Source organism: Klebsiella sp. RC2, from assembly GCF_014192815.1.
Lineage (GTDB): Bacteria > Pseudomonadota > Gammaproteobacteria > Enterobacterales > Enterobacteriaceae > Klebsiella > Klebsiella variicola.
Genome location: NZ_JACHYL010000007.1, coordinates 227,672 through 284,455, shown reverse-complemented (window position 1 = coordinate 284,455; position 56,784 = coordinate 227,672). Strand labels below are relative to the sequence as shown.

Here is a 56,784-nt window from a genome sequence, read left to right as displayed (position 1 = left end):
GCTGTCTTCCTCTATTGCGCAAGCCAGCGTGGTCGTGGGCGGCACGCGTCTGGTGTTTGATGGTGCGAAAAACAACGCCGTCATCACGGTTGAGAATAAAGATCAGAGCAGCAATATCGTCCAGTCCTGGCTCTCGGTGGTGGATGCCGCGTCGCCAGCCAAAGACGCGTTTATTATTACGCCGCCGCTGTTCCGTCTCAAAGCCGGAGAGAAAGGATTCGTGCGCGTTGTCCGCTCAGGAAAAAAATTACCCGACGATCGCGAGTCGATGTTTTGGCTCAATATCAAAGGGATCCCGGCAACGGAATATGTCCCGGATAAAAATGTGGTGCAGTTTGCCATCAACTCGAAAATAAAATTGATTTATCGACCTGCCGCGTTAAAAGGCAATACACCGGAATCGTATGCCGAAAAATTACAGTGGGGAAAAGCGGGGGACTCGGTGACGGTAAAAAATAACTCACCGCTGTATATGAATTTTTCCCAGGTTAGCCTTAACGGGAAAAATATTTCTGGCGCATGGTTTGCTGCCCCATTTTCTACTTTAAAAATACCCGTGCAGAGTACCTTGTCCGCGACAGGGAAAAAAGAGATCACATGGAGCGTGATTAATGATTATGGTATGTCAGGGAAGAAATATACCGCTATCATTCAGTAGCGTTGAGCTACTGTTTTCAACCAAAAGTATCTGCGTCGCTATTGTTTTGTGCCTGAGTACCTTGTCTTCTCGCGCTGAGGCCGGTGAATATTTCAACCCGAATTTACTCGAAGTCGCCGAGGATCCTGCGGCTTCGGTGGATCTGTCCTATTTTTCGCAAGATGGCGTACCGCCGGGCACCTATCATCTGGATGTTTACATCAATGATAAGTATGTCAGTTCAGAATCGCTGACCTTTCAGGAAATTGGCCATGACGCAGGCGCGACCGCTTCTCCCTGTCTTTCCGCGGAGTATCTGAATTCGTGGTTGATTAATACCACCGCCTATCCCCAGCTGTTCGCGGCAGGGGAAACCTGCGCCCGGCTGTCGGCGATCCCCGGGATGACATTTTCGGTGTCTCTTGCCCAACAGCGAATCGATTTTACCGTGCCGCAGGCCGCGATGCTGAATCGCCCAAGAGACTATATACCGGAGAGCCAGTGGCAGCAGGGGATCAACGCCGGTCTTCTCAACTATAGTGTCACCGGGCAGCGCAATGCGCCGCGGCATAATGGCGCGACCGTAGACAGCCAGTTTGTTAGCCTGCAGCCTGGGGTGAATCTGGGGCCATGGCGTCTGCGCAACTACAGCACCTATAGCCACAGCGACAACAGCAGCCGCTGGGAGTCGGTTTACTCGTACCTTGCCCGCGATATTCATACCCTGCGCAGTCAGCTGGTGGTCGGTAATACCTATACCTCTTCCGGCATCTTCGACAGTGTGAGCTTTACCGGCCTGCAGCTCAGTTCGGACAAAGAGATGCTGCCGGATAGCCTGCATGGCTTTGCGCCGACGATTCGAGGGATCGCGCGCACCACCGCGGAGGTCTCGGTTTATCAGAATGGTTACAGCATTTATAAAACCACCGTCGCTCCCGGCGCCTTTGAGATTAACGATCTGTATGCCACCGGCAGCGCCGGCGATCTGTACGTCACCGTTAAAGAGTCTGACGGCAGCGAGCAAAACTTTGTGGTGCCTTTTGCCTCGCTGGCGGTCCTGCAGCGCGAGGGCCAACTGGACTATGCGCTGAGCAGCGGCAGGACGCGCTCAGGCAGCTCCGACGATAAAGAATACAACTTTATTCAGTCTTCCCTGGCCTATGGCGCCACCAGTAACTTTACTCTCTATACCGGCTTTCAGCAGGCGGAAGATAAATACACCAACCTGCTGTTAGGCGCTGGCTTTAACCTTGGCACCATCGGCGCGCTGTCGTTTGACGGCTCTCAGTCGTGGGCCGACGTGAAAACCAGCGATACGGCCTCGTCAACCCGCAAAGAACAGGGGCAATCGTATCGCGTCCGCTTCAGCAAAAGCTTTCTGCAGACGGGCACCAGCTTTTCCGTGGCCGGCTATCGCTACTCCACCGCGGGATACTATTCGTTTCAGGATTTTGTCGATAACGCCTCCACGCAGCGCGACTGCTGTACGCAGAGCGGCAGAACGAAAGGCCGGTTTGACGCTTCGCTGTCGCAGACGCTGTTTGGCTATGGTTCGCTCTCGCTTTCGCTGGTCAATGAAACCTATTGGGACAGCTCGCGCATGGAGTCGGTAGGCGTGGGCTATAGCGGGTCGATTGGCAAGGCCTCCTACTTTATTAACTATTCCTATAACCGCAATGTGCAAAGTACCGATGACAGCGGCAATAACCGGCCGGCCAGCGATACCATCGTCTCCCTGACGCTAAGCATCCCGCTTGGCGAGACGCTCTCGGCGAATTACACCTTGAACCATGGTCGGCATAACGACACCACGCACAGCGTGGGGCTCAATGGCTCGGCGTTCGAGGATCGCTCTCTCAACTGGAGTCTCCAGGAGGGTTACAATACCCAGGATAAGAGCACCTCCGGCAACCTCAGCGTCAATTATCAGGGAGCAAAAGGCGATGTCGCCGGCGGCTATGGCTACGACCACTACAGCAATCACTACAATTATTCGCTGCGCGGCGGCATGGTTGCTCACGCGGGCGGGCTCACGCTGTCGCGCTTTCTGGGTGAGAGTGCTGCACTGATCGAAACGCCCGGCGTCAGCGATGTGCGGGTGCAGGGCCAGACCAACGTGACGACGGATGCCGCCGGGTATGCCGTCGTACCGTATGTTCGCCCTTACCATCGCAACAGCCTGGCGCTGGATGAACAGCAGATGGCTGGCGCCGAGGTGGATAACGTCGCCAGAACGGTGGTCCCAACGCGCAATGCAATCGTCAAAGTGCAGTATGACACCCGAATTGGCTATAAGGCGATGCTCACCCTGCGTACTCGCAACGGTGTGGTGCCTTTCGGCGCGCTGGTGACCCTTGATAATGATCGCGCCAGCGCGGCGCGCAGCAATATTGTCGGCGATGAGGGGCAGGTGTATCTCACGGGGCTGCAGAAAAAAGGCCAGCTGTTAGCGCGCTGGGGGGAGAAAAGCAGTGAGCAGTGCACCGTTCATTACGACTTCTCCAGCATGGCTCTTGGCGACGATATTCTGTTCTATCAGGCCGAATGCCGGTAATGGATGCAGGTTTTCAACATGGAAGAAGGGGCTGATATGAATATGCGAGACGGCAGCACAAGGGGCATCCTGGTGGCCAGCCTTTTGCTGCTCTCCCTTCCGGCGCTGGCTTATGAAGGCAGCAGCACGGTCAATTTTAACGTCACGGGCACCATCGAAGCGCCTTCCTGCGAGGTGGCAGTGGAACCGTCGAACAGTATCGATTTAGGCACCGTCTCCTCGCAGACGTTCTCCGGAAATGCCGGGTCGAGCGGCGCCAGCGTGCCGGTTAAGCTGGTCTTTTCCAGTTGTTCCGCCGATGCGTCGGCGGTAACCATCGCATTTAGCGGAGCAAAATTCGATAACACTTACACCTCGGTTTATAAAAACTTCCGCACAGGCAGCGACGGGGCCAGCGGCGTCGGTATGCAACTTCTCACTCTTGCCGATCAGCAGCCCCTCGGGCCTGGCGACCAGTATCTTTATACCTTTGGTGGCCGTGCCGACGTCCATATCTTCAATATGGTAGCACGCATGTTTTCGCCCTATGGCCAGGTAAGGCCGGGGATTGTCGGCTTTACCGCCACGTTCGATGTGGCTTACAAATAACGTTTCGACAGGGATGGGTATGAAAAAACTGATCTTCTTGTTCATGCTGGTACTGTGTCCCCTCTATAGCTGGGCGGCCTGCACGGGAACCAACTATGGCGATGTCTCGATGACTAACTTGCCGGAAAAGATTCTGGTCAACGCCGGGAGCTACACCGCGGGCACCGTGCTGTATGACTCGGGGAAAATTACCCGCGCGCAAACGGAGCTGATTAACTGCGAGGGAAGCACCTACGCGGTGTTTGCCTGGTCCTCGAACAATGCCGGGTCGCTGATAGGGGATAATATCTATGCCACCTCGGTGCAGGGGATCGGCCTCCGCGTCAAGGTGTGGCTCAATATCAGCGGTGAATATGACGGTGATACCGATGATTTCAGCCCCGACTCGCAGGTGCATTATATCGGCGATGTGAATTACTATCTCGGTAAGCCCACCGGCCTGTTTGATTATTATGCCTCGACCCATTACACCCCGGCATATCAGCTGCAGCTGGTGGCCACCGGCGGCGCTATCGCCAGCAACAGTCAATTATCGTTCAGCGATCCGGTGGCTACGGTTTCGGCGAAGGATAGTAAGGCGACGCTCTCCATTTCCCGGCTGCACATCAGCGGCACCACCAGCATCCAGATGATCCCGATGGGGTGTATTGTCGGTAGCAATAATCTCAGTTTTGCCATGGGCAGCATCAATGCCAGCGAGTTCAACACCGCGACGAAGGTGGGGAACGCGCGGCAGTCCCTGACCCTTGCCTGCGAGCCGGGAACCAACGTTTCGATGCGGGTGGCGGCGGCGCAAGCGAGTGGGGATAACCCTGGCAACACGGTGATAGCCTTAACGGCAGAGGAGAATGTTGCCACCGGGGTGGGGGTTCAGTTGAATATGGATGGCGAAGCGCTGCCGTTAAATACCGATATCAGCCTCTATACCTCGAGCCGCACGACGGTGACCAACAGCGGCGCGGATGCCAGCTATAGCTATTTCACCAACCCCGACAGCCCAGGCGGGGCCGCGGCCATGCAGACGCTTGCCTTATCCACTAACTATTACAAGACGGGGAGCGCGGTGACCGCGGGTTCGGCAAACGCCACCGGGGTGATCACCTTAACCTATAACTAAGAGGTCGGGGGGGAACCCCTTCTCCGGACGGCGCCGGGGAAGGGGAGAGAACGATTAATGCGCCTGGCCGCGTTCGATACCGATCCCGGTTTGTGAACGGATAAACTGGGCGCGGAACTGCTCGCGCTCGCGCATCCCTTCCGGTGAGTTATCGGTGGCGGAGAAGACCCAGATACCGATGAACGCGATGGCGATGGAGAACAGCGCCGGATATTCATACGGGAACAGCGCTTTCTCATGGCCGAGGATCTGCACCCAAATGGTCGGGCCGAGGATCATCAGAATGACCGCAGTCAGCAGGCCCAGCCAGCCGCCGACCATCGCGCCGCGGGTGGTCAGCTTCGACCAGTACATCGACAGCAGAATAATCGGGAAGTTACAGCTGGCGGCAATGGAGAAGGCCAGGCCGACCATGAAAGCGATGTTCTGATTTTCAAACAGAATACCCAGCAGAATGGCCACCACCCCGAGGATCAGCACGGTGATCTTGGAGACCTTCAGCTCCTGACGCTCGGTCGCGCCCTTGCGGAAGACGTTGGCGTACAGGTCGTGCGACACCGCTGAGGCGCCGGCGAGCGTCAGGCCAGCCACCACCGCCAGGATAGTGGCGAAAGCGACCGCGGAGATAAAGCCGAGGAACAGATTGCCCCCCACCGCATCCGCCAGATGCACCGCCGCCATGTTATTGCCGCCGATAAGCTGTCCGGCCGCGTCTTTAAACGCCGGGTTCGCGCCGACCAGCATGATGGCGCCGAAGCCGATAATAAAGGTCAGGATATAGAAATAGCCCATAAAACCGGTGGCGTAGAAGACGCTTTTACGCGCTTCTTTGGCATCGCTCACGGTAAAGAAGCGCATCAGAATATGCGGCAGGCCGGCGGTACCGAACATCAGACCCAGACCCAGAGAGAGCGCTGATATCGGATCTTTCACCAGTCCGCCGGGACTCATAATCGCCGCCCCTTTCGGATGGACGGCCATCGCCTCGGTAAACAGGTTATTGAAGCTGAAGCCGACGTGCTTCATGACCATAAAGGCCATAAAGCTGGCGCCGCACAGCAGCAGAACCGCTTTAATAATCTGCACCCAGGTGGTTGCCAGCATGCCGCCGAACAGGACATAGAGCACCATCAGTACGCCAACCAGCACCACGGCGACATGGTAATTGAGGCCGAACAGCAGCTGGATCAGCTTGCCGGCGCCCACCATCTGCGCGATCAGATACAGCGCCACCACCACCAGCGATCCGCAGGCGGAGAGGGTGCGGATCGGCCCCTGCTTCAGGCGGTATGAAGCGACGTCAGCAAAGGTATAGCGGCCAAGGTTGCGCAGTCGTTCGGCAATCAGAAACAGGATAATCGGCCAGCCGACGAGAAAGCCCAGCGAGTAGATCAGGCCGTCGTAGCCTGAGGTATACACCAGCGCGGAAATACCGAGGAACGACGCTGCCGACATAAAGTCGCCGGCAATCGCCAGCCCGTTCTGGAAGCCAGTAATATTGCCGCCGGCGGTATAATAATCGCTGCGCGAACGTACCCGTTTTGAGGCCCAGTAGGTGATGTAAAGCGTCAGGGCGACGAAAATCAGGAACATGACAATCGCCTGCCAGTTGGTCGGCTGGCGCTGTACCGCGCCGGTAATGGCGTCTGCCGCGTGAGCGCCGAGGGGTAGCAGCGTGGCGGCGAGCGCCGTCAGGACTCTCTTGATCATGCTTTTACCTCGTTGAGAACGCTCTTGGTCAAACGGTCGAATTCACCATTGGCCCGCCAGACATAAATACCGGTCAGGATAAACGAAATGACGATCACGCCAATGCCGAGCGGGATCCCGCGGGTGACGCTGGTACCGGCGTGCAGCGGAGTGCCGAGCCAGCCGGGCGCGAAGGCGATAAGCAAAATAAAGCCCACGTAGATCACTAACATAATCACTGACAGAATGGCGGCAAACCGTTGCCGTGATGCAACTAACTCCCTGAAATGCGCACTATTTTCTATCCGCTGACAAAGTTGTTCATTCATCTTAGCGTCTCCAGAGGTCTCCCTTTCGTCATCCACTCAGCGGACGCTGGCGACAGCAACCCCTCCGGCGATGGAGCCGGGATACGGTTTGCTGACGGCGTTCCTGCGAGTGGAATCCTGGGGGAGGGACTTATTTTTATCCTCTCCCCGGCGGGGGAGAGGGTGTAGGGAATCGGTCCTTGCTTACGATGGCATCGTTATGGCCTGCTTCTCTTCGAGCAGTTTTTCCACGACGCCAGGATCGGCGAGCGTCGAGGTATCGCCGAGGTTGCTGGTGTCGCCCGCGGCAATCTTACGCAGAATGCGACGCATGATTTTGCCCGAGCGGGTTTTCGGTAGCGAATCGGTCCAGTGCAGCACATCCGGCGTCGCCAGCGGGCCGATCTCTTTGCGCACCCAGTTACGCACTTCGGCATACAGCTCCGGCGTTGGTTCTTCGCCGTGATTGAGCGTCACGTAGGCGTAGATGGCCTGGCCTTTGATGTTGTGCGGGATCCCCACCACCGCCGCTTCAGCGATTTTCGGGTGCGACACCAGCGCGGATTCAATTTCCGCGGTACCCAGACGGTGGCCGGAGACGTTCAGCACGTCATCCACGCGGCCAGTGATCCAGTAGTAACCATCTTCATCGCGACGCGCGCCATCGCCGCTAAAGTACATATTTTTGAAGGTGGAGAAGTAGGTTTGCTCAAAGCGCTCATGGTCACCGAACAGGGTACGCGCCTGGCCGGGCCAGGAGTCGGCGATGGCAAGATTGCCCTCGGTGGCGCCATCCAGCGGCAGGCCTTCGTTATCCACCAGCACCGGCTGGACGCCGAAGAACGGACGCGTCGCGGAGCCGGCCTTCAGCTCGATTGCGCCCGGCAGCGGGGTGATCATAAAGCCGCCGGTTTCGGTCTGCCACCAGGTGTCCATCACCGGGCACTTCTCGTTACCGATCTTCTTCCAGTACCACTCCCAGGCTTCCGGGTTAATCGGTTCGCCGACCGAGCCGAGAATGCGCAGCGAGGAACGGTCTGTGCCTTCGATAGCTTTGTCGCCTTCCGCCATCAGGGCGCGGATAGCCGTCGGGGCGGTATAGAGAATGCTGACCTTATGCTTATCGACGACCTGGCACATACGCGCCGGGGTTGGCCAGTTCGGTACCCCTTCGAACATCAGGGTGGTGGCGCCGCAGGCCAGCGGACCATACAGCAGATAGCTGTGGCCGGTGACCCAGCCCACATCGGCGGTGCACCAGTAAATATCGCCCGGATGGTAGTCGAAAACGTATTTAAAGGTGGTGGCCGCGTAGACCAGATAGCCGCCGGTGGTGTGCAGCACCCCTTTCGGTTTGCCGGTGGAGCCGGAGGTATAGAGGATGAACAGCGGATCTTCGGCGTTCATCTCGACGGGCCGGTGCTCGGCGCTGGCATTGGCCATCAGGTCGCTCCACCACAGGTCGCGGCCTTCCTGCCAGTCGATTTTGCCGCCGGTACGTTTCAGGACCACGACATGCTCAATACTGTTGACGTTCGGGTTTTTCAGCGCGTCATCAACGTTTTTCTTCAGCGGGATGGCGCGACCAGCGCGCAGCCCTTCGTCAGCGGTGATCACCAGGCGCGAGCTGGAGTCGATAATGCGCCCGGCCACCGCCTCCGGCGAGAAGCCGCCGAAAATCACTGAGTGGATAGCGCCGATGCGGGCGCAGGCCAGCATCGCCACCGCGGCTTCCGGCACCATCGGCATATAAATGGCGACCACATCGCCTTTTTTAATCCCAAGGTCGAGCAGCACATTGGCGAAGCGGCACACGTCCGCATGCAGTTCACGGTAGGTGATGTGCTTGCTCTGGCTGGCGTCGTCGCCTTCCCAGATGATGGCGGTTTGATCGCCGCGCTCGGCGAGATGGCGGTCGAGGCAGTTGGCGGCGAGGTTCAGGGTGCCATCTTCATACCATTTGATGGAAATATTACCCGGCGCGAAAGAGGTGTTCTTCACGCGGGTATAGGGGCGTATCCAGTCAAGGATCTTGCCCTGCTCGCCCCAAAATGTATCAGGGTCGGTTATGGATTGTTGGTACTGCGCCTTGTACTGTTCCGGGTTAATCAGGCAACGTTCCGCGATATTAGCGGGAATAGGGTGTTTGTGTATTTGGCTCATGGCTTTTTTTCTCCTTTGAACTTGTTAAATATATGTCAAACAAACGTTAATAGTAGGGGTTTTGACAGCTTTGTTTGTTAATTGGGGGGCAGATCACGCAATGATTCAACTGAGTGAAATTTCATCAAATGAAACTTTGAAGTGAAATAATTACGTAAATGAATTTATAGAAACGGAAGGTGTGAAATATTTTTTATTACAAATACTTATGCATTGTAACTGGGGAAAATTCGTGACTTTATGCAGAAAACCAGAAGAAAGCCCTATTCTTAAAGGCTTGCGCAGCATGCCGTGCAAATGATACTGATATTGCGCGTTAAATAACCCCACAAAGCAACGCAACACAATTCATACCCCCTGCAGTGGGTACCATGACGAAAAGGAATGGTGCCTTTCATTGAGGAAGTCAGTAGTGAAGAAAACGAAAAAAGTCAGTCTGGCCTGGCAAATCTTGCTAGCCCTGGTGCTGGGTATCCTTCTGGGCAGTTATCTGCATTACCACGCCGAAAGTCGCGATTGGTTGATTAGCAATTTGCTGACGCCGGCGGGCGATATCTTTATCCATCTGATTAAAATGATCGTGGTCCCGATTGTCATTTCGACCCTGGTGGTCGGGATTGCCGGCGTGGGCGATGCCAAGCAGTTAGGCCGGATCGGCGCCAAAACCATTATCTATTTCGAAGTGATCACCACGGTGGCGATCGTGCTGGGTATCACCCTGGCCAACGTCTTTCAGCCGGGGACCGGCATTGATATGTCACAGCTGGCGGCGGTTGATATTTCGAAATATCAGAGCACGACTGCCGAGGTGCAAAGCCATGCGCATGGCCTGATGGGCACTATCCTGTCGCTGGTCCCGACCAACATCGTGGCGTCGATGGCGAAAGGCGATATGCTGCCGATTATCTTCTTCTCGGTGCTGTTTGGTTTGGGGCTCTCCTCGCTGCCGGCGACCCACCGTGAGCCGCTGGTGACGGTCTTCCGCTCCATCTCCGAAACCATGTTTAAAGTCACCCACATGGTGATGCGCTATGCGCCGATCGGGGTGTTCGCCCTGATTTCGGTGACCGTCGCCACCTTTGGTTTCGCCTCGCTGTGGCCGCTGGCCAAGCTGGTACTGCTGGTTTACTTCGCGATCCTGTTCTTCGCGCTGGTGGTGCTGGGGATTGTCGCGCGTCTGTGTGGCCTGAGCATCTGGATCCTGATCCGTATCCTGAAAGATGAGCTGATTCTGGCCTACTCCACCGCCAGCTCGGAGAGCGTGCTGCCGCGCATTATCGAGAAGATGGAAGCCTATGGCGCGCCGGCGTCGATCACCAGCTTTGTGGTGCCGACCGGTTATTCCTTTAACCTCGATGGTTCAACGCTGTATCAGAGCATCGCGGCGATCTTTATCGCCCAGCTGTACGGTATCGACCTCTCTATCTGGCAGGAGATCACCCTGGTGCTGACCTTAATGGTGACCTCGAAAGGGATCGCTGGCGTGCCGGGCGTCTCCTTCGTGGTGCTGCTGGCAACCCTGGGTAGCGTGGGGATCCCGCTGGAAGGCCTCGCCTTTATCGCCGGTGTCGACCGTATTCTCGACATGGCGCGTACCGCGCTGAACGTGGTGGGCAATGCGCTGGCGGTGCTGGTTATCGCCAAATGGGAGCATAAGTTCGACCGCAAAAAAGCGCTGGCGTATGAACGCGAAGTGCTGGGCAAGTTTGATAAAACCGCCCAATAAAACACAAAGCCCGGCGCGAACGCCGGGCTTTTTCTTATCCTTTACTGATCCGGTCAAACTCTTCGCAGCCGGTATCAAACCCCTCCAGGCAGCTGACGTTAAGCCAGTGCAGCGCCTTCTGCTTATTCGGTTCGATAAAGCCTTTCTCTCCCTGCTGGAACATCATCCCGGCCCAGTATTCGGCATAGCCGGTCCGTGAGAGCGCCGAGCTGCCTTTGAAGTATTCGCTCGCTTTCACATCATCTTCCGGGCCGTGCACGCCGCTGGCGTAGATCAGCCCCAGCAGCATCTGGGCGTCCACCGCTGCATCGCTTTCGCTATCCCGGGCGGCATCCTGCAGCAGCGTGATGGCGTGCGCCACATCGGTGGGGCCAGCCTGACGGTTCACCAGCACCCGCGCCAGAACGATCTCCCCGGATTTACTGCCGACCTTGACGGCTTTTTCCGCCAGCTGGCGGGCCTGCGGATAGTCCGCCTGCTGAGGGTTGCGAATTTTGAGCTGCGCCAGCAGCGCCAGTGCATCGCCATCGCCCTGGGCGGCGGCCTTCTGCGCCCAGTATTCGGCTTTCTGATAATCACCGGAGCTGACCCAGGTATCGGCAAGGTAATATTGCGCGCGTCGATCGCCGGCTTCCGCCTGCTGTTGATACTGGCTGCCCGGTTCGGTGGCGACCGCTGCGCCGCTGGTGAAAACCAGTAGAAATAAAAAGAGGTATTTCATTTGTATTTATTATCAGCAAGGAACATAGCGCGCAGTATAAAGGGAGGCGAAAAAGAAGAAAATGGCGGGAATTAGCGGGGTAAATACCCGGAGAAGGCGCAACGCGCCGCCTCCGGAGAAAATCCCCGGTATCGCTACCGCTTACCGGGGCTACAGCGTTGTGCGATTTGGTAGCCCGGAGAAGGCGCAATGCGCCGCCTCCGGAGAAAATCCCCGGTGGCGCTAACGCTTACCGGGGCTACAGCGTTGTGCGATTTGGTAGCCCGGAGAAGGCGCAATGCGCCGCCTCCGGGGAAAATCCCCGGTATCGCTACCGCTTACCGGAGCTACAGCGTTGTGCGATTTGGTAGCCCGGAGAAGGCGCAATGCGCCGCCTCCGGGGAAAATCCCCGGTATCGCTACCGCTTACCGGGGCTACAGCGTTGTGCGATTTGGTAGCCCGGAGAAGGCGCAATGCGCCGCCACCGGGGAAAATCCCCGGTGGCGCTAACGCTTACCGGGGCTACTCAATGGTACAAAGGTTCGAACCTTAACCCATCGCGCTTTCGCGCAGGCGGGCTTTCAGCTTGTTGTACTCATCAATCACGTACTGTTCCGCCGCGCGCTGATCGGCAATCCGCTCAACGTTGACCGCGCAGTACTTGTACTCCGGCGTTTTGGTTATCGGACTCAGGTTCTCTGAGACCAGCTCGTTACAGGCACCGATCCACCACTGGTAGGTCATATACACCGCGCCTTTGTTCGGCCGGTCGCTGACCTGCGCGCGGGTGATGATCCGACCCTTACGCGAATTCACCCACACCAGCGCTTCATCTTCGATGCCTAACCGTTCGGCGTCGGCGGTGTTGATTTGCGCATAGCCAGGTTCATCCGCCAGTGCCGCCAGCGCCGCGCAGTTACCGGTCATTGAACGACACGAGTAGTGGCCGACTTCGCGCACCGTCGACAGCACCATTGGGTACTCGTCGGTGAGCTTATCGATCGGCGCGACCCAGTCGCAGGTGAAGAACTGCGCCAGCCCGTTCGGGGTATCGAACTTCTCTTTAAACAGATACGACGTCCCCTGGTCGGCGTCGGACTCATCGCGGCATGGCCACATGACGTAGCCGAGTTCGCCCATTTTCTCATAGGTGGCGCCGTAGAAGTCCGGGCACAGATGCCGCAACTCATCCCAGATCTCCTGGGTATTGTTGTAGTGCATCGGATAGCCCATCCGGGTGGCGATTTCGCTGATGATCTGCCAGTCGGTTTTCAGGTCCCACTTCGGCTCCACGGCTTTAAAGAAGCGCTGGAAGCCGCGGTCCGCTGCGGTATACACGCCTTCGTGCTCGCCCCACGAGGTGGACGGCAGGATGACGTCGGCCGCGGAGGCGGTTTTGGTCATGAAAATGTCCTGGACGATAACCAGTTCCAGATCGTCGAACGCTTTGCGGACCGCCGAGAGTTCGGCATCGGTCTGCAGCGGATCCTCACCCATGATGTACGCTGCCCGCACTTCACCGTGCGCCGCGCGATGCGGCAGCTCGCTGATGCGATAGCCGGTATGTTCCGGCAGGCTGTCGACGCCCCAGGCTTTGGCGAACTTCTCGCGGTTCTCCGGGAATTTGACGTACTGGTAGCCCGGATAGGTATCCGGCAGCGCGCCCATGTCGCAGGCCCCCTGGACGTTGTTCTGGCCGCGTACCGGGTTGACGCCGACGCTCGGCTTGCCGAGGTTGCCGGTGAGGATCGCAAGGCTGGTCAGCGACCGGACCGTCTCCACGCCCTGATAGAACTGGGTGACACCCATGCCCCACAGGATGGCGGCGGATTTGGCGCTGGCGTACATCCGGGCGCAGGCGCGGATCTCCTGGGCGCTAACCCCGGTGATCTCTTCCACCGACTCCGGCGTATAGCCTTCAACGATTTTGCGATACTCCTCGAAGCCCTCGGAACGGCTGGCGACGAAGGATTTATCGTACAGATCCTCTTCAATAATCACATGGCCAATGGCGTTGAGCAGCGCGATATTCGAGCCGTTCTTCAGCGCAATGTGCATGTCGGCGATGCGCGCGGTTTCAATTTTGCGCGGGTCGCAGACGATGATTTTCGCCCCGTTGCGTTTGGCGTTAATGACGTGATTCGCCACGATAGGGTGGGAATCCGCCGGGTTGTAACCGAAGATAAACACCAGATCGGTGTTATCAATCTCCGTGATGGCATTACTCATGGCGCCGTTACCGACCGACTGGTGCAGACCTGCAACCGAAGGGCCGTGTCAGACGCGAGCGCAGCAGTCGACGTTATTGGTACCAATAACGGCGCGCGCGAATTTTTGCATCACATAGTTGGTTTCATTACCGGTGCCGCGGGAGGAGCCGGTGGTTTGGATCGCATCCGGGCCATATTTGGCTTTAATGGCGCTGAGGCGAGTGGCGACGTAATCCAGCGCCTCATCCCAGGAAACCGCTTCCAGCTTGCCGCCGCGTTCACGACGGATCATGGGGGTTTTCAGGCGCGGCGTCAGGATCTGGGTATCGTTAATAAAGTCCCAGCCATAATAGCCCTTCAGGCACAGGGTTCCCTGGTTGGTTTTCCCCTGCGCCGCTTCAGCCCGAACGATTTTGCCGTTATCGACCACCAGGTTGATTTTGCAACCTGATGCGCAATACGGGCAAACCGTGACGACTTTTTTCATCGGTCTTGCTCCAGTTATTCAATGGGCGCGTTTGCGCTATCGCGCCGTCACTATGCATCTTCTATGCCATATTTTCATTGTGGATATTCCTTGATGATACGCGGCTTTTTTGGGCGAAATGCTGACGAAAAACAGCCTGTCGACAGATTTGACGTGTCGATACGCCGGAGATGTGACGGCGCTTGAAAAAATGTCACCGGGAGAGGAATTTGTCGGCGCAGGCTTGCAGAATCGATCAGACTGACACTAATTCCCCGCGGGCAGAGGCAAAGATGAAACCAGTCATTTTGGTGGTGGATGACGACATAGCGATGGGCGAACTGCTCAGCGATGTGCTTGGCGCGCACGCGTTTGAAGTATTGGTCTGCCAGACCGGCGGCGACGCGCTGGCGAGGGTGGCGCAGCGGGCAGACATCGCGCTGGTTTTGCTGGATATGATCCTGCCGGATACCCATGGTCTGCAGGTGCTTCAGCAGCTGCAGCGCACGCGGCCTGAGCTGCCGGTGGTGATGCTGTCTGGTCTGGGCAGTGAGTCTGATGTAGTGGTGGGCCTGGAGATGGGCGCCGATGATTACATCGCCAAACCTTTCAGCTCGCGGGTGGTGGTCGCCCGGGTGAAAGCGGTACTGCGACGCAGCGGGGCGCTGGCCGGCGAGACGTCGGGCGTCGGCAGCGGCCTGACGTTTAACGGCTGGCGGCTGGATACCACGCGCTGCGAACTGTATAACCCGCAGCAGCAGGCGATCCCGCTGACCCAGGGAGAATATGGCCTGCTGCTGGCGCTGGCGCAGAACGCGCGCCGGGTATTGAATCGCGAACAGCTGCTGGCGCTGACTCATAATGAAAGCACTGAGGTGTTCGACCGGACTATCGACGTGCTGATCATGCGCCTGCGCCGCAAAATCGAGTTAAACCCGCATCAGCCGACGTTGATTAAAACCCTACGCGGTCTGGGCTATGTCTTTTCCGCCGATGTGACCCACAGCGATAAGGCGGCGTAGGGCGAGGTGCTGCCAACCTGCTCTTGACTTTATTTAGCGCGGCGAGTTTACTTTTTTTATTAAAGTGACACCTTGGGTTAATCTATGCCATCAAAATTAAACTGGCTGCTGCAAAACAGTGCTCCCGGAGATGTGATCCTTCAGTCCTGGTTAAGCCGGCATGCCATCTCTCCCTCTCTGGCCTTTAAATACACGCAAAGTGGCTGGTTAAAAAAACGAGGCAACGGCGTATACGCGCGTGCGGGACGTGAGCCGGAGTGGAACGATGCATTAGCATGTTTGCAAAATCAGCTAGCCGCTCCGGTGTATGTCGCGGGGCTCAGTAGCTTAGTCTGGCAGGGTCGTTCACACTATCTACAGCTCAAACAAAACCAGTGCTGGTTGAGTATGGAAAATAAAGCGCTGCTGCCAAAATGGTTCAGGGAATTCCCGGGTGTGGAGTGGATAGTCATATCGGGGCAAAAACTGCCGGTGCTGGATGATAAATACCGCGTAATGCTTGATGTAAAAGGGAAAAGACTCACCGGCAGTGCGCCGGAACTGGCTGCTTACGAGTTGTTGAGCGCGGTACCGGGGACCCTCTCATTTAACCACGCGGCAGAGCTTTTCCAGGGACTGGTTAATCTTAATCCTCGTAAAGTAGAGTATCTGCTTTCTGTCAGCCAGTCCGTGCAGACCAAGCGTTTGTATCTCTTTTTCGCCAGTTTTTACGAGCATGGTTGGCTCAGACGAATCGATAGCCAAAAAATCGATCTGGGTGCGGGTAAGCGGCAAATCGTGGTAAATGGCAAGTTCAATGCTCAATATCAAATCACTGTGCCTGAACGCTTTCAAAAGGAATAAAAAATATGGATATACAGGCGCCCTATTATCGGCAGGTTGCTCTGTTAATGCAGGTTTTACCCTATGTTGCCGTCGAACGGGAATTTGCTCTGAAAGGTGGCACGGCAATCAATCTCTTTATCCGTGATTTCCCACGATTATCGGTGGATATCGACCTCGCCTGGGTGCCCCTGGAAAGCAGAACGATCGCTTTACCTCATATACGGGATGCGCTTGCACGTATTGCCGCTAATCTGCAACAACAGGCAGGTATGAACGCTGTATTACAAGCTAATCGTTCCGATGAGATGCGTGTCGTTGTTACTACCGATAGCGCACAAATAAAGATAGAGGTCTCACCGGTCGCACGGGGAACATTATATCCACCACAGGAGCGAGAGGTGGTGGGGGCGGTAGAGGACGTTTTTGGCTATGCCAGCCTTCCGGTGGTTTCGTTGCCCGATCTCTACGGTGGAAAATTATGCGCGGCGCTGGATCGCCAGCATCCCAGAGATTTTTATGATGTGAAATTACTTCTTGATGCGCAGGAGCTTAACCGTCCCATTTTCAATGGGTTTATCGCGTATTTACTTAGCCATAATCGACCTCTGGCTGAAGTGCTTAGTCCTCGCTGGAAAGATATTGCTGAACCCTTTTACCGTGAATTCAGCGGGATGACATTTGAGACGATAGCCCTGGAGGAACTGACAGCAGTCCCCTACAGGATGATTGATGCGTTAAAATCCTGTTTCACGCAACAGGATATCGATTTTTTGCTGTCATTTAAACGAGGCGAACCAGACTGGCGTTTAGCGCCGGAAACACGTATTCAGGATTTGCCTGCCGTGCAGTGGAAATTGCGCAATATTCATCAGATGCCAGCGATAAAACGCGCTGAGTCGTTAGATAAACTGGAAAAGGTGTTGGCCGAGTGGCGCAGTTAGTCATCTGGCCCGCCCTTGTTGAACTCAGCGTAAAACAGGCGTGATTTGAATAAACCGTATCCCTTTTCTCGCCATGATACGTCGTTCTCCTGTGGCATCGCCCTGATAGCGGGATCTACCCAGTCTAACCATTCTGCAACTGAATAAACGCCTGCAGCTCAGGGAGCGTTTTGGCGCCGTCGATCGCGTTGGCGGCCTGCAGGCTGGCGCGGGCACAGGCGTGGGCCAGCTGCAGACTGTCGGTTAACGGCCAGCGTTCGTGGCTGCCGTACAGCAGGCCGGCGCAGAAGGCGTCCCCGGCTCCGACGCTGCCGATAATCTCCTCCGGCGGCAGCCGCCATGACGGTACCCAGCGCCCGGCTTCCGTGCGGGATACGCCCCATGCGCCCTCCGGACAATGGATCACTACCCGCTGGCGCACGCCGGCGTCAAGTAATGCGCTGGCGGCGCGGGCGATATTAGCGACGTGCGGCTCACCGTTGGGCAGGCGGATTTCCAGCCCGCTAAACTCGCTGGCCTCCAGCTCATTGATGGTCAGGTAGTCGAGATGCGCCAGCGCCGGCAGGACCCGCGGGCGGTAGTGCGGATCGCCTTTGCGCGACACCAGGTCGAGGGACACTTCATAGCCTCGATCGCGCATCTGCGCCAGCAGTCGTGCGCTGCGGGTGCCGAACGCCTCGTCGGGCCGATCAAGGCTTTCGAGCAGCAGCAGATAGCCGAGATGAAAAATCTTCAGCGGCGTATCCAGCGGCTCAAAGGCCGGGAGGTCAAGCAGTCGGTTGGCGCCGGGAGAGTGAAAGAAGGTGCGCTGACCGTCGGCGTCGGTCATCACCTGGGTCATCGAGGTGGGGGCGGAGCTGGTGCGCTGCACGAGCTGGCGATTGATATGGTACTGATCGAGCATGGCGGTAATGTAGTCGCCGTCGTTATCCTCGCCAATCAGGCCAACCGCCTGCAGCGGCAGTCCGGCATGCATTTTAGCCAGGGTCAGCAGGACATTCAGCGGGGCGCCGCCGGTGGCGCGTTCGCTATGGACAATTTCCACCAGCCAGCCGCGCTCCGGCCACTGCCTGATCTGATGGACATGATCGACCAGCATGTTGCCTGCGGCAATAATCCCTTTACGTTCCATGATCGCTACTCCGCGCCGTCATACTCGTTAAGCGTAGCGCACAATCGGCGGAACGATTGTGCGCCGGGTTGCGCTTATTTCACGGTCCAGCCTTTGTAAGAGCTGACGTTGTTTTTGTCGATCATCGTCACCGGGATTAGCACAGGCGCGGTCGGCGCCGGTTTGCCCTGCAGGATGTCGTAGCCAATCTCCACCGCCTTCGCCGCCATCACCTGCGGATCCTGCGCCGGCGTCGCGACGAACAGGGAGTTCTTACGCTTCAGCGCCTCTTCGCCGTCCGGGCTGCCGTCGACGCCCACGATGAAGAATTCGCTACGCTGCGCCTGTTTCGCCGCCAGATCGGCGCCAATCGCCGTCGGATCGTTGATCGCGAACACGCCGTCAATCTTCGGATTGGCCGCCAGCAGGGAGGTCATCACCTCCAGGCCGCCTTCCCGGCTGCCTTTAGCGTTCTGGTTGGAGGAGAGGATTTTTATATCCGGGTGTTTTTTGAACTCCGTTTCGCAGCCTTCGACGCGGTTTTGTACCGCAGATACCGGCGGCCCGTTGATGATCACCACGCTGCCTTTGTTGTTCAGGCGGTCGCTAATGTATTTACAGGCCAGCTCGCCCGCCTGGGTGTTATCGGAGGTAATGGTGGCGTCGGCGCCTTCGGCGGCGACGTCAACCGCCACCACCACGATCCCGGCCTCTTTGGCCCGCTTCACCGCCGGGCCAATGCCCTTCGAATCGGCGGCGTTGAGGATGATCATATCGACTTTGGCGGCGATAAAGTTATCGATCTGCGCCACCTGCTGGCCCAAATCGTAGCCGCTGGAGACCAGCGTCACTTTGACATTATCTCCCGCCAGCTTGCGGGCCTCCAGCTCCGCCCCTTTGGTGATCTGCACAAAGAACGGGTTGGCAAGGTCGCCCACTGTCACGCCAATCGCTTTCAGTTCTTTGGCCGACGCAAAGGGGGAGGCGGCCAGCAGCGCGCCAGCACACAGCGCGGTCACTATCGGTTTTAAACGCATTCGCTTTTCCTCGCAGGTAAGATGGTGTTGTTATGCACTTTGATGGTGTCGGGTACGGTATTTGTCGATCAGCACCGCAATGATGATCACCGCCCCTTTGATCACCAGTTGCCAGAAGTAGGAGACCCCCATCAGGGTCATGCCGTTATTGAGGGTGGCGATAATCAGCGCCCCCACCAGCGTACCGGTGATGGTGCCGATACCACCGACGAAGCTGGTGCCGCCGAGAATGACCGCGGCGATGGCATCCAGTTCGTAGCCGACGCCGAGGTTGCCGTTGGCGCTGTATAACCGCGAGGCGCTCATCACCCCGCCAAGACCGGAGAGCAGGCCGCTCATGCCGTAGACAAACAGCAGCACCAGCCAGACTTTGATGCCGGTCAGCCGCGCCGCCTGCATGTTGCCGCCCACCGCGTAGATATGCACCCCAAGGGTAGTGCGGCGCAGGATAAACCAGCACACCGCGATAACCGCCAGGGCGATGACCACCAGCCACGGCACCGGGCCGAGATAGTCATTGCCGATCCACTCAAAGCTGATATCGGAGTTGATCACCGTGGTGCCGTCAGCCAGCAGATAGGCGGCGCCGCGCAGCGCCGTGTAGGTGCCGAGGGTGACGATAAACGGCGGTAACCCGGCGAAGGCGACCAGCGCGCCGTTGAACAGCCCAAGCAGCAGGCCGAGCATCAGCGCCGCCGGAATCGACAGCAACGTAAACGCCGGGATCAGCGACACCACCATTGCCGCCACCGCGGTGGTGCCGAGAATGGAGCCGACGGAGAGGTCAATGCCGCCGGTAAGAATGATGAAGGTCATTCCCGCCGCCAGCACAATGTTGATCGAGGCCTGGCGGGTGATATTCAGCAGATTGCTTTCCGTGAAAAAGTTGGGGGCGATAAAGCCGAAAACGGCGACGATCAGGATGAGGATCGGCAGAATGCCGACGGTCTGCATCAGGTCGCCCATCAACATTTTTTTCGCCGAAGCGGATTTCGCGACCGGCGCGGAGGTCTCTTTCGGTATGCTCATAGTTGCCCTGCCTTAAGGTGAGAATCGTTCACGCCGGTGGCCAGCGTCATGATACTTTCCTGGCTGATATCGCCGGCCTGTAACTCGCCGGCGATAGCGCCCTCGCGCATCACATAGACCCTGTCGCTCATGCCCACCACTTCGGGCAGTTCGCTGGAGATCATCAGAATGGCGACGCCCTGGCGCGCCATGTCGTTCATGATGCGGTAAATCTCGCTTTTCGCGCCGACGTCGACGCCGCGGGTGGGTTCATCGAGGATCAGAATGCGCGGGCCAATCGCCACCCAGCGTGAAATCAATAATTTCTGCTGGTTGCCGCCGGACAGCCCGCCGGCGCGCACCTGGGCGTGCGGCACGCGGATGTTAAGCAACTGGATGGCGTCATCGGAGATGGTTTGCGCCTTCCGGCGGTTGAGCATCCCCCAGTTCGCGTCGCGCTCCAGCGTCGCCATGGTGATGTTTTCCTGGGCTGCCAGTTCGAGAAACAACCCCTGTTCTTTGCGGTTTTCGGTCAGAAAGCCGATCCCGAGGTCGATGGCTTCGCGCGGCGAGTGGATCACCACCGGCTCGCCGTCGATCTCAATCACCCCGCCAGTGGCTTTGCGCACGCCGAAGATCAGCTGCGCCAGTTCGGACCGTCCGGCGCCGACCAGCCCGGCGAGGCCGACGATTTCGCCAGCATGCACCACGAGGCTGCTGGGCTTCACCTTGCCGCCATCGGTCAGATCCTCGACCCGCAGGCGCGGCTGGCCGCGGGGGATGTCACGTTCTTTATTGAACAGATCGCTGAGCGGGCGGCCGACCATCATGCGCACCAGCTCCGGCGCGTTGAGCTTGTCACGCACCAGGCTGCCGACATACTGCCCGTCGCGCAGGACGCTGACGCGGTCGGAGAGCTCATACACTTCCGCCATGCGGTGGCTGATATAGATAATCGCCATCCCCTCATCGCGCAGGCGCAGGATGAGCTCGAACAGGCGCTGGGTTTCCCGCGAGGAGAGGGCGGCGGTGGGTTCATCCATTACCAGAATGCGGCTTTGACGGTGGAGCGCCCGGGCGATCTCCACCTGCTGCTGTTCGGCGATGGTCAGGGTCATCACCCGGTCGCTGGCTTTGAACTGGGCGCCGAGACGGTCGATCACCGCCTGCGCCTGGCTGAGCATGGCTTTGCGCTGCACCAGGCCACCGCGCGCCAGCTCGCTGCCGAGGAAAATGTTTTCCGCGACGGTCAGGTTCGGCGCCAGCTGCATCTCCTGATAGATCAACGTGATCCCGGCGGCCAGCGCGTCCTTGGGGCCGCGGATGGTTTGCGGTTTTCCGTCGATCAGGATCTCGCCGCTGGTGGCGGTATAGGCGCCGGCAAGGATCTTCATCAGCGTGCTTTTTCCGGCGCCGTTTTCTCCCATCAGGGCATGGATCTCCCCTGGCCAGACCGTCAGGTCGACGCCCTTCAGCGCGTAGAATTTGCCAAAGGCTTTGGCAATATGGCGCATTTCCAGTACCGGGGTGGCGGTCATCGCGGCGCTCCTGTCTATGAGAACAATAGCTGCAGTCCACCACCGGAAAATAAATGCAGAATGTCAGAATCCATTCATATTTGTCATAGTGATAAATAGTTAACCGCGATCACAGTTACGCGGCGTCATTTTCTGCACCGTCACGCTTATCTGCCGACCGATCCTTCACCGGAGTTGCTATGACCGCTCGCCGACACCCGTTTTTCACCAGCGCCCGTGGCCGCCTGCTCTCCTTTAATCTGCTGATGGGCGTGGTCACCCTGTTGGTGAGCGGCGTGGCGGTGTTCGGCTTTCACCACGCCAGCCAGCTGCAGGAGCAGGTGCAGCGCCAGACTCTCAACGACATGCGCGGCAGTATGGATCTGGCGCGGGACACGGCGAATGTCGCCACGGCGGCGGTGCGCCTGTCGCAGGTGGTGGGGGCGCTGGAGTACAAAAGCGAAGCGGAACGGCTGCTGGCGACGCAGCAGGCGCTGAAGCACTCGCTGGCCCAGCTGGCGGCGGCCCCGCTGGCGCAGCAGGAGCAGGCGCGGGTGGCCAATATTATTCGCCGCAGCAACGCGCTGCAGCAGAGCGTGGCGGAGATGCTGGAGCGCGGCCAGCGCCGCCATCTGCAGCGCAATGCGCTGCTGAGTTCGCTTTACCAGAATCAGAGCAACCTGCGCCATCTCGCCGATCTTAACGATCGCGGCGGGGATAAGGCGATCGATCCGCGCCGGCTGGCCGAGATGGACCGGCTGATCGTGGCCGCGATCCATACCGTTACGCCGCGGTCGATCGTTCTGCAGCTCGACCAGCTGCGCGGCGACCTGCCGGCAGGCAGCGCCGATCCCGCGCTGGCGTTTTTCCTGCCCGACGTCAACCGGGAACTGGCGACGCTGGCCCCGTTGTCGGCCCAGCTGGAGGAGAGCGATCTGACGATCAGCTGGTACATGTACCACATCAAAGCGCTGGTCGCGTTGCTTAACGAGGACATCAATCAGTACGTGACCCGGGTGGCGGAAGCCTCAGAGCAGCGGGCGGCGCAAAGCCATCGGGAGCTGCGCTCCATCAGTATGTTTATTCTGCTTTCCGCGCTGCTGGCGCTGGCGATCACCGGCTGCGCCGGGTGGTATATCTACCGTAACCTTGGCTCGAACCTGACCGCCATCTCCCTGGCGATGTCGCGGCTGGCTCAGGGGGAGCCGAACGTCTCGGTGCCGGCCCTGCAGCGGCGCGATGAGCTGGGCGAGCTGGCGCGAGCCTTTAACGTTTTCGCCCGCAATACGGCGTCGCTGGAGCACACCACCCGGCTGCTGAAAGAGAAGACCACCCAGATGGAGATCGATCGGATTAAGCGCCAGGAGCTGGAAGAGGCGCTGCTGCACAGCCAGAAGATGAAGGCCGTCGGCCAGTTGACCGGGGGGCTGGCGCATGACTTTAACAACCTGCTGGCGGTGATCATCGGCAGCCTCGAGCTGGTGGAACCGGACGCACGCGATGCGCCGCGCCTCTCCAGGGCGCTGAAGGCGGCGGAGCGTGGGGCGCTTCTGACTCAGCGGCTGCTGGCCTTTTCGCGCAAACAGGCGCTGCATCCCCAGGCGGTGGCGATGGCGCCGCTGCTGGAGAACCTCAGCGAGCTGATGCGTCACTCCCTGCCGGCGACCTTAAGTCTGGAGATTGAGGCGCAGTCGCCGGCGTGGCCGGCATGGATAGACGTTGGCCAGCTGGAAAACGCCCTGATCAATCTGGTGATGAACGCCCGCGACGCCATGGCCGGGCGCGACGGGGTTATCAAAATACGCACCTGGAATCAGCGGGTCACCCGCAGCAGCGGTCAGCGGCAGGATATGGTGGCCCTGGAGGTGATCGATCATGGCAGCGGGATGTCGCAGGCGGTGAAAGCCCGGGTGTTTGAACCGTTCTTCACCACCAAAGCCACCGGCAGCGGCAGTGGTCTGGGGCTGTCGATGGTGTATGGTTTTGTGCGCCAGTCGGGCGGCCGGGTGGCGCTGGAGAGCGCGCCGGGGCAGGGGACGACGGTGCGGCTGCAGCTGCCGCGGGCGATGACCGAGGTTGAGACGACGGTGGCGCCAGCGGAGGACGAGCCGCTGCCGGCGGGAGAACGGCTGGCGCTGGTGCTGGAAGATGAAGAAGATGTACGCCAGACACTGTGTGAACAGCTGCATCAGTTGGGCTGGCTGACGCTGGAGACGCCGAGTGGCGAAGAGGCGCTGCAGCTGCTGGAGGCGTCGCCGGATATCGCTCTGTTGATTAGCGATCTGATGCTGCCCGGCGCGCTGAGCGGCGCCGACGTGATCCATACCGCCCGACGCCGCTTTCCGGCGCTGCCGGTGCTGCTGATCAGCGGCCAGGATTTGCGTCCGGCGCAGAATCCGGCCCTGCCGGAAGTAGAGTGGCTGCGTAAGCCGTTTACCCGCGCCCAGCTGGCGCAGGCGCTGAGCGCGGCGTACGCGAGGATTTGAGATTCCTCCGCTACTCGGGGGTTGTACGCTTGATTAAGGTAGCGGCAGGACTCTGACGAGATTGGCCCCGATGAAACGTTACGCAACCGCACTGCTCTTTTGCACCCTGTCGCTGACCAGCCTGGCCGCTCGCGCCGATATTATCGATGACGCGATCGGCAATATTCAGCAAGCCATTAACGACGCCTATAACCCGGGTAGCAACCGCTCCGATGACGACGACAGATACGATGATGATGGCCGGTATGATGACGGGCGCTATCAGGGGAGCCGTCAGCAGAGCCGCGACAGCCAGCGTCAGTATGACGATCGACAACGGCAACTGGACGATCGCCGCCGCCAGCTTGACGAACGCCAGCGCCAGCTCGATCAGGATCGTCGCCAGTTAGAAAGCGACCAGCGTCGTCTGGATGATAGCTACTGATCGCTCCGCAACGGACCTGCACTTAATCCAGCACGATTTCCATCCCGTCATATCCCGCTTCGAAACCTGTCGGCAGCGGGTTATCCATCATCCAGACATCTAACCGGTGGCTGATATGGGTGAGGATCACCCGCGGACAGCCAATCACCTGGTTAAGGTGGCGGACGGTGTTTAGATCGTTGTGGTTACGCGGGGTCTGCGCGCGCGGCTCATGACTGCAATCAATGATCATCGCCTGCGGGCGGTTGTTGAGTAAAAACTTCAGCGTCTTGTCCGGCAGCCCGGCGGTATCCGAGAGCCAGGCCACCCGGCTGTGGGCCGACTCCAGCAGATAACCGAAGGTGAGCTTCGAGTGGTTGAGCGGCAGGGGCGTTACCCGCAACCCCTGCAGGTCAAACACCACAAACGGCGTGACGGTATGGCTAAAATCGAGCAGGCCGGGGTGCTTGAGCAGATCGTCGCAGCCGGCGTCGTCCGGCGGGCCATAGACCGGGATCGACGCGCCGACTCCCCAGCGCAGCGGAAACAGCCCCTGCACATGATCCAGATGGTAGTGGGTCAGCAGCACCTGCTGAAAACTACCGGCGGGATGATGTTCCATCAGATCCGGTCGTCCGGCATCAAGCAGCGTCACGGCGCTGTTGAACGTGACCACGCCGCTACAGGGGCGGCGTCGGTGGCTCTCCTCGCGGCGGGCGCGGCGGCAGGCCGCGCAGTCGCAACCGAAGACGGGCACCAGCTGGGCGCCGCCGGTGCCGGTTAAACGGATTGTCAGGCTCATCGTGTCACCTTTCACTCATACCGGCTGATCCTCTACGCGTGCCACGTGGCTGCGCAGCAGGCGGAAGAAATCGTCAACCGATTGTCGAAGACTCCCGTCATTATTCAACGTCAGGCAATTGTCCGGCTTATAGCGCGCGGCGCGATCCAGACGCTGGGCGATTTCCAGTGCGTTTTCCCGGCCGCGCTGCTCCAGCCGCTGGCGGAGCACCGGCGGCGAGACGGCGAGACAGATCGGCACCAGCACCTCGCCGTAGCGTTCCCGGGCCAGCGCCAGGTGGGCGCGGGAGCCGTTGGCCACCACGTCAAAGCCAGCGTGCAGCCACAGGTCGATCTCCACGCCAATGCCATAGTAAGTATTGTTGGCGTGCCAGCTGAGAGCAAAAAGATGCTGCTCGGCGCGGGTAAAAAATTCATGTTCGCTGAGGGCGATATGATTCTCGCTGCCCGCGTTAAACGGGCGGGTAATGTAACGATGGGCCACCAGCAGCTGCGGGTGCTCGCGCTCGCGCAGCGCCGCCAGCAGGCTGTCTTTACCGGAGCCAGAGGGGCCCACCAGCCAAATCAGTTTTCCCGGCATTAAAAGACCCTCGTTCCCTGGCGCCAGACATGGTCGATGTGCACATGCTCGCCGCGACGGTGCGCCAGCACCAGGTCGGCGCGTTTCCCCTCGGCGATGACGCCGCGATCGTCAAGGCCCAGCGCCTGCGCCGGATGCTTGCTGACCAGACGGATCGCCTGCGCCAGGGTGAAGGCGTTATCCTCGGCGTCGGCGATGCGGAAAGCGGCATCCAGCAGGCTGGCGGGGTAATAGTCAGACGAGAGAATGTCCAGCAAACCACTGCTCGCCAGCTGGTGCGCCGCGATGTTGCCAGAGTGGGAACCGCCGCGCACGATATTGGGGGCGCCCATCAGGACGTGCATCCCATGCTGACGTGAAGCCTGCGCTGCGGCCAGCGTGGTGGGAAACTCGGCGATGACGCTACCTAACTGACGGGATTCGGCCACATGCGCCTCGGTGGCGTCGTCGTGGCTGGCGAGGGCGATACGACGGGCGCGGCACATGGCGGCGATGGTCTGACGATTCGGCTGCGACCAGGTGGCGGCCAGGGCCACCTGCTCGGCTTCAAAACGGTCCATTTCGTCGTGAGTGAGATGGTATTTGCCCTGATAGTAATCGCGGTACTTGCTGCGATCGGCGTACTGACGCTGGCCTGGCGAGTGGTCCATCAGAGAGACCATGCTCACCGACTCGCGGTCAATCAGCTTTTCAAACAGCGGCAGCGTGGTGTGATGCGGCAGCTCGCAGCGCAGGTGCAGGCGATGCTCGGCGCGGTTGAGGCCGCGCTTTTGCGTCTCTTCCACCGCATTGACCATCTTCTCCAGATTCTCAAGACGATCGCCGCCATCACGCACGTCGCCAATCGCCACGGCGTCCAGCACGGTGGTGATGCCGCTGGCGACCATCATGGCGTCATGGCTGCTCATCGCCGAGTGGGCCGGCCAGTCCACCTTCGGTCGCGGGGTAAAGAACTTGTCGAGGTTATCGGTATGCAGTTCGATAAGGCCCGGCAGCAGCCAGCCGCCTTCCCCATCCAGCGCCTGCGGCAGCCGACTCTGGCTTTCGGCGAAAGCGAGGATGCGACCGTGCTGGACTTCCAGTGAACCGTGGACCACGTCGTCGTCGAGAACCAGTTTTACGTTATTGATAATCATGCTGTCATTCCCATGGGGTGCAGTCGGTCGGCGACCTGACGGCGTACCCCTTCGTCATGGAAAATCCCCACGATGGCCGCGCCGCGCGCTTTGGCATCGTGGATCAGGTTGACCACGGCAGCACTGTTTTTGGCATCCAGTGAGGCGGTGGGTTCATCAAGGAGCAGAATCGGATAGTCGACCGCAAAGCCGCGGGCGATGTTGACCCGCTGCTGCTCGCCGCCTGAAAAGGTCGACGGCGCAAGGTGCCACAGGCGTTCCGGAACGTTGAGGCGGGTCAGGAGCTGGGCGGCTTTCGCGGCGCTCGCTTCACGCGGCGTCCCAAGGTCGAGCAGCGGCTGCATCACCACCTCCAGCGCTGAAATGCGCGGGATCACCCGCAGAAACTGGCTGACCCAGCCGATGGTGGTTTTGCGCACTTCCAGCACCTTGCGCGGCGTGGCGGTGACCAGGTCCACCCATTCGTCGCCGTGGCGGATATGGATATGGCCGCTGTCCGGCAGATAATTGGCATACAGCGAACGCAGCAACGTCGATTTGCCGCTGCCGGAGTGACCGTGGAGTACCACGCACTCCCCGGCGTTAACGGTCAGCGAGGCGTCGGCCAGCACCGGCAGGCGCACGCCGTGCTGCTGGTGCAGAACAAAGGTTTTATGGATGTTTTCAACGCGGATCATGTTAGCCCTCGCGGGGTTGGGTTGCCGGGTGGCGCTTCGCTTACCCGGCCTACGAATAACGCACCTGTAGGCCGGGTAAGGCGTAGCCGCCACCCGGCAAAACAGCATCAATTCTGCAACACCGACGACACCAGCAGCTGGGTATAAGGGTGATGCGGATCGTCGAGCACCCGGTCGGTTAAGCCACTCTCGACTACCTGGCCCTGCTTCATCACCAGCAGACGGTTCGCCAGCAGACGGGCGACGCCGAGATCGTGGGTAACAATCACCACCGCGAGATTCAGCTCCACCGCCAGGCCGCGCAGCAGATCAAGCAGCCGCGCCTGCACGGACACATCCAGCCCGCCGGTGGGTTCATCCATAAACACCAGCTTCGGCTGGGTAACCAGATTACGGGCGATCTGCAGACGCTGCTGCATGCCGCCGGAAAAGGTAGTGGGCAGGTCGTCGATGCGTGAGGGCGGGATCTCCACCTCCTGCAGCCACTTTTCGGCGGTGGCGCGAATGTTGCCGTAGTGGCGGGCGCCGGTGGCCATCAGCCGTTCGCCGATGTTGCCCCCGGCGGAGACCTGGCGACGCAGGCCGTCCATCGGGTGCTGATGCACCACGCCCCATTCGGTACGTAGCAGGCGGCGGCGTTCGGCTTCGCTCATGGCATACAGCGAGCGCTGCTGGTACAGCACCTCACCCTGCTGCGGCGTCAGGCGGGCAGAGATCGCCTTCAGCAGGGTGGTTTTACCGGAGCCGGATTCCCCGACGATGCCGAGAACTTCTCCCGGCCACAGTTCGAAGGAGACATCGCGAAAACCTTTGTCCGGGGCGTAGAGATGGGTCAGGTTATTCACAGCAAGTAATGGCTGGCTCATTTTTTCTGCCCCTCGCTCTGCTGGCGGCAATAGTCGGTATCGGAGCAGACAAACATCCGCTGGCCGCTGTCATCCAGTACCACTTCGTCGAGGTAGCTGTGGCGCGAGCCGCAGATGGCGCAGGGCTCATCCCACTCCTGCACGGTAAATGGATGGTCATCGAAATCGAGACTTTCCACCGGGGTATAGGGCGGCACCGCGTAGATCCGCTTTTCGCGCCCGGCGCCGAACAGCTGCAGCGCCGGCATCATGTGCATTTTCGGGTTATCGAATTTCGGGATCGGCGAAGGGTCCATCACGTAGCGGCCATTGACCTTCACCGGGTAGGCGTAGGTGGTGGCGATATGGCCGAAGCGGGCGATATCTTCATACAGTTTCACCTGCATGACGCCGTACTCTTCCAGCGCGTGCATGGTGCGGGTTTCGGTTTCGCGCGGCTCGATAAAGCGCAGCGGCTCCGGGATCGGCACTTGATAGATCAGGATCTGATCCTCCACCAGCGGCGTCTCCGGGATCCGGTGGCGGGTCTGGATCAGGGTGGCGTCTTCGGTACGCTCGGTGGTGGCGACACCGGTGACGCGCTTAAAGAACTGACGAATCGACACCGCGTTGGTGGTGTCATCCGCGCCCTGGTCAATCACCTTCAGTACGTCGTTCTCGCCGATGACGCTGGCGGTCAGCTGGATGCCGCCGGTGCCCCAGCCGTAGGGCATTGGCATTTCGCGACCGCCGAACGGCACCTGGTAGCCGGGAATGGCCACCGCTTTGAGGATCGCCCGGCGGATCATGCGCTTGGTTTGCTCGTCGAGATAAGCAAAGTTATAGCCAGTCAGTGGGTTAGCCACGTTCGTTCTCCCGTTGCAGGCGTTTCAACAGCGCCAGTTCGGCCTGGAAATCGACATAGTGCGGTAGTTTCAGATGCGAGACGAAGCCGGCCGCTTCGACGTTATCGGCATGGGCCAGCACAAACTCTTCATCCTGAGCCGGGCCAGCAATCTCTTCGTCATAGTCTGGCGCCTGCAGGGCGCGGTCGACGAGGGCCATGGCCATTGCTTTGCGCTCGCTCATGCCGAAGGTCAGACCGTAGCCGCGGGTGAAGTGCGGCGGCTCATCCTGCGGGGCGACGAAGCCGTTGACCATTTCGCATTCGGTGAGCAGCAGCTCGCCAATATTGACGCTAAAGCCCAGCTCTTCCGGCACGATTTCCACCTGCACGTAGCCGCTGCGGATCTCGCCGGCAAACGGATGGTTGCGGCCATAGCCGCGCTGGGTCGAATAGGCCAGCGCCAGCAGGTAACCTTCATCGCCGCGCATCAGCTGCTGCAGGCGCGAGGAACGCGAGCAGGGGTAGACCGGCGGGGTGCGGGTGATATCGTCGGGCGGCGTGCCGCGATCTTCCTCGGCCTTCGCCAGCCCCTGCTGCGTGAGCAGGCTAAAGACGTGCGGCGTCGGCTCTGCTTCGCCATCGGCTTGCTGCACAGACGGCGCTTCGCCGTTGGCCAGCAGGGTAAAATCGAGCAGGCGATGGGTGTAGTCGTAGGTGGGGCCTAGCAGCTGGCCGCCGGGAATGTCTTTGTACACTGCGGAGATGCGGCGTTCGAGGCGCATCTTCGCAGTGTTAATCGGTTCGCTGACCGCCAGCCGCGGCAGGGTGGTGCGGTAGGCGCGCAGCAGGAAGATCGCTTCGACGTTATCACCGCTGGCCTGCTTGAGCGCCAGCGCCGCCAGTTCGCGGTCGGCGATGCCGCCCTCGGTCATCACCCGGTCCACCGCCAGGTTGAGCTGGTCGCCTATCTGATCAACGCTCAGTTCGGGAAGCCGTCCATCGCCCCGCCGTTTCTGTTCCTGTAAGGCGTGAGCGGCGAGGATCGCCTTCTCGCCGCCCTTGACGGCTACATACATTTAGCAAACCTCCACGTGGGTGGTGCGCGGGATCGCCAGCAGGCGCTCGCCGCAGGTGAGGATCAGGTCGATGCCCAGCGGGAACGGATGCGGGCGTTCAGTTAATTCGTCGATGATGCAGTCCGGCAGCTGCGGCGCAATCATTCGCTCTTCGGCAATGCCTGCCCCGGTCAGGCGCAGCATGCGTCCGCCGCTGAGGCTGGCGAGCTGAACAATCAGCGTGACGCCGGTTTCCGGAGCAGTGACGGTGCCAGCGGAAAGGACGTTGAGCTGCTCGGCGCTGATGCCGTCATTGGCGACGGCAAAAACCGCCTGCTGCGGCTGATCCACCAGCGGCGCGCCGGTATGAAAGCGCAGATTCTGTCCCACCAGATCGTTATGCAGAGCGCTGGCGAGCCAGACCGGCGTTTCATGATCGGCAAGGGTCAACAGCAGGCTGGTGGAGGCCACGTTCAATGGCTGCCAGCCGTGCTGAAGCTGCTGCAGGGAGACAATCACCCCCGGCTCGCTCATCGCTTTCAGCAGGCGACGAAAACTGTGTTGGGCATCCTGCACAGCCAGGGTAAAAGCGGGTTGTAAGGTCATGCGTTATCTCCGCGAACCAGGGTAAAGAAGTCGACCCGGCTGGCGTTGACTTCGGCGCGTCGGGCTTCAATGCGCGCGCTGCGTAGCGCTTCCAGCGGGGTTATCAGGGTTTCCATTAACGTATGAAAATGGCGAGGCGACTGCAGCAGGGCGTCGATGGCCGCGCAGCGTTCGGCATGCGGGCGGTCGCGGCCTAAGATCCAGCTGTAGCCGAGCGTCCCGTCGGCCAGACGTACCGCCGCGCGGGTGAGCGTGGCGTCGCCGGCAAAGAAACGGTCGCCGATGCCACCCATGCGGGCCTGGAGCTGTACCAGCCCGGTTTCCGGGGTGCGAATCAATTCATACGCCGGCGCCAGCTGCAGGGACTGCATGCGCGCCAGAAGATCGTGCGGTTCACTGTGGGCCAGCACGGACATCCAGCGCTGGCGGGTGGCGGTATCGAAGTGCATTCAGTGCTCCATGGTAAATTCAATCATGTCGGCGCGGGTCAGGCTGACGGAGTATTCGATGGGGGTCTGCTCGCCCTGGCGGCTGTTGAGGGTGCGTACGCAGAGCAGCGGCGCCATGTTGGGGATCTCCAGCAGCTTGCTCTCTTTCGCCTGCGCGCGGCGGGCGCTGATTTTGGTGCGTGCCCGGGTCAGTTTGACGTCGAGTTCATCGCGCAGCAGGTCGTGCAGCGATCCGTGGCTGAAGGTTTGCAATACCGGCCAGAAGCGCAGGTCGGCGAAGTAGTGGTCGATCAGGCACAGGGCGACGCCATTGACCCGGCGCAGGGTGCGCAGGTGGATGATGTTCTCGCCCTCATTGATGTCAAAGGCCTCGGCAACATGCGCGCTGGCGGGGCGCAGCACCGACAGCAGCTTCTCGCTGGTGGGATCGCTGCCCTGTTCCAGCAGGTTCTGGCTGAACCGCGCCTGAGCATTAAGCGGGTAATCGATGGGTCGCATCAGCACCAGCACGCCGACGCCCTGACGGCGCTGCACCCAGCCGCGTTCAACCAGCTGGTCGATAGCCCGGCGCAGGGTATGGCGGTTAACGTCAAAGCGCGTCGCCAGCTGCTGTTCGGCGGGCAGATAGTCGCCGCAGCGATAGTGGTGGCGCAGCTCCTGCTCAAGTCGGGCGGCGATTTCCTGATAGCGCGTGGGATAACTGGTCGGATGTCTGGACAGGTGCATAGTCATCAAGCCTCACACAGCATAGGCGAGGAGGTCCCTCGCGTTGTGGGCCGATCCTGACCGGTTTATGTTGCATTTCGGTTAAGTGATGATGACCAAAGGATGAAGAGTTGGTGCCAGACGGATGACAGGGCGGCCGGGCCGCCCTGGCGGGGTCAGCCTTGTTTGACCACGTTGATCATCCAGGGGACGCCAAAGCGGTCGACGACTTTGCCGAAGCCGTGGGCCCAGAACGTTTCCTGCCAGGCCATCTCAATGCGCCCGCCGACGGCCAGCGCGTCGAACCAGCGCTGGCCTTCAGCGACATCGCTGGGATCGAGGACGAGGGTGAAGCCGGCGTAATGCACATCGGGCCCGAAGGCGCTGTCGCTCAGCATCAGCTCGCCATTATTGATGCGCAGGCTGGCGTGGGCGATGGCATCATCTGCCATCTTCTGGCCAGACGGGCAGCCGTCTGACGCTTCTTGCGCCGGGGGCGGCATTTCGCCAAAGGTCATTTTAAACATCAGCTCCGCGCCCAGCGTCTGCTGATAGAAGGCGATTGCCTCGGCGCAGTTGCCTGCAAAGGCAAGGTAGGGACTTAAGGACATGGTGAATACCTCAGTGACCGTAACCCGTAAAGCGTAGTCGCCGGGGACGCTGTTGAGCCAGACGGCAGCGCGAAAATGTGTAGCGGCATAGCGGCGAAATGGTCAGTGAAAATAGCGGGGACTGAGGCGGAAAATAACAGGTTGCACAGGGAGCGGGTGGGGCACGATGATATCGGGAGCGGCGACGGTGGCGCAGGAAAATAATGACGCCGACCTCCCGGAAATAAATCAGTTCTTTTTGACGAATTCCGACTTGAGCTTCATCGGACCAAAACCGTCAATTTTGCAGTCAATATTGTGATCGCCTTCGACCAGACGGATATTCTTCACTTTGGTGCCGATTTTCAGCATCGAAGAGCTGCCTTTTACCTTCAGATCTTTCACGACGGTAACGCTATCGCCATCGGCCAGTAAATTGCCATTGGCATCTTTAACGATCAGAACGTCGCTCTCTTCTGTCGCCTCGGCAGGGTTCCACTCATGGGCACATTCCGGGCAGATGTACATGCCGTTATCTTCATAAGTGTAAGTCGAATCGCATTTTGGGCAGTGTGGCAGTTGCATGACGTTCCTCGTGATGTCGTCGGAAAACAGGACGTTGGTCCTCTAAACAGCGGCTGATAGCCGAAAGTGTGGCTGATTATAGCGCAATCACCCACTTTTGTCGGGTGTTTTTTTAGTAAAAATTACCCATCACACTATTCGGGTGAAAGCAGAATAACCGCCAAAATTATCCGCCAGAGGATAAGGGGGAGTGAGGAAATAATTTTTGCGAGCAGCCAGTAAAATGAACTTATTTATTTTCGGACACTCTGTAATAAGGCGGTAAATTTATGTGAAGTTGATCGCAGATATAAACGCTGTTAGGGTAAAAAAGGGGAGCAGGTCAATTTCATCAGGTATCACGATCGGCCGCTCTATTTATTCACCAGTAGCCAGAGCAGGCGTCAACAGGTTCGGTTGTACATTCTGTCAGCAGACAGTGCAGGCAAACCTGCTACGCTTGAAATGAGGAGCACAGCAATTCACCGCTCCTGACGCACGATACGAATGGCCTTGTCATTCGGCGATGATGCGTGTACTCAAGGCGGAGTAGCAGAGGAAAAATATGCTTAAAAGGAAAAAAATAAAGCCCATCACCCTTAAGGATGTGACCATCATCGATGATGGTAAACTGAAAAAGGCGATCACCGCGGCCTCCCTGGGTAACGCGATGGAGTGGTTCGATTTCGGCGTCTATGGCTTTGTGGCCTACGCCTTAGGTAAAGTCTTCTTCCCCGATGCCAACCCAAGCGTGCAGATGATTGCCGCACTGGGTACCTTCTCCGTTCCATTTTTAATTCGTCCGTTAGGCGGCCTGTTTTTCGGGATGCTGGGCGATAAATATGGTCGGCAGAAAATCCTCGCAATAACCATCGTGATCATGTCGATAAGTACTTTCTGTATCGGCCTGATTCCGTCGTATGCCACGATAGGCATCTGGGCGCCGATCCTGCTGCTGCTGTGTAAAATGGCGCAAGGCTTCTCGGTCGGCGGTGAATATACCGGGGCATCGATCTTCGTCGCGGAATATTCTCCTGACCGTAAACGCGGCTTTATGGGCAGCTGGCTGGACTTTGGCTCCATCGCCGGGTTTGTGATGGGGGCCGGCGTGGTGGTTCTCATCTCCAGCGTGGTGGGGGAACAGAACTTTCTCGACTGGGGTTGGCGTATCCCGTTCTTCCTGGCGCTGCCGTTAGGCATCATCGGTCTCTATCTGCGCCATGCGCTGGAAGAGACCCCGGCGTTCCAGCAGCATGTGGACACCATGGAGCAGGGCGACCGTGAAGGACTGCAGGACGGGCCGAAGGTCTCTTTTAAAGAGATTGCCACCAAGCACTGGCGTAGCCTGCTGACCTGTATTGGTCTGGTGATTTCCACCAACGTGACCTATTACATGCTGCTGACCTATATGCCGAGCTACCTGTCGCATAACCTGCACTACTCGGAAGATCATGGGGTGCTGATCATCATCGCCATCATGGTCGGGATGCTGTTTGTGCAGCCGGTTATCGGTATGCTCAGCGACCGCTTTGGCCGTCGTCCGTTCATCCTGATTGGTAGCGTGGCGCTGTTTGCCCTGGCGATCCCGGCCTTCATTATGATTAACAGCAACGTGATTGGCCTGATTTTCGCTGGTCTGCTGCTGCTGGCGGTCGTGCTGAACTGCTTTATCGGGGTGATGGCCTCCTCGTTGCCGGCGATGTTCCCGACGCACATCCGCTTCAGCGCCCTGGCCAGCGCCTTTAACATCTCGGTGCTGGTTGCTGGTCTGACGCCAACCCTGGCAGCGTGGCTGGTGGAAACCACTCAGAACCTGATGATGCCGGCGTACTACCTGATGGTCATCGCGGTGGTGGGGATGGCGACGGGTCTGTCGATGAAAGAGACGGCTAACCGCCCGCTGAAAGGGGCGACCCCGGCGGCGTCGGATATCCAGGAAGCGAAAGAAATCCTTGGCGAGCACTACGATAACATCGAACAAAAAATCGAAGATATCGATCAGGAGATCGCCGATCTGCAGGCAAAACGGTCGCGTCTGGTGCAGCAGCATCCGCGTATCAACGACTAACCGTTTTCACTGTTAATCATGCCGCCTGGGGAGACCCCGGCGGCATTTTTTATGCCTCCGGCAAGGCCAGCCCGTGACGTCGCTGCTGGCTAAGTTTACGGTACTGCTGCGGCGGCATGCCCACGTAGCGGGTAAAGGTGCTGTAGAAGCGGCTGCTTGAGCGAAAACCGGCGGTAAGGGCAATATCCAGGATGGTCTTGTCGGTATCGCTCAGCAGCGCCCGCACATGATTGATCCGCATGGCGGTAATATACTGCTTCATGGTCTGCTGCATCACCCGCTGAAAGACCCCCATCGCGTAGTTCGGGTTAAGCTTCACGTGCTCGGCAACGGCATTGACGGTCAGCGCCTGGTCATAGTGGGCGGCGATAAACTCCAGCATCTGGCTGACATAAAACTGCGCGTGGCGCGAGACGCTATTCTTGTGGGTGCGCGAGGTTTTGTTGACCAGAATCGGCTGCCAGCCGGAGAGGCTCAGCCGCTTGAGCATCAGGGCGATTTCATCGATCGCCAGCTGGCGAATCTGTTCATTGTCGTGGTTCAGCTCCTGCTGCCAGCGGCGCACTTCAAAGGCGCTTAACTGCTGCGCGGCGAGGGACTTAATTACCATTCCATGGGTGACGTGGTTGATAAGCCCCCGGTCCAGCGGCCATGAGAGAAACAGATGCATCGGCAGGTTGAATATCGCCATCTGCTGGCAATCGCCGGGGCGGGTCAGCTGATGCGGCGTACAGGCCCAGAACAGGGTGATATAGCCTTTCTCAATGCGCACCACTTCGTTATTAATCAAATACTCCACGTCGCCATCGAACGGCACGTTGACCTCCACCTGGCCGTGCCAGTGGCTGGTGGGCATGGCGTGCGGCGGGCGCAGTTCGATATCCATACGCTGATACTCGGAGTAGAGCGCCAGCGGGCTGCGGCTCTGCTTTTCGTCGCTGCTGCACATAAAGGGATCGGGGGGCAGGGAAGTAAAGCGGTGTTCCATGATTAACGTATTCCTGGATTGTCAGAGTGGCTGCATTTTTCGCCAGAACTGACTACAGCTTAGCGGAATAACCGGCCCGTTTTCTCTCCTTTTAAGTCGATCTATTGCCAAAATCTCAGATTTTGTGGCGCTTAATGGCCGATCTGAGTTTACGGGAATGCTCCGGCGGGAACAGGGCAGCGTAACGCTGAACGACGTGCCACTCTGCAAGTGTTCAATGACCTGATGGAGAGTGCGTGATGACCGCCCCAAAAATTACTTTTATCGGCGCCGGTTCGACGGTGTTCGTCAAAAATATTCTCGGTGATGTTTTCCAGCGCCCGGCGCTGAAATCGGCGCATATCGCGCTGATGGATATCGATGAAACCCGGCTGGAAGAGTCGCATATCGTGGTGCGCAAGCTGATGGATTCGGTGGGCGCGAACGGCGAAATCAGCTGCCATCGCGATCGTAAAACCGCCCTGCAGGGCGCCGATTTTGTCGTCGTCGCTTTCCAGATTGGCGGCTATGAGCCCTGTACCGTCACCGATTTTGCCGTCTGCAAGCGCCACGGCCTGGAGCAGACCATTGCCGATACGCTGGGGCCGGGAGGCATTATGCGCGCGCTGCGCACCATCCCCCACCTGTGGGCTATCTGCGACGATATGACCGAGGTCTGCCCGGACGCCACCCTGCTTAACTATGTCAACCCGATGGCGATGAATACCTGGGCCATGTACGCCCGCTACCCGCATATCAAGCAGGTTGGCCTCTGCCATTCGGTACAGGGGACGGCGGAAGAGCTGGCGCGCGACCTCGATCTCGATCCGGCGGATTTACGCTACCGCTGCGCGGGAATCAACCATATGGCGTTCTATCTGTCGCTGGAGAAAAAGCTCGCGGATGGCAGCTACGTCAGTCTCTATCCCGACCTGCTGCAGGCCTACGCCGAGGGCCGGGCGCCGAAGCCTAACCTGCACGGCAACCCGCGTTGCGAAAACATCGTCCGCTACGAAATGTTCAAAAAGCTGGGCTACTTTGTCACCGAATCGTCGGAGCATTTCGCGGAATATACGCCATGGTTTATCAAGCCGGGCCGTGATGACCTTATTGCCCGCTATAAAGTGCCGCTGGATGAGTACCCTAAACGCTGCGTCGAGCAGCTGGCCAACTGGCATCAGGAGCTGGAGAGCTATCAGCGCGGCGAGCGCATCGAGGTGAAACCATCCCGCGAGTATGCCAGCACCATCATGAACGCCATCTGGACCGGCGAGCCAAGCGTGGTGTACGGCAATGTGCGCAACGATAATCTCATCGACAACCTGCCGCAGGGTTGCTGCGTGGAAGTGGCTTGCCTGGTGGACGCCAACGGTATTCAGCCGACCAAAGTGGGCGCGCTGCCGGCGCATCTGGCGGCGCTGATGCAGACCAACATCAACGTACAAACGCTGCTGACGCAGGCGATCCTCAACGAAGACCGGGATTACGTCTATTACGCCACGATGATGGATCCGCACACCGCCGCGGTGCTGGGGATCGAAGAGATCTACGCGCTGGTGGACGATCTGATCGCCAGCCACGGCGACTGGCTGCCGGCCTGGCTGCACCGTTAATCCTCTCATGCCGCCGGGGGCAACGAACCCGGCGGTGCCTGTCACGCTCTATCAAACGCTGAAGGAGGCGCTGGCGACAGCGACCTGTACCCTATGAGTATTTCAATGACAACAAAGCTCAGCTACGGATTTGGTGCCTTTGGTAAAGATTTCGCTATCGGTATCGTCTACATGTATCTGATGTATTACTACACCGATATTGTTGGCCTGTCGGTTGGGGTGGTCGGCACCTTGTTCCTGGTGGCAAGGATCCTCGATGCGATAGCCGATCCGATCATGGGATGGATCGTCAACTGCACGCGATCGCGATGGGGGAAGTTCAAACCGTGGATCCTGATCGGCACGATAACCAACTCGGTGGTGCTGTATATGCTGTTCAGCGCCCATCACTTCAGCGGCGGGGCCCTACTGGCGTGGGTGTGGCTGACCTATCTGCTGTGGGGCTTCACCTATACCATCATGGATGTGCCGTTCTGGTCGCTGGTGCCGACCATTACCCTCGATAAACGTGAACGTGAACAACTGGTGCCTTACCCGCGCTTTTTCGCCAGCCTTGCTGGGTTTGTGACGGCCGGCGTCACGCTGCCGTTTGTCAGCGCCGTGGGCGGCGCCGACCGCGGTTTCGGTTTCCAGATGTTTACCCTGGTGCTGATTGCCTTCTTTGTGATTTCCACCCTGGTCACCCTGCGTAACGTGCATGAGGTTTACTCCTCGGATAGCGGCGTGAGCGAGGATTCCAGCCATCTTTCACTGCGCCAGATGGTGGCGCTCATCTATAAAAACGATCAGCTGGCCTGCCTGTTAGGCATGGCGCTGGCCTATAACACGGCGGCGAACATTATCGCTGGCTTTGCCATTTACTACTTTACCTACGTGATTGGCAGCGCGGAGATGTTCCCGTATTACATGTCCTACGCGGGGGCGGCGAATTTGCTGACGCTGATCCTGTTCCCACGACTGGTGAAAGGGCTGTCGCGGCGCATTCTGTGGGCGGGTGCTTCGATCATGCCCGTGCTGGGCTGCGGCGTGCTGTTGCTGATGGCGCTGAGCGGCGTTTACAACATCGCGCTGATTTCGCTGGCCGGGGTGCTGTTGAATATCGGCACCGCGCTGTTCTGGGTGCTGCAGGTTATTATGGTGGCCGATACCGTCGACTACGGCGAATATACGATGAATATCCGCTGCGAAAGCATCGCCTACTCGGTACAGACGCTGGTGGTGAAAGCGGGCTCGGCGTTTGCGGCCTGGTTTATTGCCATCGTGCTCGGTATCATCGGCTACGTGCCGAATGTTGTGCAGTCATCTCACACGCTGCTGGGGATGCAGGCGATTATGATTGCGCTGCCGACGCTCTTTTTCGCCCTGACGCTGTTTCTCTATTTCCGTTATTACAAACTGAATGGCGATATGTTGCGCCGTATTCAGATTCACCTGCTGGATAAATATCGCCGGGTACCGGAAAATGTCGTCGAGCCGGAACGGCCGATTGTGGTACCCAACCAGGTGTAAAAAGCGTGCGAAAACCGCTGAGGAAAGAGGGGAGGGATGCTCTCTTTTTGTACAAGAACAGTGTCTGAAACAGACAGAAAGAGAGAAACTGTATTTCTCTATTTTGTCTCAGTTATTTCTCTTTCAGGGCGCATTGAATTGTTCGTTTCTCCATTTGTTCTCAAATAAAACTCGGAATTGTCTCTTTTTCGTGCTCTTGCGCGGCTTTTTAACTCTTGCTACTCTTTTTGGGTCTTACATTTTTCTCTTATTTGTCTCAGTGATGGAGCAATGCGATGCGCATTTTTATCGATGATGGTTCAACCAATATCAAAATGCTGTGGGAGCAAGATGGCGAAACTTTCACCCATATCAGCCCCAACAGTTTCAAACGCGGCTGGTCTGCCACCTTCGGTTCCGGGAAGCCTTTTAACTACACCGTGGATGATGAAAAGTACTCATTCGACCTGATCACTCCCGATGCGCTCCCCACCAATAACATTGACTGGCAATATAGCCCGTTGAACTCCATCGCTGTCCATCACGCGCTGCTGACCAGCGGTCTTGAGCCGCAGGATGTCGAGATTGTGGTCACCCTGCCGCTGACCGAATTTTACGACGAAGATGCGCAATATCGCCTCAACAATATTGAGCGCAAGAAAAAGAGCCTGCTGCGCGACGTTAAACTGAACAAAGGCGTGGTATTCAATATCACGAAAGTTACCGTGCGTCCGGAATCCATTCCGGCGGGGATCAGCCTGTGCGATGAACTGAAACCGTCGCATTCGGTGCTGATTATCGACCTTGGCGGCACCACGCTGGATATTTCAATGGTCGCCGGGCAGATGACCTCGGTTTCGCGCATTTACGGCGATCCGAAGCTGGGCGTGTCGCTGGTGACCGATGCCGTTAAGCTGGCGCTGGCCCGGGCGAATACCGACACTTCCAGCTATAACGTTGACCAGATAATCATCAACCGCCACGACGAAGAATACCTGACCGACAACATCAACGATCCGGATGCGGTTTCTGAGGTGAAGAAGGTGATCAATAACAGCATTGAACGTCTGACCACCCGCGTCCTGACGGCGATTGATAGCTTTAAAGGCTATTCGCACGCCATCGTGATTGGCGGCGGCGCGCCGCTGGTGGCCGATGCGATTCGTGAACGTATGGGGCTGCGCGAGGACCGTTTCGTGGTGGCTGAAGAGCCGCAGTTTGCCCTGGTGCGTGGTCTGAAAATTATTGGTTAAGGAGCGTCTATGACTCTGGATCGCAGAAAAGTGCTGATTTACCTGCGCCCGGATATCAGCGCCAGCGAGCGCTTCGCGGACGCAAAAATTGAGGCCCATCACCGTGGCGACCGCGGGGATATGTCGCGTACGGCGCTTCTGGCGGGGCTGGCGTTAGGGGAAGTTGATAGCCGCTTGCCGTCGATGCTGGCGGCGCTGCTGGCGGAAGATACTAAACCGGAAACGCTGCGTAAGATGCTGGCTTCGTTCCTTGAGATCCAGCCGGCCTCTTCCGCCCCGGCATCCGCGCCAGCGGCGGCTCCAGCTAAGGCGCCGGAGCCACCCGCGCCGGTCAGCGAGAGCGTCTCCGCGCGTAATCTCGCCGGTTCGTTACCGGATTAAGCGCTATTCCCGGTTTGCGCTATTCGGGAAACTCCCCGGCTTGCGCTGCGCTTAGCCGGGCTACTGTTTGCACTGTCCGGTAGCCCCGGGTAAGGCGGAACGCCGCGACCCGGGAAATTCCCCGGCTTGCGCTGTGCTTAGCCGGGCTACTGTTTGCACCGTCCGGTAGCCCGGGTAAGGCGGAACGCCGCGACCCGGGGAACTCCCCGGCTTTCGGCTGCGCTTAGCCGGGCTACTGTTTGCACTGTCCGGTAGCCCGGGTAAGGCGGAACGCCGCGACCCGGGAAATTCCCCGGCTTGCGCTGTGCTTAGTTTGTAGGCCGGATAAGGCGTAGCCGCCATCCGGCACGAAGGCGGAACGCTGCCACCCGGGATGTCGCCCCTATCCGTGGGCGAGGAAGCGGGCCAGGCGCTGCTGCAGCAGGCGATTTTCGCGGGTCAGCCGCGCGTTCTCATCCAGCAGGGTCAGCGCCACCGCGATCCCCGGCCAGTCCAGCTCCAGCTCGTTACGCAGGCGCACCGCGCGATGGACAATCGTCACCGCGCTGTCGTCGAATAGCCAGGTTTCCGCCTGCGGCTGGTGCGGTTCAATCATCCCCAAGCCGACGATCTCCGTCAGCTCCTCTTCCGATACCCCGGTACGCAGGCACAATTCGGTAATGGTAAACGTCACTGTTACTGTAGCCATCAGGCTTTCCCCCATGTCTTACGCGGATCGAAGCTGGCTTCGGCGGCGGCCAATTGTTGCCAGAGCTCACGCGCTTTTTCATCTGGTTTTGGCGGCATGACAATTTTGATGACGGCGAACAAATCGCCAGTGTGGGTTTTGCTCACCAGCCCTTTGCCCTTGATACGCAGTCGCTGCCCTGCCTGACTGCCCGGCGGCACCGTCAGCAGAATGCTCTCTTTCAGGGTGGGCACCGTGACTTTCGCACCCAGCGCGGCCTCCCATGGCGCCAGCGGCAGGACGATCTCCAGGTTATGGCCGACAATATCGAACAGCGGATGCGGGGCGATGTGGATAACCAGCCACAGATCGCCGTTCGGGCCGCCGTTTTCGCCCGGCGTTCCCTGGCCTTTCAGACGGATACGCTGACCATCGACTACCCCGGCGGGGATCTTCACATTCAGCGTTTTCGGCGTTTCACTTTCGATCATGCCAAACACGTTGTACACCGGCAGGTTATAGCTGATGGTGCGCGTCTGCTCGGCCAGCGTCTCTTCAAGGAACACCGCCACTTCGATCTCCAGATCGTGGCCGCGTGCGGCATGCTGACGGCGACGCTGATGCGCCTGCTGGCCAAACATGGAGGAGAAGATGTCGTCGAAATCTTGCTGGCTGTAGCTCTGCTCGTGTGTCTGCTGCTGGCGACCGAAGCCGGGATCGTTGCGATGCTGCCAGAGCTGATCGTATTCGGCGCGCCGCTGCTCATCTTTCAGGACTTCCCAGGCTTCGGCGAGATCCTTGAATTTGGCTTCGGCATCGCTTTCTTTACTGACGTCGGGGTGATATTTGCGCGCCAGGCGGCGGTAGGCGGTCTTGATAGTTTTCAGATCGTCGGTTGGTTGCACCCCGAGAATGGCATAATAATCCTTCAATTCCATGATTTTATCTCATCTATGCTCAGTGCGGTGGTTACATATTCCCTGGAACAGGCGTCAGTATAAAGCGTAGGGCAAATGCGCCCTGAAGGGGAAGAAAAGTGGCGGAAACTTGACGCCGTCGGGGTCGGCGGCGTCGTGGGCGAGGCTAGTCTTTCGCCTGCGGCCGTGGGCGGCGGCGCCATCCTTCAAACAGCACCAGCAGCGCGCCGACGGCGCCAGCCACGCGCGCGGTGCCGTCCCCGGCGGCGGGAAACAGTTGCTGAATGGTGGGATCGCTGACCAGCATTGAGCCGGCAATCCAGCCGATGAGCATTCCGCCCAACAGCACCACGGCGGGAAAGCGGGTGAGCAGGACCAGGACCAGTTTACTGCCCGCGACGATAATCGGAATGCTGATCGCCACGCCGAGGGCGACCAGCGCAATGTGCCCTTTTCCCGCCGCAGCGACCGCCAACACATTATCCAGCGACATGATCACATCGGCGACGGTGATGGTGATCGCGGTGCGCCACAGGCTCGCGGAGCTGCCGACCTCGCTCTCTTCTTCCTCATTACTCACCAGCTTCATACCAATCCACAGCAGGAGCAACGCGCCGACTATTTTCAGCCACGGTAGCGACAGAAGATACAGGGCGAGCGCCAGCAGCAGCACGCGCGCCAGGATCGCCCCCACGGTACCGATGATGATCGCTTTGGTGCGCTTTTGTGGCGGCAGTTTGCGGCAAGCCATGGCTATCACCACGGCGTTATCGCCGCCCAGCAGTAAATCGATGGCGACAATCTGCAGCATAATCACCGCCATGTCCCATTGTTGGAGTAACGCATTCATTTCGAGAGAAACCACCTGAAAAAAGAGCAAGAAAAACCGCTGCGCAGGGTACTCCGCCTGGGGCGCATTGACCACTGACGCAGACCCACGCCGTCGCGCGGGAAAAGCGTGCCTGAAAAATAAAGTTACGAATCAACGCGCCGTTGGGCAAGGCTTCGGCGAAAAAGGGTGATATTTTGTCACCCAGACTCACCTGCCGTTCACTTATCGCAAGGATCCCCACTATGTCTGGCCACAAGAAATACCTCTCTGTCGCCCTGCTGAGCGCTGTCTTACTGCCGGCGATGGCCTCTGCCGCTGACGCGCCGGCGACTTTCACCCCGGAACAGGAGGCGAAAATCGGCAAAATCGCCGCCGACTACCTGGTCGCCCACCCGGAAGTCCTCCTGCAGGCGAGCCAGAAATTGCAGCAAATACAGGCTGAACAGCAGGCCAGCGCGGCCACTCAGGCAGTGCTGAAAAACGCGGCTGTATTGACCCAGGATAAAAATACCCCGACCTACGGCCCGGCCAACGGCAAAGTCACGGTGATCGAATTCTTCGACTACCAGTGCGTGTACTGCAGCCGTCTGGCGCCGGTGATGGAGCAGGTGATTAAAGCGCACCCGCAGACCCGTTTCGCCTTTAAAGAGTGGCCGATTTTCGGCGGCCGCTGGGAAAGCTCGCTGGAGGCGGCAAAAACCGGCCTGCAGATCTATCAGCAGAAAGGGGCGGATGCCTATCTGGCCTACCATAACGGGATTTACGCTACCGGCCATAACGAAGGTAAGCTGACGACGGCGGATATCCAGCAGCAGGCGAAGAAAGCCGGCTTTGATGCGAAGAAGGCCACCGACGTCGAACCGGTGCTGCAGAGCATTAACGATCTGGCGCAGGAGATTGGTCTGAGCGGCACGCCGGGCGTGATCGTGATGCCGACCACCGGCGCCACGGAAGCCAGCATCACCGTCTTCCCGGGGCTGGCGGATCAGGCCTCGCTGGAAGCCGCCATCAAAAAAGCCGGCGGCTGATCCACGGCGTCGTAACCCATACAGGCCGCCGACGGCGGCCTTGCTCTCATGCGCGATCGCTCTCTTCCTGCGGCGGCGGTAACGCGTGGCTTTTTAAATCAATAATCTGCCCGATTTGATCGTGGTAAACGGTGAGCAAATTATAGCGGCTCATCTCCGAGATAATCTGCGGCGCAACGTTAAAGCTGCTCGCCAGCTCATCATGTCGCAGGGTGAGCACCGCGGTATGATGCCGGGTGCGAGCGCGGCGCCGGTTGTAATGATACCAGAGGATCAACAGCCAGCCGTTCAGTGCGGCAATCAGCAGATACACCAGCGCCGTATTCAGTGAAGCCATCAGCGACTCCCAGCGCGGAGAGGGCGGCGCGATGAACTGCATCAGCAAATTGGCGTACAGAAAGAACAGAAAACCGAGCCAGGCCAGCAGCGTTAAACCGGCGTCGACCAGCCGGGGCAGCACACGGTGTTCGGTTAAGATGAGCGTATTTTCATTCATCACAGGCTTCCTTTTCCCCGGTCCGGACTCACCCAGCGCGCGCGGGAACGTTGACGTTTCACCATCACTTTCGGAAAAGCGACCAGCGTGGTCAGCAGGCCGATCATCCAGTAGACCATCGGGAACCAGATCACCCAGAACAGTGATTTGGCGACCTTTTTCTCGTAGCGTCGCTCGATATACAGACTGGCGACGAACTGCAGCAGGCACATCACGCCAAGCAGCATGCCGGTGAACTCCGGCGGAAACAGGCTGTGCACCGCCAGATTGTCAGGCAGCGGCATCAGGCGGCTGAGGATAAACAGCAGAATGGTAACCGCGTAGGCAAAGGCCCACAGCGTGGAGCAGGCATACTCCAGAAACAGCGGCCACATCCGATGATGCTCCCAGTGAAACAGGCGACGGAGGTTGACCAGAAAAACCTCCGCGCCGCCCTGCGCCCAGCGCAGACGCTGCTTCCATAACCCTTTGAGGGTCTCCGGCATCAGGATCCAGCACAGCGCCCGCGGCTCGAAAAAGATGTCCCAGTGGCGGAGCTGAAGCTTCCAGCTGATATCAATATCTTCGGTGATCATATCCGGGCTCCAGTAGCCGACGTCCGCCAGCGCCTGGCGCCGGAAGGCGGCAATCACACCGGAGACGGTAAAGACCCGGCCATAGATCCGCTGCGTCCGCTTGATAAGCCCAATGATCGACGAAAACTCACCCACCTGAATGCGGCCGATCAGCGTGGATCGGGTGCGGATCCGCGGATTGCCGGTGACCGCCCCGACGTGCGGATAGTGGATCAACGGCGCGACCAGCCAGGCCGCGGTATCCCGGTCCAGCAGGGCGTCGCCATCGATGCAGACCAGCAGATCGCCGCGGGCGGCGGCGGCGCCTGCTTTGAGCGCTACCGCTTTTCCCTGATTGGCGGCAAGGTGGATCACCCGCAGCCTCGGCTCCTCCTGCGCCAGCTGCTGGAGCACCTGGGCGGTGTTGTCCGAAGAGCCGTCGTTAATGGCGATCACTTCGAGATTGGCGTAACGCTGGGCCAGCGCCGCGCTGATGGTTTCCCGAGCATTTTTCTCCTCGTTAAAACAAGGGATCAGGATCGAAATCAGCGGATTGCCGGGCAGCGTCGGCGGCGGGGTATCCTCCCCCCACGGCCAGTGGCGTTCCAGCTGAAACCAGAAATAAAGGCCCCCGGTGATCCACAGCACTGACATAAACAGCGGCCAGAAGAAGACAAAGTCGAGGATAAGCTCGCCGGTAAATACCGCTGCGACGCCTAACGGCAGCCCGAATACGAGGCATAAAATGCACAATGCGATAATGCGATCAGTCATGGTCAGGGTACCACCAGGAAGAAAATTGCGGCCTGATACGGGAGATATCAGGCTGGTTGTTAATAAAATCGTCAGGGTAGTAGCCGTAATTTTTGACGCCGTTCAGCCGCAGCAAACGCATCCAGTCCGCCAGCTGCTGGTCGGGAATAGCGTTTTGCTGGCGTCGGTTCCAGTCTCGGGCCTGCAGTTCAAAGATGGTTTTCTTCAGCGCGCCCGGGTGGCTGGCGACGGCCTGGACCAGCCGCGTCAGCCAGGCCTGGCTGGCGTCAATCGGTACGGACTCCATCAGCGGCATCGCCATGGGTACCGTCCAGTCATAGGCGGCAAGGAAGTCATCCAGATTCTGCGCGAACCAGGCTTCGCTCTGCGGCTCCAGGATCGGCAGGGCGAAGAGATTACGCGCCGTTTTCACCTGCGGGCCGCGGATGGCCTGCACCGCCTGGCGTAGATCCAGAGTGAAGCGGGTCAGGGTTTGGCTTTTGAAACGCATCCATGCCTGGCGCTCTTGCGGACGTTGGGGCACCGGGCCGGCATCGTGCCCCAGACCCGTCTGCCGCCAGGCGGCGACCGCCTCCGGGCTCACGTCTTCAAAATCGGTCAGCACGGCGTCATCGTGAAACAGAATCCCGCTGAAGCTGGCGTGCCGGGCCAGATCTTCGTAGATGTCGGTGATCTGCTGGCGAACCCGGGGATCCCAGGGCGACAGACGGACGTACGGCTGGCGGGCAAGTAACGCCTTCCCGGTTTGCGGATCCCAGCGCTGAACGCGCGGCAGATCGGACGAGAGATCGAAGGCCAGCACCGGCATCCAGGCATACACCTTCACCCCGCCGCGGGTCTGCAACTGCCAGGAGACGAAGTTAAACAGGTCGGCGCGCATCGGCAGCCAGCGGTTGGGGAAATAGAGCGACTTGACCGTGCCGTCGCCCTGCGGGTCGGAAAAGGCCTGCAGAAAGACATGGCTGATTTTCATGTCATAGACGCGCTGCACCAGCTTATCGATATTTTTCGCCTGCTGGACGGGATTGGGGTCATAGACATAGTCCAGATCCACATGCATCACCCGAACAGGATCGGCTTCCTGAATCTGGGTTACGGCGTTGGCAAAGGCCTTGATCGACGGGTTACCGGCGATCAGCATGCGTGGAATATTGTCCAGATCTTTCACATTGCCCAGGCCGTCGTTCAGCGTAAACGCCAGCTGATACCCCTGCTGTTTGGCGATAGCCAGGGTGCTGCCGCTGGCGGCGCCATAGGGCCACACCCAGGCGCGCGGCGCTTTCCCGGCGACCTCGTGGATTTTCGCCGTCACTTTCTGCACGTCATCGGCCATGCGCCGGGTAAACTGCGCGTCGCTTTCATAGCGGCCGGTGGTTTTATCCCAGCCGCGGTTGGCGGCGGCGGGCTCGCGACTGCCCTGCGGATTGGCCGGCAGACCGTAGTGCGAGGCCCAGGTGTGCGCGCCGATCTCCACCAGCGGCGAGCGGCTGAGCTCGCGCACCATCTCCCAGGTAGCGAAGCGCTCGCGCGGCGTCATCAGGCCGCCAAAATTAACGGGCTGGCCAGCGGGAGTGTCCACCCAGCTGCCCACCGGCGCCCACAGCGCCGGAACATTCCAGGCTTTAAGTAGCGGCCAGACGCGGGTGTAAAAGCTGCTATAGCCATCGTCGAAGCTGAGAAGAAAAGCCTTGGCCGGCAGCGGCTTAACGCCATGGTGTGCATCGAGAATGTCCTGGACGCTCACCGCATGGTAGCCGTGATGCAGCAGCCAGGCGATCTGTTCGTTGAGCGCACTGGTGCGCACTGAAAGATAACGCTGGTCGGCGGCATCGTCTTCGACGTCATGGTAGGCCAGCACCAGAAAGCGATCCGCCGGCCAGGGTTGATTGGCCTCCGGTTGGGGGCGCTGCTGCGGGGCGAGGAAGGGGACTTCCTCAGCACGCACGCTGAAGATAAGGCACAGCCAGACGAGAAGCATCAGGCCGTTGCGCAGGGTCGTGTTCAGCATGGTCATCCTTAAAACCGTATATTTGCATCAAGAGTGATGGCGAGGTTGTTTTCGCGTTTACCGTCGTAGGGGCGTTTGTCCCAGTTCAGCATCACCCCGGTGTCGACGACGTTGTTCCAGCGCAGGCGCTGCCCATAACCCAGCACCGTGATCGCCCCGGCGGCGTGATTTTTTTGCCAGTAGCTGCCGCCGCCGGCGAGCAGCTGCTGGCTCCAGACGGTGTCATAGCGCTGGTAAAGCGTGTGATCGACGGCCAGCGCCGCGGTGGCGGCGAGGTCCCGTGCCGGACTGTAGTAGGCGGTGTCGGTGCGGCTATTGGCGCTGGCCGACAGACCGGGCTGCAGATCCAGCGTTAACCACGGCGTCTGCCAGAGGCGCTCTTTACCGGAGAGGGTGTACTCCTGGCGGCGGTTGCGATCGGTAAACCGGCTGGCGGCCACGCTGACGCGGTATTCCCGGCGTTCGTTTTGATACCAGCGCAGCCAGCCTTCGCCGCGGTTGGCGCTGACGCCGTTGCGTAACGCGCGCAGCGGAGTCTGCTGCGAAATCCGCTCCAGTTCGCCGCCCAGCTGCCAGCGATCGCTGACGTCGTGGGCGGCGGAAAGGCGGACGCCGGGCTTGTTCTCGCCGTGAAAATTGACGCTGGAGAGTTCAAGCTCGCCCCAGTAGTCGCGCGGGCGCCATTCAACGCCGGCGAACAGCTGGCGACGGCTGCCTTTCCCCTCTTCAAAATTGCCTTCAGCGAAGCGGTGCCCGCCGAACAACCGCCAGCTGTCGGCTAGCGGCGGGCTGTAGATCGCCGTCTCAAAACTGAGGTCGTGGGTGCCGCTCACCGGGTTGTCGGAGTGCAGCCCTTTGCCAACGCTCAGGCGAAGGTCGGAAAGATGATGGACCTCGCGCGCTCTGGCCAGGCGCTGGGTATTCAGATCCCGTGGCGAGCGGGCGACGACGTCGTCAGTCAGCAGATCCATTTGCCGCCACTCCTGCAGATCGAGGGCGACCCAGGCCTGCTGGCGCTCCAGCTGCAGGCTGGCGGGTTCCAGAGATTCCGCTGCTTTTAGCTGGCTTTCGGCGGCTCGCGGTAGCCCTCTGTCCTGCAGAAGGGCGGCATAATCTATCTGCAGGCCCTGATTGCCGGGGGCCGTTGCCGCCAGGCGCTGCATCCGGGCTTCGGCCTGCGGCAGGGCGTGGGTGGCCGCTAAATAGTGCACGTTAAGCGACTGTGCGGTGAGCCAGTCGTCATTCGGCTGCGGCGTCGGCGAACCGTAGAGACGACGGATGTAGGGTGCATTCCGGGTGAGGCGGGCGACATACTGTTGCGCCGCCGGGTACTGACCGGTGTCCAGCAGGGCGTAGAAAAGCTCGTGTTCCTCATTCTGTTGGCTTGTCAGCCACGAGGGATGCTGGTGAATAAGCGTCAGCGCAGACTCAATTTGCTTAAGGGCGATATAAGAGGAGATGACCCAGCCGATGGCCCAGTCGGGAACGGTCTGCTGCTGCGCGATGAGATTTTGGTATTCACGGATGACCTGCGCGTAATCTGCATTGGCGTACAGCGCACCCAGACGATCAATGCGCGCCCGGATGATGTCGGGCGCAGCCTGTGGGTCGGGGTGCCAGGCGGCAATCATCGCGTCATACTGCGTGAGCGCCGTGCGGGCCAGCGCGTAACGCGCGTTTTCTTCGCGGGAAGGGGTATCGGCAAGGCGCACCAGTTCGGCGGCGGCGTTCAACTGCAGATTGCGCTTTTCCGCAGGCGTCAGTTCGACGCTATTCGCCAGGCCGAGAGCAGGGGAATCGATCCGGTTGCGGGTCAGGGTCGCCATCAGGCTGGCCAGCGCGGCTTTGTTTTGCGGTTCGCGATCGAGGATCTGCGTGTCAACCAACAGCTGGTCCCAGCTTTTGCCAAGCCGCAGGTAGACATAAGAGAGCGTCTGCAGGTGGGCAACGCTCGCCTGCTCCGCTACCAGGCGACGCGCTTCGCTGAGCGCCTCGCCGTCCTTGCGGGCATCGGCCAGCGTTTTGATATAGCCGATACGATAATCGTCACTGTCAGGGGCCTGGCTGAGAGCCTGCTGCCAGAGGGTGAGCGAGGCTTGCCACTGTTTCTGGTTACGCAGGGCCTGTGCCGCCGCGGCGGTACCGCGTGCGGGAAGCGGCATATAAACCTGATAGCGTCGCCAGACTTTCACCACTTCATCGTCCTGGCCGGCCCAGAGAGCTACCTGCAGCCAGTCCGCCACCTGAGAAGGGGTTAAGGCATGCCGCAGCTGGTACTGCTGAAGATAAGAGAGAAAGGGGGCGTACTGGCCTTGACGCGCTTGCAGGATCTGCTGGTCATAGAGCGAATCTGCTCCCTGAACCAGCGCCGGGAAGAGCAAAAGCAAGCCGATTGACAGCGAGAGTTTCGTGTTGCGATTAAACAATAACGTATTTGAATAAGGTGATCTTTCCATTTCTATTTGCCATATGTTCATCAAGAATCCATTGCACAACACGACCGTCCTTTGACGGTGAGTTAAAGGATGAGGATGGTCCCATTTAGCTGACTGGCACTGCAGGTGAATGACTTATTGCAAAGTAATAAACATATCTCCTGTTGATAATTGAATGGATAATTTATACCCGATACGGCAGCGGATAAATATGGATAAATGATGAGCTGCGTTTTAAGATAATTCTGTAAAATCGACTTAATTCGAGCGGCGTTGTTGAAGTTGATTTCTTTAACTTACTGAAATAAATAAAAAAGAAAGAGGGTTGGAATTTTGTTTCAAAATTGATGTGCTGCTTATATTGTGAAGGGGTTGGTGTTTTTCACTGGATATTTAAGATGATTTCTGACAAAAATTCTCAATGCCAAAAAAAGCATCTTTTCTGTGGATTTTTTTTATTTATAATTAATCCGTTTATTTTCCATCAGAACGCAAGGAGGGTTTTCACAGCCAGAGTCAGATGCCGCGCTAATGATAAATCACAGGTCTCGTTATTTTTACCGCCATGCGAAGCGTCCAAAGGGGGAAGGAAAACGTCTGGTTGACGAGAATTTGTTGATTAAATGTTAAAGGGACGATTTGTGGCAACTTCAATGATATTGGTTACTCAGGATTACTATCTTTTTCAAGGGGTTAAGAATTTCTTTCCTGATATCATTCAGTTAGATTCTAGCGGAAAAACGATTTTAGATAATGAGGTTGATGAGGTCTCTCTGCTGGTTGATAGCCGTTCGCCGCTTTGTCATTACGATTACCTGGTGATGGAGGCGGCACAATCCAGAAAGCGAATATGTTGTATCGTCCTCGATATGCGCCATCGGGAAGAGCATTTACTGAGTCTGAAATCGTTTTTAAACATGTCATTATCACCCGCCGATATGGCGACATTATTTGGGCTTTTTCTGGAGATGAAGAGCAAGCGGCTGACCAAAGAGTGGTTTGACGATCTGCGCTTAAGTTTGTCTGAACAGTTAATGCTACGTTTGCTTGGGGCGGGTATGACCATGGAGGAGGTGGCGGTGAATCTGAATACCTCGGTAAAAAGCCTTTACCGGAAGCGCACTGCGCTTTATGAGCGACTGGGGTTAGATAATTTTAATGAAGCCTGCTTATTTATCTTCAGAAATAAACTGCTGGAGCACTCCGTTAGGTCGCCATGAGGCTTGGTTGTACAGGGAGTGGATGACATCGCAAGGTATTTGATAACGGAAATATAATAAATTAAATAGCTATTGATAGGTACAACCGTCGATACCGTCCGGTATCCATGGCGGCGTTCGACATATAATTCCGGAGCTCTTTGGAAGTAATTACCGCGAATGCGGTTTGCTATGCACAGCGATTATTATAATGAATATATTCCTTGCGCTGCACAGGAATAGTTTTGTCATAAATTAACTCTACCATGGTATTCCGGCTCAGGTGTCGGAATACCATGGGATATCGTGAAAGCATCAGAGGAGCGAGGTGGATGAGAATAAGGGACAGTATTGCTGAACGGTTAGAGGCGAGTGGGCTCTACCGTCGGGCGGCATCCAGATGGATTGAGGTGATGCAGCGCTGCCTGAACGATGATGACAGAGAGTGGATCCGTCACCATCGTAATCAGTGTCTGAAAAAGGCGCAACGTCCGCCAGCGCCGAAAGAGGAGTTTGCCGACCTCCACCAGGCGGCCAAAGAGACACAATATCGCATGGGTATCGCGAAGCCCTATGGCGAAGCGTTCAGGCTGCCCGGCAAAGGGAAAACGGCCGCCGAGTAATCCCTTTCTTCATGGCGTTTGCCTGACGGCTTCGTCTTATCCGGCCTGCGTTTGCGCAGGCGTTTCCTCATCCCCCAGGCCCGTGCAAGCGCAGCGCCGCCGGGTGATATACATCAGAGGCCGTACCCGCGGTTGTGCCGGATGGCGGCATAAATGCCTTATCCGGCCAACGAGTCCTTTCGCAGGCTCAAACAGCGTAGGCACGCGCAAGCACAGCGCCACCGGGCGATACACATCAGACGCCGTACCCGCGGTTGTGCCGGATGGCGGCATAAATGCCTTATCCGGCCTACGGGTCCCCCCGCAGGCTCAAACAGCGTAGGCCCGCGCAAGCGCAGCGCCGCCGGGTAGGGGATCATAGAGTGGAGTTCGATGAAGAGTCCGGATGCAGAAAAGCAAAAACCCGCCTTTTGGGCGGGTTCTTTAAATAGTGGTGCCCGGACTCGGACTAACGCCGCAGGCGTTGAACAGCGCGCTTGTCGCGCTGGCCCCGAAGGGGTGAGCCGCTGTACGGCGAATAATCGAACGGAGTTCGATGGAGAGTCCGATCGTAGAAAAGCAAAAACCCAGCCATAGGCTGGGTTCTCTAAATAGTGGTGCCCGGACTCGGAATCGAACCAAGGACACGGGGATTTTCAATCCCCTGCTCTACCGACTGAGCTATCCGGGCAACGGGGCGCATTAAACCGTAATCCGCCCACCCCGTCAACCAAATTTCTTAAATTACTTATCGATTGCTTATCTTTGCGGCAATTCTGCGTTCAAAGGCGCGTTTTGGCTTAACTTCACTGCATGCCGTTATCACCCTCGCGGGTTTTCCAGCCGCTGGTAATGGCGATTACGTGGCGCAACCCGGAGATAATATAATCGCCAATGACCTCTTCATCCTCGCGCGGGGAGCTCAGCGTAATTTCCGCATCCACGCCGTGGCGATAGGCGCCATGGTGGCTAAAAATAGTGCCGATATAGCACTTCCCGTTCAGCCAGACCGGAATATAGGCCACTGTCTCATAGATATAGTTGATGGCGACGCCGCTGTAGTAGTTATCCGCCTCGTCGGCGGAGGTGCCCGGTGGGATGGGGCAGATCGGCGCATCGTTGTCGCTGACGGGTTTGTCTTTCAGCAGGCTGCCCTGCATGACCTCCAGCGAACGCAGCAGATCCGCTTTATCGCTGTCGCTGAGGGGTGGGGTTAACGGCTGGTCTTTCTCCGGGGAGCGGATGCTGTTCAGCGTATAGCGATAGCGAACCGTCACCGCGGGCGTCTGGCTCGCAGTGCTGAACGGGCGCAGCAGGTAGAGATTATCTTCGCCAAACTGGCCGTTGTACCACAGGGCATACACCTGACCGTTGATTTTGACCCAGTGGTTCCATTGGTTAGCCCCGCGGCCATTGATAGAAAAGAGGGCGCCGGGCACCCCGGCATCGAAATCATCGCCGTTATCACTGTCGCTGCCGTCGACGGCGGCAAAGTCATTATCGCCGCGCCGGAGCACCCCGGTGTAGCTGAAGAGCCCGGTGCCGCCCACGTAGCTGTCGATGATCAGATCGCGTTTGCCGTCACCGTCGAGATCGATCAGGGTAAAGCTGACTTTACCGTTTTCTGAATCTGCGCTGATCGAGGAGCGCAGAAACGCCTGCCACTCGTCATCGCTGATATCCGGGGAAGGTTTGCTGGTCGAAACCAGGGTGTCATCGGCGTAGGTGAGCGTGAAGTCGGTAATATGGCCGGTTAACGGAAACTGCTCGGCGACCTTATTCAGCGACAATTCTGGATCGCTTTTTTGCGCTTTTAACACTGCGTTATACAGCGTGCGCAGGGCGAGGTTATCCGCCTCTTTCTGCTGCCTGGGGATCACCTGGCTGACAAAGGTCGGCAGCATCCAGGTGCCGCCGGGGGTGATTTCCCGACACATACCGGTGCTGTACTTCAGGCTGGGGGTAAAGGTTTTACCGTCCCAGACGCGGGTTTCGCCGGTTAGGCAGTCGGCAATGCCCCGTTCTTTGTGCAAAAAGACGATAGTGCCGTTGGCGTAGCTCGAGGCCTCGGTGGTCAGCAACCGTGGCTTGTTCAGCTGGGCGTTATCGGCCAGCCACAGCGCATAGCCGTCGTTATAGGGCGCTCGCCAGCAGAGCGCCTGCACCAGAGAATGGGTTTTATCCAGCGCGGTCAGCGTGATCTGGCGCTCTGCCGCCGGGATGGCCGGGTTCTGCCAGTCGTCACAGCGCTGGTTCAGCAGCGGCGTCAGGGAGGGCAGCAGCTTCTGGCGCTGAAGTATGCTCAGCGCCACCGGCTGCGCGTTATGGATCACCGGGGCGGCGATAATCTCCGGGGCGGCAGTGGCTGGCAAAATGGCATCGTCGCCGGCATCGCCTTTATCCAGCAGCGCGTCGGCGGTGCCGGTGCGTCGCTGAAACGCATCCATTTTACCCAGTACCTCGCGGCTGCCGGCGCTGGAAAGCGGCAGGTGCTGGCCGTTAAGGGTGAATTCGATTTTGCGCTGATTCGCCAGGGCCTGTAGCAGGGCGGCAGTCTGATCGCTGTCCAGACGGAAGTGGCTGTCATCCACGGCATCCAGCGAGCCGAGGTCCCGGTCGTCGATCAGCAGGCTGGCGGTGGAGTCGGCGGGGATATCGTGTTCGATCTGCGCGAAGGTGGCCGTGGCGGCGAGGCGCTGTTCACTGCCGGCGTTGCGGGTCAACAGCACGCTGACCTCGCCCATGCGGACGCCGTAACCCGCCGCCCGGCAGGTGCCAGTGTTATCGCAGGCGAGCTCCCAGTCTTTTTGCGTAAAGGAAAAACCTTGCAGGGGAGCCGCCAGCAGAGGTGTGGAGCACAGCCCCAGCCAGGCAGCCCAGAAGAACGCGCGCATATCAATCCCTGTCAGCAATCAGTGAGGGGGAAATTATAGGCGCGACGTGGCGGTTAGGATATCAGAATCAGGTTAAGGCGCCGCCCATACGACACTGGGCGAAGCGCAGAATATCTTCTGCCAGCCGCCGGGCCGTATCCACATCCGTCTGGCTACGCTTGATCAGCAGACGGCTCAGGCAGCCCTCGACGATCAGCTCCATCTGTTTAGCGACCATTTCCGGGTCATCCACCTCCAGCTGAGTCAGCAGCTCATGAGTATAGGCCAGCGAAGCCTGCTTCTGCTGTTCCGCCAGCTGGTGAATGGGGTGCTGGGGATCGGGATAGAAGGTGCAGGCGGCGATAAACAGACAGCCGGGGTAGCGGTGGTTGCTAACGCAGGTGGTGAGCGCGGCATAGCGTGCCAGCAGCTTTTGCTCTGCGCTTAAGGTGTCGTCCAGCAGCAACTGTCGGCGCCAGGCATCCACCTGCTGGCTCAGATAGCGAAGCGCGTCGTACAGCAGCGCTTCGCGATCGGGCCAGAAGCGTTTCAGGTCGCTCGTCGGACAGGACACGCGCTCAGCGACCATCTCCAGCGACGTGTTGGCGATACCTTCAATTTCAAGAATTTTAATGGCTTCTGCCAGGACGTCTTCACGTAGCACGGTGTTCTCCTCCATCTTTCCTCCTAAAGTGTCGCTCACGCTTGCCAATCGCGCAAATGGGCGCTGAATGCCGCGGCATCCATAAAGCCGGTGACTCGCCGCTCAGGCTGTTCCTGACCCTCAGCGTTGAAGAACAAGATCGTCGGCAGACCGAGCACCTGCAGGTGTTTCAGCAGCGCGACGTCTTGCGGGCTGTTCTTCGTCACATCAATCTGTAATAACACGGTGCCTTTCAGCGCCTGCTGCACGTCAGGTGAACTAAAGGTGTATTTTTCAAACTCTTTGCACGCCACGCACCAGTCGGCGTAAAGATCGAGCATCACCGGTTGGCCTTTTGCCTGCGCCAGCGCCTGGTTAAGCTCGGCCACCGAGTTGACGCGGGTGAACGTCAGATGCGCCTGCTGCTCGACTGCCGGAGCGCCAAATGCCCAGTCCTGTAGGGGCCGCGCGCTGACCAGCGCGGCAGCAAGCAGGATGATTTGTACCAGCCGCATCCACGGCCGGGTAGCGCCCAGCGAGGTGATAAACGCCCAGCTGAAGAAGGCGACGCCAAGCATTGACCACAGACGTAATCCCCACGGGTCGCCGACAATGCGCTCCA

Annotated in this window: 50 protein-coding genes, 1 tRNA gene and 4 pseudogenes (2 of these 55 only partly in view); 21 read left to right on the top strand and 34 right to left on the bottom strand. The window is 58.7% G+C overall.

From position 1 onward, the window contains the following. The 4 genes in view from FHW76_RS21440 to FHW76_RS21425 are tightly spaced (at most 36 nt apart) and all read left to right on the top strand, a layout consistent with a single transcriptional unit that may run on beyond the window. On the top strand, positions 1-658 hold the 3' portion of the coding sequence (locus tag FHW76_RS21440; protein WP_032691118.1) for a fimbrial assembly chaperone. It extends 32 nt beyond the left edge of the window; only the last 658 of its 690 coding nucleotides appear in the window; its start codon lies beyond the left edge, outside the window; its stop codon occupies positions 656-658. After that, positions 612-3,191, top strand: coding sequence for a fimbria/pilus outer membrane usher protein (locus tag FHW76_RS21435; RefSeq protein ID WP_032731720.1), 2,580 nt, complete (start codon positions 612-614; stop codon positions 3,189-3,191). Before FHW76_RS21440 ends, FHW76_RS21435 begins: the two co-directional genes overlap by 47 nt. Positions 3,192-3,227: 36 nt before the next feature. Then, positions 3,228-3,779, top strand: coding sequence for a fimbrial protein (locus FHW76_RS21430; protein WP_032701148.1), 552 nt, complete (start codon positions 3,228-3,230; stop codon positions 3,777-3,779). 19 nt (positions 3,780-3,798) lie between these two features. After that, positions 3,799-4,896 (top strand): type 1 fimbrial protein, encoded by a 1,098-nt coding sequence (locus tag FHW76_RS21425; RefSeq protein ID WP_038422004.1) that lies wholly within the window; start codon positions 3,799-3,801, stop codon positions 4,894-4,896. 54 nt (positions 4,897-4,950) lie between these two features. Here FHW76_RS21425 and actP read toward each other — a convergent pair whose 3' ends face one another. The 3 genes from actP to acs all read right to left on the bottom strand — a co-directional run bounded on the left by actP (position 4,951) and on the right by acs (position 9,056). Further along, positions 4,951-6,603: a cation/acetate symporter ActP gene (gene actP, locus FHW76_RS21420; protein ID WP_024623073.1), complete on the bottom strand. Its 1,653-nt coding sequence runs from the start codon at positions 6,601-6,603 to the stop codon at positions 4,951-4,953. Then, on the bottom strand, positions 6,603-6,914 hold the full coding sequence (locus FHW76_RS21415; RefSeq protein WP_004177812.1) for a DUF485 domain-containing protein: 312 nt from the start codon (positions 6,912-6,914) through the stop codon (positions 6,603-6,605). Before FHW76_RS21415 ends, actP begins: the two co-directional genes overlap by 1 nt. 183 nt (positions 6,915-7,097) lie before the next feature. After that, a complete protein-coding gene (acs, locus tag FHW76_RS21410; protein WP_008807262.1) occupies positions 7,098-9,056 on the bottom strand; it encodes an acetate--CoA ligase in 1,959 nt (652 codons plus the stop codon). Between the two features lie 100 nt (positions 9,057-9,156). Between acs and FHW76_RS21405 the strand changes: the two are divergent. After that, positions 9,157-9,357: pseudogene (locus FHW76_RS21405) on the top strand (hypothetical protein). Positions 9,358-9,468: 111 nt separating this feature from the next. After that, positions 9,469-10,782 carry a glutamate/aspartate:proton symporter GltP gene (gltP, locus tag FHW76_RS21400; RefSeq protein ID WP_012543161.1) on the top strand — a complete coding sequence of 438 codons (1,314 nt, stop codon included), beginning with the start codon at positions 9,469-9,471 and terminating at the stop codon, positions 10,780-10,782. Between the two features lie 34 nt (positions 10,783-10,816). Here the strand turns inward: gltP and FHW76_RS21395 are convergent, their stop codons facing one another. Next, complete coding sequence (locus FHW76_RS21395; RefSeq protein ID WP_016160120.1) at positions 10,817-11,503, bottom strand: tetratricopeptide repeat protein; 687 nt, start codon at positions 11,501-11,503, stop codon at positions 10,817-10,819. A gap of 529 nt (positions 11,504-12,032) precedes the next feature. Beyond that, positions 12,033-14,180 carry a formate dehydrogenase subunit alpha gene (gene fdhF / locus FHW76_RS21390; RefSeq protein ID WP_110245153.1) on the bottom strand — a complete coding sequence of 716 codons (2,148 nt, stop codon included), beginning with the start codon at positions 14,178-14,180 and terminating at the stop codon, positions 12,033-12,035. 272 nt (positions 14,181-14,452) lie between these two features. Here fdhF and FHW76_RS21385 point away from each other — a divergent pair, with 272 nt between their 5' ends. The 3 genes from FHW76_RS21385 to FHW76_RS21375 all read left to right on the top strand — a co-directional run bounded on the left by FHW76_RS21385 (position 14,453) and on the right by FHW76_RS21375 (position 16,947). After that, complete coding sequence (locus FHW76_RS21385; RefSeq protein ID WP_008807258.1) at positions 14,453-15,181, top strand: response regulator transcription factor; 729 nt, start codon at positions 14,453-14,455, stop codon at positions 15,179-15,181. An 84-nt stretch (positions 15,182-15,265) separates the two neighbouring features. Further along, entirely contained in the window at positions 15,266-16,024 is a 759-nt protein-coding gene (locus tag FHW76_RS21380) for a type IV toxin-antitoxin system AbiEi family antitoxin (protein WP_040971113.1), read from the top strand. A 5-nt stretch (positions 16,025-16,029) separates the two neighbouring features. Next, positions 16,030-16,947, top strand: coding sequence for a nucleotidyl transferase AbiEii/AbiGii toxin family protein (locus FHW76_RS21375; RefSeq protein ID WP_022065798.1), 918 nt, complete (start codon positions 16,030-16,032; stop codon positions 16,945-16,947). 124 nt (positions 16,948-17,071) lie between these two features. Here the strand turns inward: FHW76_RS21375 and FHW76_RS21370 are convergent, their stop codons facing one another. From FHW76_RS21370 to FHW76_RS21355, 4 genes are all read right to left on the bottom strand, one after another. Then, positions 17,072-18,079 (bottom strand): carbohydrate kinase family protein, encoded by a 1,008-nt coding sequence (locus tag FHW76_RS21370; RefSeq protein WP_022065799.1) that lies wholly within the window; start codon positions 18,077-18,079, stop codon positions 17,072-17,074. Positions 18,080-18,153: 74 nt separating this feature from the next. Continuing rightward, positions 18,154-19,095: an ABC transporter substrate-binding protein gene (locus tag FHW76_RS21365; RefSeq protein ID WP_012543155.1), complete on the bottom strand. Its 942-nt coding sequence runs from the start codon at positions 19,093-19,095 to the stop codon at positions 18,154-18,156. A gap of 30 nt (positions 19,096-19,125) precedes the next feature. Next, positions 19,126-20,124: an ABC transporter permease subunit gene (locus tag FHW76_RS21360; protein ID WP_023296904.1), complete on the bottom strand. Its 999-nt coding sequence runs from the start codon at positions 20,122-20,124 to the stop codon at positions 19,126-19,128. Continuing rightward, a complete protein-coding gene (locus FHW76_RS21355; protein ID WP_008807253.1) occupies positions 20,121-21,641 on the bottom strand; it encodes a sugar ABC transporter ATP-binding protein in 1,521 nt (506 codons plus the stop codon). Before FHW76_RS21355 ends, FHW76_RS21360 begins: the two co-directional genes overlap by 4 nt. Before the next feature lie 179 nt (positions 21,642-21,820). Here FHW76_RS21355 and FHW76_RS21350 point away from each other — a divergent pair, with 179 nt between their 5' ends. Together FHW76_RS21350 and yjdP are read left to right on the top strand one after the other, a co-directional pair. Then, positions 21,821-24,106, top strand: coding sequence for an ATP-binding protein (locus tag FHW76_RS21350; protein WP_012969140.1), 2,286 nt, complete (start codon positions 21,821-21,823; stop codon positions 24,104-24,106). A gap of 70 nt (positions 24,107-24,176) precedes the next feature. Further along, positions 24,177-24,530: a DDRRRQL repeat protein YjdP gene (gene yjdP / locus FHW76_RS21345; protein ID WP_012543151.1), complete on the top strand. Its 354-nt coding sequence runs from the start codon at positions 24,177-24,179 to the stop codon at positions 24,528-24,530. A 22-nt stretch (positions 24,531-24,552) separates the two neighbouring features. On the opposite strand, the gene phnP is transcribed toward yjdP, so the two are convergent. The 12 genes from phnP to FHW76_RS21285 all read right to left on the bottom strand — a co-directional run bounded on the left by phnP (position 24,553) and on the right by FHW76_RS21285 (position 33,385). Beyond that, complete coding sequence (gene phnP / locus FHW76_RS21340; RefSeq protein WP_115188844.1) at positions 24,553-25,311, bottom strand: phosphonate metabolism protein PhnP; 759 nt, start codon at positions 25,309-25,311, stop codon at positions 24,553-24,555. 15 nt (positions 25,312-25,326) lie between these two features. Beyond that, positions 25,327-25,890: a ribose 1,5-bisphosphokinase gene (gene phnN / locus FHW76_RS21335; protein WP_012543150.1), complete on the bottom strand. Its 564-nt coding sequence runs from the start codon at positions 25,888-25,890 to the stop codon at positions 25,327-25,329. Beyond that, entirely contained in the window at positions 25,890-27,026 is a 1,137-nt protein-coding gene (gene phnM / locus FHW76_RS21330; RefSeq protein ID WP_183476977.1) for an alpha-D-ribose 1-methylphosphonate 5-triphosphate diphosphatase, read from the bottom strand. Before phnM ends, phnN begins: the two co-directional genes overlap by 1 nt. Then, positions 27,023-27,703, bottom strand: a complete 681-nt coding sequence (gene phnL / locus FHW76_RS21325; RefSeq protein WP_023339425.1) for a phosphonate C-P lyase system protein PhnL — start codon at positions 27,701-27,703, stop codon at positions 27,023-27,025. The genes phnM and phnL overlap by 4 nt, the downstream gene beginning before the upstream one ends. 107 nt (positions 27,704-27,810) lie before the next feature. Continuing rightward, positions 27,811-28,569 (bottom strand): phosphonate C-P lyase system protein PhnK, encoded by a 759-nt coding sequence (gene phnK, locus FHW76_RS21320; protein WP_012543148.1) that lies wholly within the window; start codon positions 28,567-28,569, stop codon positions 27,811-27,813. Continuing rightward, positions 28,566-29,414, bottom strand: coding sequence for an alpha-D-ribose 1-methylphosphonate 5-phosphate C-P-lyase PhnJ (locus FHW76_RS21315; RefSeq protein WP_002885202.1), 849 nt, complete (start codon positions 29,412-29,414; stop codon positions 28,566-28,568). The genes phnK and FHW76_RS21315 overlap by 4 nt, the downstream gene beginning before the upstream one ends. After that, positions 29,407-30,471 (bottom strand): carbon-phosphorus lyase complex subunit PhnI, encoded by a 1,065-nt coding sequence (locus FHW76_RS21310; protein ID WP_183476975.1) that lies wholly within the window; start codon positions 30,469-30,471, stop codon positions 29,407-29,409. Before FHW76_RS21310 ends, FHW76_RS21315 begins: the two co-directional genes overlap by 8 nt. Then, complete coding sequence (phnH, locus tag FHW76_RS21305) at positions 30,472-31,056, bottom strand: phosphonate C-P lyase system protein PhnH (protein WP_008807244.1); 585 nt, start codon at positions 31,054-31,056, stop codon at positions 30,472-30,474. Next, positions 31,053-31,505 (bottom strand): phosphonate C-P lyase system protein PhnG, encoded by a 453-nt coding sequence (gene phnG, locus FHW76_RS21300; RefSeq protein WP_096834474.1) that lies wholly within the window; start codon positions 31,503-31,505, stop codon positions 31,053-31,055. The genes phnH and phnG overlap by 4 nt, the downstream gene beginning before the upstream one ends. Continuing rightward, positions 31,506-32,231: a phosphonate metabolism transcriptional regulator PhnF gene (gene phnF, locus FHW76_RS21295; RefSeq protein ID WP_032701139.1), complete on the bottom strand. Its 726-nt coding sequence runs from the start codon at positions 32,229-32,231 to the stop codon at positions 31,506-31,508. Positions 32,232-32,386: 155 nt separating this feature from the next. Next, entirely contained in the window at positions 32,387-32,821 is a 435-nt protein-coding gene (yjdN, locus tag FHW76_RS21290; protein ID WP_002885221.1) for a VOC family metalloprotein YjdN, read from the bottom strand. 228 nt (positions 32,822-33,049) lie between these two features. Further along, entirely contained in the window at positions 33,050-33,385 is a 336-nt protein-coding gene (locus tag FHW76_RS21285) for a zinc ribbon domain-containing protein YjdM (protein ID WP_008807241.1), read from the bottom strand. Between the two features lie 544 nt (positions 33,386-33,929). Here FHW76_RS21285 and proP point away from each other — a divergent pair. After that, complete coding sequence (gene proP / locus FHW76_RS21280) at positions 33,930-35,432, top strand: glycine betaine/L-proline transporter ProP (protein WP_008807240.1); 1,503 nt, start codon at positions 33,930-33,932, stop codon at positions 35,430-35,432. A gap of 49 nt (positions 35,433-35,481) precedes the next feature. Here the strand turns inward: proP and melR are convergent, their stop codons facing one another. Further along, positions 35,482-36,420 carry a transcriptional regulator MelR gene (gene melR / locus FHW76_RS21275; RefSeq protein WP_183476973.1) on the bottom strand — a complete coding sequence of 313 codons (939 nt, stop codon included), beginning with the start codon at positions 36,418-36,420 and terminating at the stop codon, positions 35,482-35,484. 239 nt (positions 36,421-36,659) lie between these two features. Here melR and FHW76_RS21270 point away from each other — a divergent pair, with 239 nt between their 5' ends. The 5 genes and pseudogenes from FHW76_RS21270 to FHW76_RS21255 all read left to right on the top strand — a co-directional run bounded on the left by FHW76_RS21270 (position 36,660) and on the right by FHW76_RS21255 (position 41,134). Further along, the gene (locus tag FHW76_RS21270) at positions 36,660-38,012 is read left to right on the top strand and encodes an alpha-glucosidase/alpha-galactosidase (RefSeq protein ID WP_038422008.1); all 1,353 of its coding nucleotides are present in this window, start codon (positions 36,660-36,662) and stop codon (positions 38,010-38,012) included. A gap of 93 nt (positions 38,013-38,105) precedes the next feature. Continuing rightward, complete coding sequence (gene melB / locus FHW76_RS21265) at positions 38,106-39,521, top strand: melibiose:sodium transporter MelB (RefSeq protein WP_008807237.1); 1,416 nt, start codon at positions 38,106-38,108, stop codon at positions 39,519-39,521. Positions 39,522-39,526: 5 nt separating this feature from the next. Next, positions 39,527-39,658, top strand: a pseudogene (locus FHW76_RS26715) (hypothetical protein). 138 nt (positions 39,659-39,796) lie between these two features. Next, entirely contained in the window at positions 39,797-40,753 is a 957-nt protein-coding gene (gene parM / locus FHW76_RS21260; RefSeq protein ID WP_183476971.1) for a plasmid segregation protein ParM domain-containing protein, read from the top strand. Positions 40,754-40,762: 9 nt separating this feature from the next. Continuing rightward, positions 40,763-41,134, top strand: a complete 372-nt coding sequence (locus FHW76_RS21255; protein ID WP_016160127.1) for a plasmid partitioning/stability family protein — start codon at positions 40,763-40,765, stop codon at positions 41,132-41,134. A gap of 382 nt (positions 41,135-41,516) precedes the next feature. Here the strand turns inward: FHW76_RS21255 and cbpM are convergent, their stop codons facing one another. Continuing rightward, positions 41,517-41,822, bottom strand: coding sequence for a chaperone modulator CbpM (gene cbpM, locus FHW76_RS21250; protein ID WP_012543142.1), 306 nt, complete (start codon positions 41,820-41,822; stop codon positions 41,517-41,519). Continuing rightward, positions 41,822-42,739, bottom strand: a complete 918-nt coding sequence (gene cbpA / locus FHW76_RS21245; RefSeq protein ID WP_008807234.1) for a curved DNA-binding protein — start codon at positions 42,737-42,739, stop codon at positions 41,822-41,824. The genes cbpM and cbpA overlap by 1 nt, the downstream gene beginning before the upstream one ends. A gap of 75 nt (positions 42,740-42,814) precedes the next feature. Between cbpA and FHW76_RS21240 the strand changes: the two are divergent. Then, positions 42,815-42,922: pseudogene (locus FHW76_RS21240) on the top strand (hypothetical protein); the annotation flags it as partial. On the opposite strand, the gene FHW76_RS21235 reads toward FHW76_RS21240, so the two are convergent. After that, a complete protein-coding gene (locus FHW76_RS21235; RefSeq protein WP_012543141.1) occupies positions 42,885-43,568 on the bottom strand; it encodes a TerC family protein in 684 nt (227 codons plus the stop codon). The pseudogene FHW76_RS21240 and the gene FHW76_RS21235 overlap by 38 nt on opposite strands. 224 nt (positions 43,569-43,792) lie before the next feature. On the opposite strand from FHW76_RS21235, the gene FHW76_RS21230 reads away from it, so the two are divergent. Further along, positions 43,793-44,578 carry a DsbA family protein gene (locus FHW76_RS21230; protein ID WP_008807232.1) on the top strand — a complete coding sequence of 262 codons (786 nt, stop codon included), beginning with the start codon at positions 43,793-43,795 and terminating at the stop codon, positions 44,576-44,578. A gap of 46 nt (positions 44,579-44,624) precedes the next feature. Here FHW76_RS21230 and pgaD read toward each other — a convergent pair whose 3' ends face one another. From pgaD to pgaA, 4 genes are read right to left on the bottom strand one after another with little or no spacing between them, the layout of a single operon-like run. Next, positions 44,625-45,074 carry a poly-beta-1,6-N-acetyl-D-glucosamine biosynthesis protein PgaD gene (gene pgaD, locus FHW76_RS21225; protein WP_012543140.1) on the bottom strand — a complete coding sequence of 150 codons (450 nt, stop codon included), beginning with the start codon at positions 45,072-45,074 and terminating at the stop codon, positions 44,625-44,627. After that, entirely contained in the window at positions 45,074-46,402 is a 1,329-nt protein-coding gene (gene pgaC / locus FHW76_RS21220; protein ID WP_008807230.1) for a poly-beta-1,6-N-acetyl-D-glucosamine synthase, read from the bottom strand. Before pgaC ends, pgaD begins: the two co-directional genes overlap by 1 nt. Next, positions 46,395-48,410 carry a poly-beta-1,6-N-acetyl-D-glucosamine N-deacetylase PgaB gene (gene pgaB / locus FHW76_RS21215; RefSeq protein WP_012969134.1) on the bottom strand — a complete coding sequence of 672 codons (2,016 nt, stop codon included), beginning with the start codon at positions 48,408-48,410 and terminating at the stop codon, positions 46,395-46,397. Before pgaB ends, pgaC begins: the two co-directional genes overlap by 8 nt. 8 nt (positions 48,411-48,418) lie before the next feature. Next, a complete protein-coding gene (gene pgaA / locus FHW76_RS21210; protein ID WP_181946690.1) occupies positions 48,419-50,866 on the bottom strand; it encodes a poly-beta-1,6 N-acetyl-D-glucosamine export porin PgaA in 2,448 nt (815 codons plus the stop codon). A 632-nt stretch (positions 50,867-51,498) separates the two neighbouring features. On the opposite strand from pgaA, the gene FHW76_RS21205 reads away from it, so the two are divergent. Beyond that, positions 51,499-52,065 (top strand): LuxR C-terminal-related transcriptional regulator, encoded by a 567-nt coding sequence (locus FHW76_RS21205; protein WP_012969132.1) that lies wholly within the window; start codon positions 51,499-51,501, stop codon positions 52,063-52,065. Here FHW76_RS21205 and FHW76_RS26490 read toward each other — a convergent pair. Beyond that, a pseudogene (locus tag FHW76_RS26490) lies at positions 52,063-52,191 on the bottom strand (hypothetical protein); the annotation flags it as partial. The gene FHW76_RS21205 and the pseudogene FHW76_RS26490 sit on opposite strands and share 3 nt — an antisense overlap. Positions 52,192-52,310: 119 nt before the next feature. Here FHW76_RS26490 and FHW76_RS21200 point away from each other — a divergent pair. Then, complete coding sequence (locus FHW76_RS21200; protein WP_306047856.1) at positions 52,311-52,667, top strand: PerC family transcriptional regulator; 357 nt, start codon at positions 52,311-52,313, stop codon at positions 52,665-52,667. A gap of 594 nt (positions 52,668-53,261) precedes the next feature. Here the strand turns inward: FHW76_RS21200 and FHW76_RS21195 are convergent. The 4 genes from FHW76_RS21195 to FHW76_RS21180 all read right to left on the bottom strand — a co-directional run. After that, positions 53,262-53,337, bottom strand: a tRNA-Phe gene (locus FHW76_RS21195). Positions 53,338-53,452: 115 nt separating this feature from the next. Beyond that, positions 53,453-55,540 carry a DUF1176 domain-containing protein gene (locus tag FHW76_RS21190; protein WP_064144595.1) on the bottom strand — a complete coding sequence of 696 codons (2,088 nt, stop codon included), beginning with the start codon at positions 55,538-55,540 and terminating at the stop codon, positions 53,453-53,455. Positions 55,541-55,607: 67 nt separating this feature from the next. Further along, entirely contained in the window at positions 55,608-56,183 is a 576-nt protein-coding gene (locus FHW76_RS21185) for a transcriptional regulator (RefSeq protein WP_032691323.1), read from the bottom strand. Between the two features lie 35 nt (positions 56,184-56,218). Continuing rightward, on the bottom strand, positions 56,219-56,784 hold the 3' portion of the coding sequence (locus FHW76_RS21180; RefSeq protein WP_008807223.1) for a protein-disulfide reductase DsbD. It continues 1,231 nt past the right edge of the window; only the last 566 of its 1,797 coding nucleotides appear in the window; its start codon lies off the right edge, out of view; the stop codon is at positions 56,219-56,221.

What these genes read in the sequence shown, in the direction of transcription:
- FHW76_RS21435 (WP_032731720.1), top strand. Translation starts at nt 612, where the DNA reads ATGATTATGGTATGTCAGGGAAGAAATATACCGCTATCATTCAGTAGC.
- FHW76_RS21430 (WP_032701148.1), top strand. Translation starts at nt 3,228, where the DNA reads ATGAATATGCGAGACGGCAGCACAAGGGGCATCCTGGTGGCCAGCCTT.
- FHW76_RS21425 (WP_038422004.1), top strand. Translation starts at nt 3,799, where the DNA reads ATGAAAAAACTGATCTTCTTGTTCATGCTGGTACTGTGTCCCCTCTAT.
- FHW76_RS21415 (WP_004177812.1), bottom strand. Translation starts at nt 6,914, where the DNA reads ATGAATGAACAACTTTGTCAGCGGATAGAAAATAGTGCGCATTTCAGG.
- acs (WP_008807262.1), bottom strand. Translation starts at nt 9,056, where the DNA reads ATGAGCCAAATACACAAACACCCTATTCCCGCTAATATCGCGGAACGT.
- FHW76_RS21395 (WP_016160120.1), bottom strand. Translation starts at nt 11,503, where the DNA reads ATGAAATACCTCTTTTTATTTCTACTGGTTTTCACCAGCGGCGCAGCG.
- FHW76_RS21385 (WP_008807258.1), top strand. Translation starts at nt 14,453, where the DNA reads ATGAAACCAGTCATTTTGGTGGTGGATGACGACATAGCGATGGGCGAA.
- FHW76_RS21380 (WP_040971113.1), top strand. Translation starts at nt 15,266, where the DNA reads ATGCCATCAAAATTAAACTGGCTGCTGCAAAACAGTGCTCCCGGAGAT.
- FHW76_RS21375 (WP_022065798.1), top strand. Translation starts at nt 16,030, where the DNA reads ATGGATATACAGGCGCCCTATTATCGGCAGGTTGCTCTGTTAATGCAG.
- FHW76_RS21370 (WP_022065799.1), bottom strand. Translation starts at nt 18,079, where the DNA reads ATGGAACGTAAAGGGATTATTGCCGCAGGCAACATGCTGGTCGATCAT.
- FHW76_RS21365 (WP_012543155.1), bottom strand. Translation starts at nt 19,095, where the DNA reads ATGCGTTTAAAACCGATAGTGACCGCGCTGTGTGCTGGCGCGCTGCTG.
- FHW76_RS21360 (WP_023296904.1), bottom strand. Translation starts at nt 20,124, where the DNA reads ATGAGCATACCGAAAGAGACCTCCGCGCCGGTCGCGAAATCCGCTTCG.
- FHW76_RS21355 (WP_008807253.1), bottom strand. Translation starts at nt 21,641, where the DNA reads ATGACCGCCACCCCGGTACTGGAAATGCGCCATATTGCCAAAGCCTTT.
- FHW76_RS21350 (WP_012969140.1), top strand. Translation starts at nt 21,821, where the DNA reads ATGACCGCTCGCCGACACCCGTTTTTCACCAGCGCCCGTGGCCGCCTG.
- yjdP (WP_012543151.1), top strand. Translation starts at nt 24,177, where the DNA reads ATGAAACGTTACGCAACCGCACTGCTCTTTTGCACCCTGTCGCTGACC.
- phnP (WP_115188844.1), bottom strand. Translation starts at nt 25,311, where the DNA reads ATGAGCCTGACAATCCGTTTAACCGGCACCGGCGGCGCCCAGCTGGTG.
- phnN (WP_012543150.1), bottom strand. Translation starts at nt 25,890, where the DNA reads ATGCCGGGAAAACTGATTTGGCTGGTGGGCCCCTCTGGCTCCGGTAAA.
- phnM (WP_183476977.1), bottom strand. Translation starts at nt 27,026, where the DNA reads ATGATTATCAATAACGTAAAACTGGTTCTCGACGACGACGTGGTCCAC.
- phnL (WP_023339425.1), bottom strand. Translation starts at nt 27,703, where the DNA reads ATGATCCGCGTTGAAAACATCCATAAAACCTTTGTTCTGCACCAGCAG.
- phnK (WP_012543148.1), bottom strand. Translation starts at nt 28,569, where the DNA reads ATGAGCCAGCCATTACTTGCTGTGAATAACCTGACCCATCTCTACGCC.
- FHW76_RS21310 (WP_183476975.1), bottom strand. Translation starts at nt 30,471, where the DNA reads ATGTATGTAGCCGTCAAGGGCGGCGAGAAGGCGATCCTCGCCGCTCAC.
- phnH (WP_008807244.1), bottom strand. Translation starts at nt 31,056, where the DNA reads ATGACCTTACAACCCGCTTTTACCCTGGCTGTGCAGGATGCCCAACAC.
- phnG (WP_096834474.1), bottom strand. Translation starts at nt 31,505, where the DNA reads ATGCACTTCGATACCGCCACCCGCCAGCGCTGGATGTCCGTGCTGGCC.
- phnF (WP_032701139.1), bottom strand. Translation starts at nt 32,231, where the DNA reads ATGCACCTGTCCAGACATCCGACCAGTTATCCCACGCGCTATCAGGAA.
- yjdN (WP_002885221.1), bottom strand. Translation starts at nt 32,821, where the DNA reads ATGTCCTTAAGTCCCTACCTTGCCTTTGCAGGCAACTGCGCCGAGGCA.
- FHW76_RS21285 (WP_008807241.1), bottom strand. Translation starts at nt 33,385, where the DNA reads ATGCAACTGCCACACTGCCCAAAATGCGATTCGACTTACACTTATGAA.
- proP (WP_008807240.1), top strand. Translation starts at nt 33,930, where the DNA reads ATGCTTAAAAGGAAAAAAATAAAGCCCATCACCCTTAAGGATGTGACC.
- melR (WP_183476973.1), bottom strand. Translation starts at nt 36,420, where the DNA reads ATGGAACACCGCTTTACTTCCCTGCCCCCCGATCCCTTTATGTGCAGC.
- FHW76_RS21270 (WP_038422008.1), top strand. Translation starts at nt 36,660, where the DNA reads ATGACCGCCCCAAAAATTACTTTTATCGGCGCCGGTTCGACGGTGTTC.
- melB (WP_008807237.1), top strand. Translation starts at nt 38,106, where the DNA reads ATGAGTATTTCAATGACAACAAAGCTCAGCTACGGATTTGGTGCCTTT.
- parM (WP_183476971.1), top strand. Translation starts at nt 39,797, where the DNA reads ATGCGCATTTTTATCGATGATGGTTCAACCAATATCAAAATGCTGTGG.
- FHW76_RS21255 (WP_016160127.1), top strand. Translation starts at nt 40,763, where the DNA reads ATGACTCTGGATCGCAGAAAAGTGCTGATTTACCTGCGCCCGGATATC.
- cbpM (WP_012543142.1), bottom strand. Translation starts at nt 41,822, where the DNA reads ATGGCTACAGTAACAGTGACGTTTACCATTACCGAATTGTGCCTGCGT.
- cbpA (WP_008807234.1), bottom strand. Translation starts at nt 42,739, where the DNA reads ATGGAATTGAAGGATTATTATGCCATTCTCGGGGTGCAACCAACCGAC.
- FHW76_RS21235 (WP_012543141.1), bottom strand. Translation starts at nt 43,568, where the DNA reads ATGAATGCGTTACTCCAACAATGGGACATGGCGGTGATTATGCTGCAG.
- FHW76_RS21230 (WP_008807232.1), top strand. Translation starts at nt 43,793, where the DNA reads ATGTCTGGCCACAAGAAATACCTCTCTGTCGCCCTGCTGAGCGCTGTC.
- pgaD (WP_012543140.1), bottom strand. Translation starts at nt 45,074, where the DNA reads ATGAATGAAAATACGCTCATCTTAACCGAACACCGTGTGCTGCCCCGG.
- pgaC (WP_008807230.1), bottom strand. Translation starts at nt 46,402, where the DNA reads ATGACTGATCGCATTATCGCATTGTGCATTTTATGCCTCGTATTCGGG.
- pgaB (WP_012969134.1), bottom strand. Translation starts at nt 48,410, where the DNA reads ATGCTGAACACGACCCTGCGCAACGGCCTGATGCTTCTCGTCTGGCTG.
- pgaA (WP_181946690.1), bottom strand. Translation starts at nt 50,866, where the DNA reads ATGGAAAGATCACCTTATTCAAATACGTTATTGTTTAATCGCAACACG.
- FHW76_RS21205 (WP_012969132.1), top strand. Translation starts at nt 51,499, where the DNA reads ATGATATTGGTTACTCAGGATTACTATCTTTTTCAAGGGGTTAAGAAT.
- FHW76_RS21200 (WP_306047856.1), top strand. Translation starts at nt 52,311, where the DNA reads ATGGTATTCCGGCTCAGGTGTCGGAATACCATGGGATATCGTGAAAGC.
- FHW76_RS21190 (WP_064144595.1), bottom strand. Translation starts at nt 55,540, where the DNA reads ATGCGCGCGTTCTTCTGGGCTGCCTGGCTGGGGCTGTGCTCCACACCT.